The sequence below is a fragment of the Celeribacter baekdonensis genome (assembly GCF_900102315.1).
GTDB lineage: Bacteria > Pseudomonadota > Alphaproteobacteria > Rhodobacterales > Rhodobacteraceae > Celeribacter > Celeribacter baekdonensis.
The window spans coordinates 656252-711352 of sequence record NZ_FNBL01000001.1 but is presented as its reverse complement, the minus strand read 5'-3'; the positions used below and the strand labels follow the sequence as shown (position 1 = coordinate 711352).

Annotated in this window: 58 protein-coding genes and 3 tRNA genes (1 of these 61 running past the window's edge); 44 read left to right on the top strand and 17 right to left on the bottom strand. The window is 59.0% G+C overall.

Annotation, left to right across the window (positions count from 1 at the left end):
• The first annotated feature begins 26 nt into the window (after nucleotides 1-26).
• Entirely contained in the window at nucleotides 27-905 is an 879-nt protein-coding gene (locus BLT54_RS03555) for a LysR family transcriptional regulator (protein ID WP_074641083.1), read from the top strand.
• Between the two features lie 14 nt (nucleotides 906-919).
• Here the strand turns inward: BLT54_RS03555 and BLT54_RS03550 are convergent, their stop codons facing one another.
• Entirely contained in the window at nucleotides 920-1891 is a 972-nt protein-coding gene (locus BLT54_RS03550; RefSeq protein WP_074641081.1) for an NADPH:quinone oxidoreductase family protein, read from the bottom strand.
• A 364-nt stretch (nucleotides 1892-2255) separates the two neighbouring features.
• Between BLT54_RS03550 and BLT54_RS03545 the strand changes: the two genes are divergently transcribed.
• From BLT54_RS03545 to BLT54_RS03525, 5 genes are all read left to right on the top strand, one after another.
• Nucleotides 2256-2639 (top strand): helix-turn-helix domain-containing protein, encoded by a 384-nt coding sequence (locus BLT54_RS03545; protein WP_009572860.1) that lies wholly within the window; start codon nucleotides 2256-2258, stop codon nucleotides 2637-2639.
• Nucleotides 2640-2903: 264 nt separating this feature from the next.
• A complete protein-coding gene (hisN, locus tag BLT54_RS03540; RefSeq protein WP_074641079.1) occupies nucleotides 2904-3731 on the top strand; it encodes a histidinol-phosphatase in 828 nt (275 codons plus the stop codon).
• Between the two features lie 20 nt (nucleotides 3732-3751).
• Nucleotides 3752-5095, top strand: coding sequence for an 8-oxoguanine deaminase (locus BLT54_RS03535; RefSeq protein WP_074641076.1), 1344 nt, complete (start codon nucleotides 3752-3754; stop codon nucleotides 5093-5095).
• Between the two features lie 31 nt (nucleotides 5096-5126).
• Entirely contained in the window at nucleotides 5127-5639 is a 513-nt protein-coding gene (locus tag BLT54_RS03530; protein ID WP_074641074.1) for a CAP domain-containing protein, read from the top strand.
• Between the two features lie 127 nt (nucleotides 5640-5766).
• Entirely contained in the window at nucleotides 5767-6270 is a 504-nt protein-coding gene (locus BLT54_RS03525; RefSeq protein ID WP_074641072.1) for a CAP domain-containing protein, read from the top strand.
• 61 nt (nucleotides 6271-6331) lie between these two features.
• Here BLT54_RS03525 and guaD read toward each other — a convergent pair whose 3' ends face one another.
• On the bottom strand, nucleotides 6332-7624 hold the full coding sequence (gene guaD / locus BLT54_RS03520) for a guanine deaminase (RefSeq protein ID WP_074641070.1): 1293 nt from the start codon (nucleotides 7622-7624) through the stop codon (nucleotides 6332-6334).
• A gap of 137 nt (nucleotides 7625-7761) precedes the next feature.
• Here guaD and mgtE point away from each other — a divergent pair, with 137 nt between their 5' ends.
• The 6 genes from mgtE (at nucleotide 7762) to BLT54_RS03490 (ending at nucleotide 14200) form a co-directional block, all read left to right on the top strand.
• Nucleotides 7762-9162 (top strand): magnesium transporter, encoded by a 1401-nt coding sequence (mgtE, locus tag BLT54_RS03515; RefSeq protein ID WP_074641068.1) that lies wholly within the window; start codon nucleotides 7762-7764, stop codon nucleotides 9160-9162.
• Nucleotides 9159-9725: a 5-formyltetrahydrofolate cyclo-ligase gene (locus BLT54_RS03510; protein WP_074641066.1), complete on the top strand. Its 567-nt coding sequence runs from the start codon at nucleotides 9159-9161 to the stop codon at nucleotides 9723-9725. The genes mgtE and BLT54_RS03510 overlap by 4 nt, the downstream gene beginning before the upstream one ends.
• A gap of 23 nt (nucleotides 9726-9748) precedes the next feature.
• Nucleotides 9749-10519 carry an HpcH/HpaI aldolase family protein gene (locus tag BLT54_RS03505; RefSeq protein WP_074641064.1) on the top strand — a complete coding sequence of 257 codons (771 nt, stop codon included), beginning with the start codon at nucleotides 9749-9751 and terminating at the stop codon, nucleotides 10517-10519.
• A gap of 91 nt (nucleotides 10520-10610) precedes the next feature.
• Nucleotides 10611-11423 (top strand): TIGR00282 family metallophosphoesterase, encoded by an 813-nt coding sequence (locus BLT54_RS03500; protein ID WP_074641062.1) that lies wholly within the window; start codon nucleotides 10611-10613, stop codon nucleotides 11421-11423.
• 129 nt (nucleotides 11424-11552) lie between these two features.
• Nucleotides 11553-13334: an SLC13 family permease gene (locus tag BLT54_RS03495; protein ID WP_074641060.1), complete on the top strand. Its 1782-nt coding sequence runs from the start codon at nucleotides 11553-11555 to the stop codon at nucleotides 13332-13334.
• A gap of 125 nt (nucleotides 13335-13459) precedes the next feature.
• Nucleotides 13460-14200 (top strand): YebC/PmpR family DNA-binding transcriptional regulator, encoded by a 741-nt coding sequence (locus BLT54_RS03490; protein ID WP_074641058.1) that lies wholly within the window; start codon nucleotides 13460-13462, stop codon nucleotides 14198-14200.
• Nucleotides 14201-14231: 31 nt separating this feature from the next.
• Here the strand turns inward: BLT54_RS03490 and BLT54_RS03485 are convergent, their stop codons facing one another.
• Nucleotides 14232-15146 carry a LysR family transcriptional regulator ArgP gene (locus tag BLT54_RS03485; protein ID WP_074641057.1) on the bottom strand — a complete coding sequence of 305 codons (915 nt, stop codon included), beginning with the start codon at nucleotides 15144-15146 and terminating at the stop codon, nucleotides 14232-14234.
• Nucleotides 15147-15236: 90 nt separating this feature from the next.
• Between BLT54_RS03485 and BLT54_RS03480 the strand changes: the two genes are divergently transcribed.
• The 9 genes from BLT54_RS03480 (at nucleotide 15237) to BLT54_RS03440 (ending at nucleotide 20013) form a co-directional block, all read left to right on the top strand.
• Nucleotides 15237-15854: a LysE/ArgO family amino acid transporter gene (locus BLT54_RS03480; RefSeq protein ID WP_245707939.1), complete on the top strand. Its 618-nt coding sequence runs from the start codon at nucleotides 15237-15239 to the stop codon at nucleotides 15852-15854.
• Between the two features lie 36 nt (nucleotides 15855-15890).
• Nucleotides 15891-16790, top strand: a complete 900-nt coding sequence (locus tag BLT54_RS03475) for a DMT family transporter (RefSeq protein WP_074641055.1) — start codon at nucleotides 15891-15893, stop codon at nucleotides 16788-16790.
• Between the two features lie 84 nt (nucleotides 16791-16874).
• Nucleotides 16875-17117, top strand: coding sequence for an HP1242/YdcH family protein (locus tag BLT54_RS03470; protein ID WP_074641052.1), 243 nt, complete (start codon nucleotides 16875-16877; stop codon nucleotides 17115-17117).
• Nucleotides 17118-17319: 202 nt separating this feature from the next.
• Nucleotides 17320-18045 carry a thermonuclease family protein gene (locus BLT54_RS03465; RefSeq protein WP_245707938.1) on the top strand — a complete coding sequence of 242 codons (726 nt, stop codon included), beginning with the start codon at nucleotides 17320-17322 and terminating at the stop codon, nucleotides 18043-18045.
• 73 nt (nucleotides 18046-18118) lie between these two features.
• Nucleotides 18119-18194, top strand: a tRNA-Val gene (locus BLT54_RS03460).
• A 106-nt stretch (nucleotides 18195-18300) separates the two neighbouring features.
• On the top strand, nucleotides 18301-18573 hold the full coding sequence (locus tag BLT54_RS03455) for a hypothetical protein (protein ID WP_143026726.1): 273 nt from the start codon (nucleotides 18301-18303) through the stop codon (nucleotides 18571-18573).
• Nucleotides 18574-18752: 179 nt separating this feature from the next.
• Nucleotides 18753-18829 (top strand) — tRNA-Asp (locus BLT54_RS03450).
• A gap of 70 nt (nucleotides 18830-18899) precedes the next feature.
• A tRNA-Asp gene (locus tag BLT54_RS03445) sits at nucleotides 18900-18976 on the top strand.
• Between the two features lie 149 nt (nucleotides 18977-19125).
• Nucleotides 19126-20013: a DMT family transporter gene (locus BLT54_RS03440; RefSeq protein ID WP_074641048.1), complete on the top strand. Its 888-nt coding sequence runs from the start codon at nucleotides 19126-19128 to the stop codon at nucleotides 20011-20013.
• 5 nt (nucleotides 20014-20018) lie between these two features.
• Here the strand turns inward: BLT54_RS03440 and BLT54_RS03435 are convergent, their stop codons facing one another.
• From BLT54_RS03435 to BLT54_RS03425, 3 genes are all read right to left on the bottom strand, one after another.
• Nucleotides 20019-21416 carry a helix-turn-helix domain-containing protein gene (locus BLT54_RS03435; protein ID WP_074641046.1) on the bottom strand — a complete coding sequence of 466 codons (1398 nt, stop codon included), beginning with the start codon at nucleotides 21414-21416 and terminating at the stop codon, nucleotides 20019-20021.
• A 90-nt stretch (nucleotides 21417-21506) separates the two neighbouring features.
• A complete protein-coding gene (locus BLT54_RS03430; RefSeq protein WP_074641044.1) occupies nucleotides 21507-22742 on the bottom strand; it encodes a multidrug effflux MFS transporter in 1236 nt (411 codons plus the stop codon).
• A gap of 142 nt (nucleotides 22743-22884) precedes the next feature.
• Nucleotides 22885-23847 (bottom strand): META domain-containing protein, encoded by a 963-nt coding sequence (locus BLT54_RS03425; protein WP_176832816.1) that lies wholly within the window; start codon nucleotides 23845-23847, stop codon nucleotides 22885-22887.
• Nucleotides 23848-24095: 248 nt separating this feature from the next.
• Between BLT54_RS03425 and BLT54_RS03420 the strand changes: the two genes are divergently transcribed.
• The 8 genes from BLT54_RS03420 (at nucleotide 24096) to BLT54_RS03385 (ending at nucleotide 31383) form a co-directional block, all read left to right on the top strand.
• The gene (locus BLT54_RS03420; protein ID WP_074641038.1) at nucleotides 24096-25628 is read left to right on the top strand and encodes an acyl-CoA carboxylase subunit beta; all 1533 of its coding nucleotides are present in this window, start codon (nucleotides 24096-24098) and stop codon (nucleotides 25626-25628) included.
• 18 nt (nucleotides 25629-25646) lie between these two features.
• The gene (locus BLT54_RS03415; RefSeq protein ID WP_074641035.1) at nucleotides 25647-26042 is read left to right on the top strand and encodes a hypothetical protein; all 396 of its coding nucleotides are present in this window, start codon (nucleotides 25647-25649) and stop codon (nucleotides 26040-26042) included.
• The gene (locus BLT54_RS03410; protein ID WP_074641033.1) at nucleotides 26039-26464 is read left to right on the top strand and encodes a DUF6497 family protein; all 426 of its coding nucleotides are present in this window, start codon (nucleotides 26039-26041) and stop codon (nucleotides 26462-26464) included. Before BLT54_RS03415 ends, BLT54_RS03410 begins: the two co-directional genes overlap by 4 nt.
• A 1-nt stretch (nucleotide 26465) precedes the next feature.
• Nucleotides 26466-26873, top strand: coding sequence for a RidA family protein (locus tag BLT54_RS03405; protein ID WP_074641031.1), 408 nt, complete (start codon nucleotides 26466-26468; stop codon nucleotides 26871-26873).
• Nucleotides 26873-27295 carry a hypothetical protein gene (locus tag BLT54_RS03400; RefSeq protein WP_083351663.1) on the top strand — a complete coding sequence of 141 codons (423 nt, stop codon included), beginning with the start codon at nucleotides 26873-26875 and terminating at the stop codon, nucleotides 27293-27295. Before BLT54_RS03405 ends, BLT54_RS03400 begins: the two co-directional genes overlap by 1 nt.
• 358 nt (nucleotides 27296-27653) lie before the next feature.
• Complete coding sequence (locus BLT54_RS03395; protein WP_074641029.1) at nucleotides 27654-27854, top strand: hypothetical protein; 201 nt, start codon at nucleotides 27654-27656, stop codon at nucleotides 27852-27854.
• Nucleotides 27855-28048: 194 nt separating this feature from the next.
• A complete protein-coding gene (locus tag BLT54_RS03390) occupies nucleotides 28049-30046 on the top strand; it encodes an acetyl-CoA carboxylase biotin carboxylase subunit (RefSeq protein WP_074641027.1) in 1998 nt (665 codons plus the stop codon).
• 113 nt (nucleotides 30047-30159) lie between these two features.
• On the top strand, nucleotides 30160-31383 hold the full coding sequence (locus BLT54_RS03385; protein WP_074641025.1) for a Y-family DNA polymerase: 1224 nt from the start codon (nucleotides 30160-30162) through the stop codon (nucleotides 31381-31383).
• A gap of 1 nt (nucleotide 31384) precedes the next feature.
• On the opposite strand, the gene BLT54_RS03380 is transcribed toward BLT54_RS03385, so the two are convergent.
• Nucleotides 31385-31828: a DUF4174 domain-containing protein gene (locus tag BLT54_RS03380; RefSeq protein ID WP_074641023.1), complete on the bottom strand. Its 444-nt coding sequence runs from the start codon at nucleotides 31826-31828 to the stop codon at nucleotides 31385-31387.
• A gap of 104 nt (nucleotides 31829-31932) precedes the next feature.
• On the opposite strand from BLT54_RS03380, the gene scpA reads away from it, so the two are divergent.
• Nucleotides 31933-34062 (top strand): methylmalonyl-CoA mutase, encoded by a 2130-nt coding sequence (gene scpA / locus BLT54_RS03375; RefSeq protein WP_074641020.1) that lies wholly within the window; start codon nucleotides 31933-31935, stop codon nucleotides 34060-34062.
• 73 nt (nucleotides 34063-34135) lie between these two features.
• On the opposite strand, the gene nhaA is transcribed toward scpA, so the two are convergent.
• Nucleotides 34136-35350, bottom strand: a complete 1215-nt coding sequence (gene nhaA / locus BLT54_RS03370; protein ID WP_074641017.1) for a Na+/H+ antiporter NhaA — start codon at nucleotides 35348-35350, stop codon at nucleotides 34136-34138.
• Between the two features lie 102 nt (nucleotides 35351-35452).
• On the opposite strand from nhaA, the gene BLT54_RS03365 reads away from it, so the two are divergent.
• The 5 genes from BLT54_RS03365 (at nucleotide 35453) to BLT54_RS03345 (ending at nucleotide 38736) form a co-directional block, all read left to right on the top strand.
• A complete protein-coding gene (locus tag BLT54_RS03365; protein ID WP_074641015.1) occupies nucleotides 35453-36073 on the top strand; it encodes a VOC family protein in 621 nt (206 codons plus the stop codon).
• A complete protein-coding gene (locus BLT54_RS03360) occupies nucleotides 36070-36573 on the top strand; it encodes a GNAT family N-acetyltransferase (RefSeq protein WP_074641013.1) in 504 nt (167 codons plus the stop codon). Before BLT54_RS03365 ends, BLT54_RS03360 begins: the two co-directional genes overlap by 4 nt.
• Before the next feature lie 77 nt (nucleotides 36574-36650).
• Complete coding sequence (locus BLT54_RS03355; protein WP_074641011.1) at nucleotides 36651-37334, top strand: molecular chaperone DjiA; 684 nt, start codon at nucleotides 36651-36653, stop codon at nucleotides 37332-37334.
• Nucleotide 37335: 1 nt separating this feature from the next.
• Complete coding sequence (locus BLT54_RS03350) at nucleotides 37336-38409, top strand: endonuclease/exonuclease/phosphatase family protein (RefSeq protein WP_074641008.1); 1074 nt, start codon at nucleotides 37336-37338, stop codon at nucleotides 38407-38409.
• Between the two features lie 9 nt (nucleotides 38410-38418).
• A complete protein-coding gene (locus BLT54_RS03345) occupies nucleotides 38419-38736 on the top strand; it encodes a hypothetical protein (RefSeq protein WP_074641007.1) in 318 nt (105 codons plus the stop codon).
• Here the strand turns inward: BLT54_RS03345 and BLT54_RS03340 are convergent.
• The 3 genes from BLT54_RS03340 to BLT54_RS03330 all read right to left on the bottom strand — a co-directional run bounded on the left by BLT54_RS03340 (nucleotide 38733) and on the right by BLT54_RS03330 (nucleotide 42306).
• Complete coding sequence (locus BLT54_RS03340) at nucleotides 38733-40295, bottom strand: Ppx/GppA family phosphatase (protein WP_074641005.1); 1563 nt, start codon at nucleotides 40293-40295, stop codon at nucleotides 38733-38735. The two genes, BLT54_RS03345 and BLT54_RS03340, sit on opposite strands and share 4 nt — an antisense overlap.
• Nucleotides 40296-40503: 208 nt before the next feature.
• Nucleotides 40504-41187: a P-loop NTPase family protein gene (locus BLT54_RS03335; protein WP_074641003.1), complete on the bottom strand. Its 684-nt coding sequence runs from the start codon at nucleotides 41185-41187 to the stop codon at nucleotides 40504-40506.
• 3 nt (nucleotides 41188-41190) lie between these two features.
• Complete coding sequence (locus tag BLT54_RS03330; protein ID WP_074641000.1) at nucleotides 41191-42306, bottom strand: AI-2E family transporter; 1116 nt, start codon at nucleotides 42304-42306, stop codon at nucleotides 41191-41193.
• A gap of 221 nt (nucleotides 42307-42527) precedes the next feature.
• Between BLT54_RS03330 and proS the strand changes: the two genes are divergently transcribed.
• From proS to BLT54_RS03310, 4 genes are all read left to right on the top strand, one after another.
• Nucleotides 42528-43865: a proline--tRNA ligase gene (gene proS / locus BLT54_RS03325; RefSeq protein ID WP_074640998.1), complete on the top strand. Its 1338-nt coding sequence runs from the start codon at nucleotides 42528-42530 to the stop codon at nucleotides 43863-43865.
• 142 nt (nucleotides 43866-44007) lie between these two features.
• The gene (locus BLT54_RS03320; protein WP_074640996.1) at nucleotides 44008-44517 is read left to right on the top strand and encodes a DUF2937 family protein; all 510 of its coding nucleotides are present in this window, start codon (nucleotides 44008-44010) and stop codon (nucleotides 44515-44517) included.
• Between the two features lie 116 nt (nucleotides 44518-44633).
• On the top strand, nucleotides 44634-45929 hold the full coding sequence (locus tag BLT54_RS03315; protein WP_074640993.1) for a lipoprotein-releasing ABC transporter permease subunit: 1296 nt from the start codon (nucleotides 44634-44636) through the stop codon (nucleotides 45927-45929).
• Nucleotides 45922-46602, top strand: a complete 681-nt coding sequence (locus BLT54_RS03310) for an ABC transporter ATP-binding protein (RefSeq protein ID WP_074640991.1) — start codon at nucleotides 45922-45924, stop codon at nucleotides 46600-46602. The genes BLT54_RS03315 and BLT54_RS03310 overlap by 8 nt, the downstream gene beginning before the upstream one ends.
• A gap of 101 nt (nucleotides 46603-46703) precedes the next feature.
• On the opposite strand, the gene BLT54_RS03305 is transcribed toward BLT54_RS03310, so the two are convergent.
• From BLT54_RS03305 to BLT54_RS03290, 4 genes are all read right to left on the bottom strand, one after another.
• Nucleotides 46704-47021 (bottom strand): hypothetical protein, encoded by a 318-nt coding sequence (locus tag BLT54_RS03305; protein ID WP_074640988.1) that lies wholly within the window; start codon nucleotides 47019-47021, stop codon nucleotides 46704-46706.
• Nucleotides 47022-47155: 134 nt separating this feature from the next.
• Nucleotides 47156-47926 (bottom strand): hypothetical protein, encoded by a 771-nt coding sequence (locus BLT54_RS03300; RefSeq protein ID WP_143026725.1) that lies wholly within the window; start codon nucleotides 47924-47926, stop codon nucleotides 47156-47158.
• Nucleotides 47923-49899 carry a DNA topoisomerase IV subunit B gene (parE, locus tag BLT54_RS03295; RefSeq protein WP_074640983.1) on the bottom strand — a complete coding sequence of 659 codons (1977 nt, stop codon included), beginning with the start codon at nucleotides 49897-49899 and terminating at the stop codon, nucleotides 47923-47925. The genes BLT54_RS03300 and parE overlap by 4 nt, the downstream gene beginning before the upstream one ends.
• A 324-nt stretch (nucleotides 49900-50223) precedes the next feature.
• Nucleotides 50224-51219 carry an isopenicillin N synthase family dioxygenase gene (locus tag BLT54_RS03290; RefSeq protein ID WP_083351661.1) on the bottom strand — a complete coding sequence of 332 codons (996 nt, stop codon included), beginning with the start codon at nucleotides 51217-51219 and terminating at the stop codon, nucleotides 50224-50226.
• A 196-nt stretch (nucleotides 51220-51415) separates the two neighbouring features.
• Here BLT54_RS03290 and BLT54_RS03285 point away from each other — a divergent pair, with 196 nt between their 5' ends.
• Nucleotides 51416-51871, top strand: coding sequence for a GNAT family N-acetyltransferase (locus tag BLT54_RS03285; protein WP_074640981.1), 456 nt, complete (start codon nucleotides 51416-51418; stop codon nucleotides 51869-51871).
• A gap of 22 nt (nucleotides 51872-51893) precedes the next feature.
• On the opposite strand, the gene BLT54_RS03280 is transcribed toward BLT54_RS03285, so the two are convergent.
• Entirely contained in the window at nucleotides 51894-52328 is a 435-nt protein-coding gene (locus tag BLT54_RS03280; protein ID WP_143026724.1) for a DUF983 domain-containing protein, read from the bottom strand.
• A gap of 248 nt (nucleotides 52329-52576) precedes the next feature.
• Between BLT54_RS03280 and BLT54_RS03275 the strand changes: the two genes are divergently transcribed.
• From BLT54_RS03275 to BLT54_RS03260, 4 genes are all read left to right on the top strand, one after another.
• Nucleotides 52577-53134 (top strand): EF-hand domain-containing protein, encoded by a 558-nt coding sequence (locus BLT54_RS03275; RefSeq protein ID WP_176832815.1) that lies wholly within the window; start codon nucleotides 52577-52579, stop codon nucleotides 53132-53134.
• A gap of 85 nt (nucleotides 53135-53219) precedes the next feature.
• The gene (locus BLT54_RS03270) at nucleotides 53220-53810 is read left to right on the top strand and encodes an RNA polymerase sigma factor (RefSeq protein ID WP_074640978.1); all 591 of its coding nucleotides are present in this window, start codon (nucleotides 53220-53222) and stop codon (nucleotides 53808-53810) included.
• Nucleotides 53797-54222, top strand: coding sequence for a hypothetical protein (locus BLT54_RS03265; RefSeq protein ID WP_074640975.1), 426 nt, complete (start codon nucleotides 53797-53799; stop codon nucleotides 54220-54222). Before BLT54_RS03270 ends, BLT54_RS03265 begins: the two co-directional genes overlap by 14 nt.
• Nucleotides 54223-54225: 3 nt before the next feature.
• On the top strand, nucleotides 54226-54798 hold the full coding sequence (locus BLT54_RS03260) for a periplasmic heavy metal sensor (protein ID WP_074640973.1): 573 nt from the start codon (nucleotides 54226-54228) through the stop codon (nucleotides 54796-54798).
• A 66-nt stretch (nucleotides 54799-54864) separates the two neighbouring features.
• Here BLT54_RS03260 and BLT54_RS03255 read toward each other — a convergent pair whose 3' ends face one another.
• On the bottom strand, nucleotides 54865-55101 hold the final stretch of the coding sequence (locus tag BLT54_RS03255; RefSeq protein WP_074640970.1) for a diguanylate cyclase. The gene runs 1149 nt beyond the window's last position; the window shows 237 of its 1386 coding nt (coding positions 1150-1386); its start codon lies off the right edge, out of view; the stop codon is at nucleotides 54865-54867.

Below are 55101 nucleotides of genomic sequence, written 5' to 3'. Positions count from 1 at the left end.
TTGCGAAATAGATCACAGGAATTGATATGGCCCGTAATCTCGACATCACCGCCCTGCGCTCCTTTGTCGCCGTTGCCGATTGCGGCGGCGTGACCCGTGCGGCAGGCTATCTCAATCTGACGCAATCGGCAGTGTCGATGCAGCTCAAACGGCTGGAGGAAAGCCTCGATTCCCATCTGTTGGATCGTTCGGCCCGGACCATCGCGCTGACCGCGTCGGGCGAACAGCTTTTGTCCTATGCGCGGCGGATGTTGGAACTCAATGATGAGGTCTATGGCCGTCTCACTGCGCAGGAATACGAGGGCGAGATCGTCCTCGGCGTGCCCCATGATATCGTCTACCCGTCGATCCCACAGGTGTTGCAACAGTTTCACGCCAATTTTCCGCGGATGCGGGTCAATCTTGTCTCCTCCTACACGCTCAAACTGAAAGAGATGTTTGCGCGCGGCGAGGCGGATTTGATCATGACCACCGAAGACGGGTTGGATGCGGGCGGCGAAACCATTGCCGAACTGCCTTTGGTCTGGATCGGGGCAATTGGCGGTAGTGCTTGGCGGCAACGGCCACTGCGTCTGGCGTTTGAGCACAAATGCGTGTTCCGCAAGGGCGTTCAGGAGGCGTTGGATCGGGCGGGCATTCCGTGGGAAATGGGCATTGAAAGCGATCAAACCCGCACGATCGAGGCCTCCGTGTCCGCCGATCTTGCGGTGCATGCGATCTTGGAAGGCTCGACCCCGCCGCAGACGGAGCCGATTCATCATGGCGGGGCGCTGCCGGAACTGGCCCATAAAAAGATCAACCTCTACGCCTCTGATCTGATGAAGGGCGAGGCGGAGACCACCCTGCGCGATTTGATCCGCAACGCCTATAACTACCGCATAGGGGCGCGGCTCGCGGCACAGTGAATGCGCCTTGCGCCTCAGGGCGTGACGATCACCTTGCCCGTGGCCTGACGGGATCGGATCAGATCCATCGCGTCGTCCACCCGTGAGAGCGGCAAGCGATTTGAAATATGCGGCGTGATCTCGCCGCGCGCGGCCCAGTCGAACAACTGGCTCAGCGAGGCCAAAAACGGCGCGGGTTTAAAACCCAAATAGGCGCCCCAGTAAAAGCCGATCAGCGTGATGTTTTTCACCAGCATGTGATTGGGTTTGATCTGGGGCAGTCCGCCGCCGGCAAACCCGATCAAAAGAATGCGCCCATCCGGGTTGGTGGCGCGAAAACAGGCCTCATACAAGTCCCCTCCGACCGCGTCATAGACCACATCGGCACCGCCAAGCGCCTTGATCTGGTCGCGGATGTCGCCCGCCTCAGCGTCGATCAGATGATCGGCTCCGGCTCTTTGCGCCACGGCCAATTTATCCGCTCCGCGCGCGATGGCGATCACCTCCGCGCCCATCCGTTTGCCAATCTCCACCGCCGTCAACCCCACACCCCCCGCCGCCCCGGTGACGACCAACCGTTCGCCGGGCATCAGCCGGGCCTTATAGCTCAGCGCCATATGCGACGTGCCATAGGCGATTTGCAGCGCCGCTGCGGTGTCATAGCCAAGGCCGTCGGGGATTGGCACACAGCGGGAGGCGGAAAAGTTCCCAAAGGTCGCAAGCCCGCCCTGACCGGAAAACACCGCCACGCGCTGCCCAAGTGCGAGGTCTGTGACCTCCTTGCCAAGCGCCACCACCTCACCGGCCAACTCCAACCCGAGGGTAAAGGGCGGTGTCGGCGTGTCCTGATAGGTGCCTTTGCACATCAATGTGTCGGCAAAATTGAGGGCGCTTGCATGGATTTTGACCTGCACTTGATCCGCGTCAGGGGAGCCCAGAGGCATCTCTTTTAGCTCGGGTGGCAGATCAAACGCGGTAACGCGGTATGCTTTGGTTGTTTGTGTCATGGCGCGATTTTGGCCTGTCTGGCGTGACCTGTCTATGCGATTTAGGGCCTGTGCGAGTCGCATTTGCCTCTCTTTACAGGGCGGATACGGTGCGGGGGGAGGCCAGTGGGGCGGGAGGTGCAATTTGCAAAATGCAACAAGTGATCAAAAAACACGCGCAGGTTTAGTAAGTGTCTTGCTGACAATCATCTGATTTAGCGGTATTTTACCAAGGTCAATAGTTATATGTCTTTTATAATCAGTGGCTTAATCTGTATGTTTCCAATCCTATCCAAAAAGACAGGTTGAGCGAAAGGCTCAAGCCTAAGAAACGTGCTATACACGCATAGGTTATTGCGCGCAGCACGAACAAGGAGCGGTTAGTATGAAACATCCCGTGGACGTCCACGTGGGCAAGCGGATTCGCCATCGTCGATGGATGGTTGGTATGACGCAGCAACAGCTTGCAGAAAAAGTTGGAATCAAATTCCAGCAAATTCAAAAATACGAAACGGGCATGAACCGTGTGTCCGCATCCCGTTTGTGGGATATTGCGGAATCTCTTGGGGTTCCGGTCGCGTTTTTCTTTGATGGCATGGAGGCACATGTGCGCGATATGAAAGATGCGGTCGCCGCGCAAGACGCTGTTCCCGCCGATATTCTGGCAGACAAAGAGGCGCTTGAACTGGTGCGCTCTTATTATGCGATCCCAGAAAACCAACGTCGTCGTTTGTTTGAACTGGCGCGGGTTCTGTCCGACGTTGCCTAAGCTTTGATCTGCGCAAAGCCAGGTGCACACGAAGTGGTGTGTGTGGCCTTCATGACAGCCCCCAAATGATCGGCCCCCTTGCCTCAGTGGCAATTGGGGCCGTTTTTTTACGCCTTATCTTGTGGCAGCGGGGCGGGTTTTGCCCTGGGTCATCGGGCTTTTGCGTCCTGTTGCTTGACCTGACTTGGCCAAGCGGCTACCGCCAAGATCACAGCCTCAAATCTAAAGTCAAAAACCTTTAATCCCGATGCCAAGGAGAAGATGATGAGCGATGTCACAGCCAAATTGGGACAGCCTCTGAGCGAGACAGACCGCGCAGAGATCATCGCCACGGCCCATGCCGCAGCCGAGGTGGCACGAGAGGTGACGCTCACATATTTTCGCGGCACGGCCCTTGATACAACCTCCAAAAAAGACGCGGGCTTTGATCCGGTGACCGTGGCCGACCGGGGGTCGGAACGGGCCATGCGCGCGCTGATCGAGGACCGCCGCCCGCAAGACGGGATCATGGGCGAAGAATTCGGCCCCAAAGCGGGCACATCCGGGTTGACCTGGGTCTTGGACCCGATTGATGGCACCCGTGGATTTATTTCCGGCACACCGACATGGGGCGTGTTGATCGCGCTGCGCGATGCCGATCAAGCGTTGTTTGGCATCATTGATCAGCCCTATATCGGCGAGCGGTTCGTGGGCGGCTTTGGCCTGTCTGAAATGACCGGCCCGCATGGCACACGGGCCTTGGGCGTGCGTCGCGGCGTCTCTCTCGATGAGGCGGTGATTTTTTCGACCTTCCCCGAAGTCGGTTCCGAGGTCGAAGGGCACGCCTTTCACGATCTGGCCGGGCGCTGCAAGCTCACCCGCTACGGCATGGATTGCTATGCCTACGCGCTTTTGGCCGCGGGTCAGATTGATCTGGTGGTCGAGGCCGGGTTGCAATCCTATGACATTCTTGCGCCATTGGCGGTGATCGAAGCCGCAGGTGGCATTGTCACCGATTGGCAGGGCAGGCCGGTGCTTGAGGGCGGGCGGGTTTTGGCCGCGGCCAGCAAAGAGTTGCATGACGCGGCTTTGGCGGTACTGTCGACCTATTGACCCATCTTTGAGGCTCCAAAATGCACCGCTGTTTTCTGATCCGTAATGCCGATGTCATTCTCACCATGGATGACGGGCGACAGGAGATCAAAGGCGGCGATATTTTGGTCCGCGATGGTGTGATCGAAGCGGTCGGGCAGGGGCTCTATGACGATGATGCCCAAATCGTCGATGGTCGGGGCTGTCTGGTCACGCCGGGGCTGATCAACACGCATCACCACCTCTACCAAACGCTGACCCGTGCCGTGCCCGGTGCGCAAGACGCGCTGTTGTTTGGCTGGCTCAAAACGCTCTATCCGATCTGGGCCAAATTCGGCCCCGACCATATGCGGGTTTCGGCCATGGTCGGTCTGGCGGAATTGGCACTTTCGGGCTGTTCCACCACCTCTGATCACCTCTATCTTTACCCCAACGGTGCGCGGCTCGACGATACGATTGATGCCGCCAAAGCCATCGGCCTGCGGCTTCACGCCACGCGCGGGGGCATGTCGATTGGCGAAAGCGCCGGGGGCTTGCCGCCCGACAGTTTGGTCGAGCGCGAAGAGGATATTCTCAACGATTGCATCCGTGTCATTGACGCGTTTCACGATCCAAATCCCGGTGCGATGATCCGGGTTGGCGTCGCCCCCTGTTCGCCTTTTTCGGTGTCGCGCGACTTGATGCGCGATGCGGCGATCCTGGCGCGGGACAAGGGCGTGATGATGCACACGCATCTGGCCGAAAACGACGAAGACATCGCCTATTCTCTGGAAAAATTCGGCTGTCGCCCCGGTCAATATGCCGAAGATCTGGGCTGGACCGGCCCGGATGTGTGGCACGCCCATTGCGTCAAACTGGATGTGAGCGAGATCGAGCTTTTCGCCAAAACCGGCACCGGCGTCGCCCATTGCCCCTGTTCCAATTGCCGGCTTGGGTCTGGCGTGGCCCCGGTGCGCGCCATGCGCGATGCGGGGGTGAATGTCGGGCTTGGCGTTGATGGCTCGGCCTCGAATGACATCGGCAATCTGGTGGCAGAGGCGCGCATGGCGATGTTGTTGCAACGTGTCACCTATGGTGCCGATAAAATGAGCCCGCGCGAGGCCTTGGAGATTGCAACGCGCGGCGGGGCCAAGGTTTTGGGCCGCGATGACATTGGTCAGCTTGCCCCCGGACTGCGCGCCGATATTGCAATCTGGGACATGTCCGATGTCGAGGCATCCGGCAGTTGGGACCCGGCGGCGCTGTTGCTGGCGGGGCCGATGGTGGTGAAACATCTGTTCGTGGAAGGTCGGCATGTGGTGTCTGACAGTTGGATCACCACAATCAACATGGAGACGACGCTTGCGTCACAGGCGCGGCTTTTGAAGGGGTTGATGGACGGGTGAGGACGCCTGTGCAAGACGAGGGAGCGAGACCATGAGGCAACGCACAACGGCCTGTGCCATCACCGCGGCCTTGATATTAACGGCCTGCGGCCCAGAAACCGGCGCCGGGTTCGATCACGTCACTCCCGTGCCGAGCGAAAATGCCGCAATACAGACCCTGCGCGGGAGTGTCGTGACCGGGGCTGAGGTGGTCAGCCTGATCAACGCCGAACGCACCAAACACGGGCGCGCGGCCCTGACCCTCAATGCCAAGCTGGCGGTGGCCGCACAACGACATGCCGATGATCTTGTGGCGCAAAATTACTTTTCCCACACGGGCAAAAACGGGTCCTCTGTGGGTGATCGTGTGACGGCGGTGGGGTATCGCCATTGTCTCGTGGCCGAAAACCTCTCGGCGCAGTATCCGACGATCCAACAGGCCGTCATGGGGTGGATGACCTCCTCCGGGCATCGCAAAAACATCCTGCTCAAGCAGGCGCAGAGCGTCGGTGTTGGCGTCAGTGACAACATGACCATCGTTGCCGTCTTTGCGAGAGGATGTTGACCGCCATTGCATGATACCGTTCAAAACCTAATCAAATTGCACATGAGTGTTGAGTATGCGCCGAAAATCCGCCCTTAAACCGTCACTTTTTCCTTTGAAAAAGACAATAGGTTCTAAGGGGAGAGCGATGATGAGCATTATTCGCGGTTTGATCGTGTTTGCGATTGCTGTTGGCGGGTTGGGCGGTATGGCCCATGCGGCGGATGTGCGCCCGATGCCAAAGGCGACGGTGACGATTGCGGTGGAGCAGCCAAAGGAGACCGCCCGCGCGCTGATCGCAGCGATCAATGCCCAAAGACGAGCGCATGGGTTGGCCAAGCTGAAGGTGAACACAGCGTTGACCCATGCTGCCCAAGCCCATGCGGACGATCTGACCCGGCGCAACTATTTCGGCCACACGTCGCCTGAGGGGCTTGGGCCGCGCGAGCGCGTGTTGCAGGCCGGGTATCAAAGCTGTCTGGCAGGCGAAACCCTTTCCTACAGTTGGAAAACCGTCGAACAGGCCATGGCCGGATGGATGACGTCCGACGGCCACCGCCGCATTGTTTTGAACACCCAAGTCAAAGACATCGGCATTGGCATCGGGCCAAACAATTTATTCGTCGCAGTGTTTGCCAAGGGCTGCCGCTGAGGCCCAAGGTCAAGCCGCGACCTCAAACCGCGACCTCAAACCACGGTGTCAAACCGCGATCTCAAACCGCGACCCTGTGGCCCATCACATAGGTGGCGATGATCGCGCGGTCATCGCCCATCATGATGGTCGGAAACACCTCTTCCCAAATTGTTTCGGCCCGGATCGCGCGCTGGGCAATCGCGGGGGTGGAGGCCAGATCCAACACCGTGAAATCCGCCTCCATCCCCGGCGCAATCGAACCAATCCGATCTTGCATATGCAACGCATGAGCCGAGCCATAGGTGGCCAGCCACAAAAGCTGTGCCGGGTGCAGCGCCGTATGGGTCAACTGGCCGATTTCATAAGCGGCGGCCATGGTGCGCAGCATTGAAAACGACGATCCACCGCCGGTGTCGGTGGCAAGACCCACGCGCTGCCCCTCCGCCTTGCGCGCGCCCATGTCAAACAGGCCCGAACCGATAAAGGTGTTCGAGGTCGGACAATGGATCAGCGAACAATCATTGGCCCGCAGGTGATCCATCTCGCGCGGTTCCAAATGGATCGCATGACCAAAAAGCGCCCCTTCGCGGACCAATCCGAACTGCTCATAGGTGTCCAGATAATCGCGCGCAGTGGGATACAGCCCTTTGACCCATTCGATTTCGTCCAATTGCTCGGACAGATGGGTTTGCATCAAACAGGACGGGTGCTCTGCCCATAATGTGCCAAGGGCCTCCAACTGCTCCGGTGTCGAGGTTGGTGAAAACCGGGGCGTGATCGCATAGGTGGCGCGCCCGCGTTTATGCCAGCGCTCCAACAAGGCCTTGCTGTCGTCATAGGCGGATTGGGCGGTGTCGCGCAGACCCAAAGGTGCGGTGTCGCGGTCCATACAGGTCTTGCCCGCCACGATCCGCATTCCGCGCGCCTCGGCCGCCTCAAACAGCGCCTCAACAGAGCCGGGATGAATGGTGCAAAACGAGGTCACCGTGGTGGTGCCATTGGCCAAAAGTAAATCCAGATAGCGCCCGGCAATGTCATCGGCATAGGCCCGATCCGCGAATTTCATCTCTTCGGGAAAGGTGTAGCTGTTGAGCCAGTCAATCAACCGCTTGCCCCAACTCGCGATCATCGCGGTTTGCGGATAATGGGCATGGGCGTCAATAAATCCGGGCGCAATCAAACCCGGACCATGGTCATGAAACACCGCGTCGGGGTGTTTGGCACGCATGTGATTGCGTCCGCCGACAGAGACCACTTTGCCGTCCCGGATCAAAATCGCGCCGTCTGACTGAATCTGAACGGCTTCTTGCGCGGGGATGACAAACGGGTCGCCTGTAAATTGGACAACCTGACCGGCGATGAGTGTTTCCATGGGAACCTGCTTTGGTAAAAGACGTGTAACGTTGGAAACAGATTAAGCACGCAGATCAGGGAGGTAAATCAATCTTGCCTCTGTTTCTCTTGGGCAAGCTGCCTTAAAGTCCCCCGTGACGAACAAGCGGGCAGGATATGAGCGAAGATCAGCAGGACATCACCGAAGAGGCGGAGGTCGAAGAGGCCGAAGAGGATGGATATTCGCTGAGCGCGCGTGTGCTCAGTTCAATCCTCTTTGCCGTCGATACAGGCAATCGGACCAAGCTGATTGAACTGATGGAACCGCTGCACGCGGCCGACATCGCCGACTTGCTCGAACAGGTCAACGCCTTTGACCGGCGGCGGCTGATTCTGCTCTATGGTGCTGAGTTTGACGGTGATATTCTCTCAGAACTCGACGAAGGCATCCGCGACGAGGTGATCCACGTCCTGCGGCCCGAAGTGTTGGCCGAAGCCGTCCGCGAACTTGAATCCGATGACGTGGTCGACCTGATCGAAGACCTCGATGAGGAATCGCAAGAGGCGATTCTGTCCTCTCTTGAGGATGCTGATCGGGTTGCCGTCGAAAAATCCCTGTCCTACCCGGAATTCTCCGCCGGTCGTTTGATGCAGCGCGAGGTCGTGATGGGCCCGGAGCATTGGACCGTGGGCGAGGCGATTGATTTCATGCGCGAGGCCGAGGAACTGCCGGAAGATTTCTACCACATGGTGCTGATTGATCCAAAACTGCATCCTGTGGGCCATGTCACCCTTGGCAAAATCCTTGGGGCACCGCGCAAGCAACCTTTGGTCGAGCTTTTGGAGCCGGGATTTCGCACCTTTCGCGTCGATGAAAGCGAAACCGATGTGGCCTATGCGTTCAACCAGTATCATATGATCGCGGCTCCCGTGGTGGACGAGGACGACCGGGTGGTCGGCGTGATCACCATTGATGACGCGATGAACGTGTTGGACGAAGAGCACGAAGAGGACATCATGCGTCTCGCCGGTGTTGGTGAAGGCTCTTTGGCCGACCGGGTGTTTGACACGGTGAAACAACGCCTGCCGTGGTTGGCGGTCAACCTTGTCACCGCGATCATGGCGTCCTTGGTGATTGCGCAATTCGAAGCGACGATCTCGCAATTTGTGGCCCTTGCTGTGTTGATGCCCATCGTGGCCTCGATGGGTGGCAATGCGGGCACACAGGCACTGACCGTGGCCGTGCGTGCGATTGCCACCCGCGATTTGACCGGCGCGAACGTCTGGCGGGTGATCCGTCGTGAGGTGCTCGTCGGGCTGACCAATGGCATTGTCTTCGCGGTGATCATGGGGGCCGTTGGGGTCGCCTGGTTTGGCTCTCCTGCGCTGGGCGCCGTCATAGGTGCGGCAATGGTGATCAATCTGGTGATCGCGGGACTGGCCGGGATCGGGGTGCCTGTCGTGTTGGAGCGCATCGGGGTTGACCCGGCGCTGGCCTCTGGGGCCTTTGTGACGACCGTGACGGATGTTGTTGGTTTCTTTGCATTTTTAGGTTTGGCGGGTGTGGTTCTTCTGTGACTGTAACGGATGATTTGAAATCGGCTCTGCGCGCGCGGGCGCGGGTGGCCCGCGCCAAGGCGCACAAGACCGGCGGGCTTGCGGCCAGTCAGGCGGCGCAATTGCTTTTGGGTTTTTTGACCCCGTTTCGCGGCCAAGTGATCGCGGGCTATCTGCCGATTGATACGGAGATCGACCCGCGTGCCGTGATGACCGCGCTTGCCCGAACGGGCCCGGTCGCGGTGCCTGTGGTCGAAGCCAAGGCCCAGCCTTTGCGCTTTGATCTATGGACGCCCGATACGGCGATGGTCAAAGGCGCGTTTGGGACACTGACCCCGGAACGCTCCATGCCCGTGACCCCGACTGTTTTGATCGTGCCGATGCTGGCGTTTAGCCGTCATGGCCATCGGCTTGGCTATGGCGGTGGGTTTTATGATCGGACCTTGGCGCAACTGCGCGCGCAGGGGTCGGTCTTTGCCGTCGGTCTGGCGTATGGCGCGCAAGAGGCACCGGATCTTCCGGTCGAAGGCACCGACGCGCCACTGGATGCGATTGTGACCGAGCGCGAAGTTTTAACCTTTTAAGACCTGTTTTGGAGGCTTCCCCCATGCAAATCCCGCACAACCTGTTCAAACGCCGCCTGCGCGAGGGCGGTCAACAATTCGGGGCATGGCACACGATGGGGGGCGGGCAACAGGCCGAACTTTTGGCCGCTGCGGGCTATGATTGGGTGCTGATCGACAGCGAACATGGCGCGATGGAGGTGGCGGATGTGCTGCCGGTGCTGCAAGGGCTTTCGGGCTTTCCCGACTGTGCGCCGGTTGTGCGGATCGCCGAGAATGACACGGCGCTGATCAAACGTCACCTCGATCAAGGCGCGCAGACGCTGATGGTGCCGATGGTGCATTCGGCACAGGCGGCGCGCGCGGCAGTGGCGGCGATGCGCTACGCCCCCGAAGGGCTGCGCGGCATGAATAGCATCACGCGGGCCAGCCGGTTTGGCGCGATTTCTGACTATGTGGCTAAAGCGGCAAGTGAGCTGTGCCTGATCGTGCAAATCGAAAGCCGCGCCGGGATGGACGCGCTGGAAGAGATCGCGGCTGTCCCCGGCGTCGATGCGGTTTTTATCGGTCCGGCCGATCTGGCCGCCGATATGGGATATCCCGGCAATTTGGCGGCACCCGAGGTTGAGGCGGCTGTTTTGGACGGGTTTGCCCGGCTCAAGGCGCTTGATATGCCCTCAGGCATCATCACCCTCGATGAGGCGGCGTTGCGGCGCTATATCGCGGCGGGCTCGCGGTTTACGGCGCTTGGCATTGATGCGGCGTGGTTGATGGCGGCGGCACGGGCCAGTTTGGCACGTTTTCAGGACATTTGAGCGCGCAATGTGAGTATTTCGCTCACGGTAAAGGCGCATCTCTTGCCACATCTCTTGCCAATGGCTGCGCGGGGCCCTAAGCCTTTTTTCCATGAAAATTCTATTTCTCGGAGACATCGTCGGCAGTGCCGGACGCCAAGCTGTTCTTGAGCGGATCGCGAAACTGCGCGTCGATTGGGGCCTCGATTTCATCGTGGTCAATGGCGAAAACGCGACCAATGGCATGGGGCTTTCGGGCGAACATGCCAAGGCGCTGTTGGAGGCGGGCGTCGATTGTTTGACGCTGGGCGATCATTCTTTTGACCAAAAAGACATGATGCAATATTGCGAACGCGACACGCGGATCATTCGGCCGATCAATTTCGCCAAGGCGGCCCCCGGACGTGGTGTGCGGATTTTTGAAGATCGGCGTGGGCGGCGCATTTTGGTGGCGCAGGTTTTGGGGCAAGTGTTTATGAAACGCGCCTTTGATGATCCGTTTTCCGCGTTAGATCAGGTGTTTATGACCCACAAACTGGGCGGCTCGATTCAGGCCGCTTTGATTGATGTCCATTGCGAAGCCACCTCTGAGAAAATGGCGATGGGGCATTTTTGCGATGGCAAGGCCTCGGTCGTTGTCGGCACGCATACCCATGTCTGTACCGGCGATGCGCAGATTTTGCCCGGTGGCACAGCCTATTTGACCGATGCGGGCATGTGTGGCGACTACAATTCGGTGATCGGCATGGACAAGGCGGAGCCGCTGCGCCGGTTTGTGACGGGCATGGCGAAAGGTCGGTTTGAACCAGCCAAAGGCGAGGCGACTTTGTCGGGCGTTTATGTTGAGACCGATGACAAAACCGGGTTGGCCACACGGGTGCGCCAAATCCGCCAAGGCGGGCGGTTGGAGCAAAGCCTCCCGTAAGGGGAAAATTGTTCTGATTTCGGTGGCTTGGCCGCAAGAGTGTTTTGAAACTGCCCTTTATTCGAGCTTGTGAACCGGGGGAGCTACAGGTCATATTGCGCTGGATATAGTCACTCAGCGCGAGGATGCATGGAGCTTTTTCAATTCAGCCCTATGACGGAGGCGGTGGTCGCACTTGTCGTGGTTGGCGTTATGTTCGTGTTGTTTGTGCGCGAGATTTTTCCAACCGAAGTGGTTGCCATAACGGGCGCGGCCTTGATGATCGTTTTGGGCATTTTGCCCTATGATAAAGGCCTCGCGGTCCTTTCAAACCCGGCCCCTTGGACCATTGCGGCGATGTTCATTGTCATGGGGGCGATGGTGCGCACCGGCGCTCTGGAATGGTTCACCCGCCAAGCTGGGCGCTACGCCGAAACTCACCCGCCTGTGGCCATCGCCTTGCTGTTGCTGGTGGTGGTGATCCTGTCGGCTTTTGTGGCCAACACGCCTGTGGTTGTGGTGATGATCCCGGTGTTCATCCAACTGTCGGCCAAGCTCGGGGTGCAGCCGTCTAAGTTACTGATACCGCTTAGTTATTGTGCTATTATGGGCGGGACGATCACGCTTTTGGGCACCTCGACCAACCTCTTGGTCGATGGTGTGGCGCGGACACAAGGCATGGAACCGTTCACGATTTTCGAGGTCTCGATTTTGGGCCTGATCATCACCGCTTGGGGACTGTTTTATCTTTTGGTCATCGGGCGGCATCTTTTGCCAAATCGCGACAGTCTGGCGGCGATGCTGTCCTCCGGGCGCGCCAGGATGAAATTTTTCACCGAAGCCGTGGTGCCGCCCGACAGCAACCTGATCGGGCGTGAAGTCACCGGGGTGCAACTGTTCAAACGCGAAGGTGTGCGGTTGATCGACGTCATTCGCGGCGACAAATCCTATCGTCATGAATTGAACGGCTTTCAGCTTCAGGTGGGGGACCGCGTGGTGCTGCGCTCGCAGATCACCGAATTGCTCAGCCTCCAGCGCGACAAATCGCTCAAACGCGTGGATCAGGTTTCGGCGGTGGAAACCACCACGATGGAAGTGCTGATCACGCCGGGGTGTAAAATGGTTGGTCGGTCGCTGTCGTCGATGCGCCTGCGTCGCCGCTACGGTGTCTATGCGCTTGCGGTACATCGTCGCAATCAAAACCTGGGTCAAAACATTCAGGACCTTGTGGTGCGGGTGGGGGATACGCTTTTGCTCGAAGGCGCGCCCGCCGATATTCAACGGCTTGCCTCCGATATGGACATGGGCGACGTCTCGGTTCCGACCGAACGCGCCTATCACCGCTCGCACGCGCCGATCGCGCTGATTGCGATGTTCTCCATCGTTTTTTTGGCAGCCTTTGGGGTGGCTCCGATCCTGATGCTGTCTGTTGTGGCCGTGGCCATCGTTTTGGTCACGCGCTGCATTGACGCCGAAGAAGCGTTCTCCTTTGTCGATGGCCGGCTTTTGGCGATGATCTTTTCGATGCTGGCCATTGGCGCGGCCTTGGAGGCCTCGGGTGCGGTGCAATTGATCGTCACCGCACTGACGCCGCATCTTCAGGGCTTGCCGGTGTTTTTCGTGGTCTGGTCGATCTATCTTTTGACCTCGCTTTTGACCGAACTGGTGTCCAACAATGCGGTTGCCGTGGTGATCACGCCGATTGCAATTGGCCTTGGGCATTCGATGGGCATTGACCCGCGTGGGCTTGTGGTGGCGGTGATGGTGGCGGCGTCTGCGTCCTTCGCCACGCCCATTGGCTATCAAACCAACACCATGGTTTACGGTCCGGGCGGATATAAATTCACCGATTATATGAAAATCGGTATCCCGTTGAACATCTCCATCGGGCTTCTGGCCTCTGCGGTTATCCCGTTTCTTTGGCCGATGTAGGGCGAATTCTTTTGAATTTGCCCGCTTTCGGCCCATTGATCCCCGCGCGTGATCTTGCGGGCCGGGGGGCGGATCGCCTATAGAGGCGCGAATGCTGACTTAATTGAATTTGCGGAGGTGCCTCAATGGCAGGCCATTCTAAATGGGCAAACATCCAGCACCGTAAAGGGCGCCAGGATGCGGTGCGGTCCAAACTGTTTTCCAAACTCGCCAAGGAAATCACCGTGGCGGCGAAAATGGGTGACCCCGACCCGGAGAAAAACCCGCGGTTGCGTCTGGCGGTGAAGACGGCGAAAACGGCGTCTTGTCCGAAAGACGTGATTGATCGCGCGATCAAAAAGGCCATGGGCGGCGATGCGGAAAACTATGATGAAATCCGCTATGAGGGCTACGGCCCTTCGGGCATCGCCTTTATCGTCGAAACCATGACCGATAACGTCAACCGCACCGCGTCCAACGTGCGCTCCTATTTCACCAAAGCGGGTGGCAATTTGGGCACCTCTGGCTCGGTGTCCTTCATGTTCGACCGCGTGGGCGAGATCACTTATGACGCCTCCGTGGGCGATGCCGACACGGTGATGATGGCCGCGATTGAGGCGGGTGCTGAGGATGTGGAATCGGACGAAGACGGTCATTGGATCTACACGGCGGACAGCGATCTGTCGGCGGTCTCTGACGCTTTGGAGGCCGTTTTGGGCGAATCCAAGGAGACCAAGCTGATCTGGAAACCGCAGAACCGCACTGAGGTCGATCTTGAGACCGCGCAAAAGCTGATGCGTTTGGTTGAAACCATCGAAGATGATGATGATGTGCAATCGGTGACGGCCAACTTTGACGTGCCGGACGATGTGGCCGCACAGCTTTAATTGCTGACGCGACCGATTTCGAAAGCCCCCGCTAAGTGGCGGGGGTTTTTGTTTGGATGAGCTGGGATTTGGCCGTCCCAACGATGGCCTGTGTCACGGGTGCAAGCACAAGCGCATTCAACCGCGAGACATGCCAAAACAGCGCAATATCGACGGGGTCGGGTGAGAGGCGCAGCAAGGCGCCTGAGGCCAGATGCGGCGCCAAAAGGCCCACGGGGTTCAGCCCCCAGCCCAGCCCCAACAGCGCCGCATCGACAAAGCCATGGGTCGAAGGGATGCGATGCGCGGGCAGGGACAGGCGTTGCCCGCTCACCTGCGTGGCCCAAATGTCCTGAAGCCGATCCTTTTCGTTATAGACCAAAGAGGGCGCATGGGTGAGGGCGGCGGCGGTGATCCCATCCGGGAGATAGCGCGCGACAAAGCCGGGAGAGGCCACCGCCTCATACCGCAGCGCACCGAGCGGATGGATGTCACAGCCCGCCACAGCCGTGGCCCGCGCCGACACGGCCCCGATGACATCGCCCCGCTTTAAGGCATCGGCAGAGTGGTCCTGATCGTCGATCTCCAGTTGAAACAACAGCCCCTCTTGTGCCGCAAGCGCTTGCGCCATCGCATCGCAAAACCATGTGGCAAGACTGTCGGCATTGACGGCAATGCGCAGAGGCCGCCGGGTCACACGCTCGTCCTGCCCCAGATCGTGGCTCAGTTGCGCCTCCAACAGGCCGACATCCTCCATATGCCGCGCAAGACGGCGTCCGGTTGCGGTCCCGGTACAGGGCGATCCGCGCAGCACCAAAGGCGTGCCCATCCGGTCCTCAAGCGCCTTGATCCGCTGCGAAATCGCCGATGGGGTGACGTGGAGCGCATGGGCTGCGGCCTCGAAACTGCCACAGCGCAGAACATGGGCAAGGGCAGTGAGGGCGGGGTAATCGGCGGGAGTAAGCATATCTAATCTTGGGGGATTATCTTTAATTTGTCTAATCAAAATTTTACCCTTATCCCCCTGTCTCGATGTGACAGACCCATTGGAGCGCTTATGATGCACCCCGCTTTCCCCGTTTTCCTCACTGGGTTCCTGACCGGGCTCAGCCTGATCGTTGCCATCGGCGCGCAAAACGCCTTTGTGCTGCGCCAAGGCATCCGCCGGGCGCATGTGTTGCCCATCGTGCTGGTCTGTGCGTTCTCGGATGCGGTGCTGATCGCGGTCGGCGTTTTCGCCTCAGCGCAGGTCTCCGAGGCCTTTCCGCACGTTCTGCCGTTGATGCGTTGGGGCGGGGCGGCGTTTTTGGCCCTTTATGGCGCGAAAGCCGCAAGGGCTGCGATCAAGGGCGGCGGGCATCTTGAGGCCGCAACGGGCGGGGCAGGGTCACTGGTCGCGGCGGTTTCGACCGCGCTGGCGCTGACTTGGCTCAACCCGCATGTCTATCTCGATACGGTGGTGCTTTTGGGCGCGGTTTCGGCGCGGTTTTCCGAAGCTCAGGGCATATTCGCCATCGGCGCGATCACCGCGTCTTTTGCTTTCTTTTTCAGCTTGGGCTTTGGCGCGCGGTTCTTGGCACCGCTCTTTGCCCGCGCCACATCATGGCGGGTACTGGACGCCGTGATCGCCGGTGTCATGTGGACAATTGCCATCGGCCTTGTGCGCGGCGGCTGAGTTGCCATTGCGGGCAAATCCCGCGAGTGTCGCGCCATGGTACAGATCAGCAAACCCGTTCAGGGCATTTTATGGATGCTTTTGACCACGTTGAACTTCGTGATGGTCAACGTCCTGGTCAAATATGTCGGCAGCGGCCTTCCGGTCCTGGAATCGGCGTTCTTGCGGTTTCTTTTGGGGCTGGTGTTCCTGATCCCGGCGCTGAAATCGGTGGCCAAGGTTCAGTTCACGCCGCGCCTGTTCAAACTGACTTTGGCCCGCGCGGTGTTCCACGCCATTGCCATGACCTGTTGGTTTTTTGCCATGACAAAAATCTCGATGGGCGAAGTCACGGCGATGAATTTTATGAACCCGATCTATGTCTCGATCGGGGCCGTGGTGCTGTTTGGCGAACGCATCGCTTTGCCGCGCATTTTGGCGCTGGTCGTGGCGCTCCTCGGCGGCTTGGTGATCCTCAGGCCGGGTTTTCGCGAGATCGACCCCGGCCATTTGGCGATGATCGTCTCCGCCATCGCCTTTGCCGGCTCCTATCTGATCGCAAGCCAATTGACGCGTGAATTGCCCGCCTCTGTCGTGGTGTTTTTGATGTCTGTGACCGTGCCCTTCGTGATCGCGCCTTTCGCGCTCTTACAGTGGGAGACGCCAACGCTGCATGAGCTGGTCCTGTTGTTCTTCACCGCCGCTTTCGCCACCTTTGGCCATTATTCCATGACCCGCGCCTTTGCCTGTGCGCCGCAATCGGTGGTGCAGCCGGTGGTGTTCATCCAACTGATCTGGTCGGTGAGCCTTGGGATGCTGTTGTTTGGCGAGGCGTTTGATCCGTTTGTGGTGTTGGGCGGGGCGATGATCATCAGTGCGGTGTCCTTTATCACATGGCGCGAAGCGCGGGCGAAACGCTCTGGGCGTGGTGCCGCGGCTGTTGTTGAGAAACCGTGATTTGTGTTGATCTTGGTCAATGTCGCGGGCGTGTGATCCGGTCACACTGACATCAATTCAGGACGCAGACATAAGGAGAAGCGCATGTCCAATACGCCACACCAACTGATCACAGATTTCCCAGATCTTGCGGATAAGATTTCCACACTGAAACTGGAAGATGCACATTTTTCACGTCTGATGGACGACTATAATGAGCTGAACGATCAGGTGCATTTGGCCGAAAGCAATATCAATCCGATGGAAGATCTGGCTTTGACCGAGTTGCGCAAAAAACGGATGGCTCTGAAGGATGAGCTATACGGGATTTTGACCGCGCCGACGTGAGATTCACCTCTTTTGAGGCGATGAAACCCGGCAAAAAACAGAGAAAGGGCGCGTTAACCGAGAGGTAACGCGCCCTCTTGCGTTGTGAGAACAAATCATGCACAATTAGTGTGTGAGGTTGGGTAAAATACCATATGTTGCGGTTCTTTGGGCCGCATTGGGGCTTGGATTCGCCCTGATTCCCCCGAAGACAGCGCAGGCTGTGGGGGAGAGGACGGCTATTGAGGCTCAAACGGGCGGGCAGGCCGCCAAAGCCCGACAATTCGCCTCAAATGCCCCCCAAAAAGCCGCGCAGAAATCCAGCCAGCCCGGATCCATTTATAGCAAAAACTTCCGCGTCGTCGATGGCGACACATTGGTCTTGGGAGAGGTGCGCATCCGCCTGTTTGGCATTGACGCGCCTGAGTTGTCGCAGCGCTGTAGCGACATGCAGGGCACGTCTTGGGACTGTGGCACATGGTCGAAAGCGGTGTTGGATCGGTTGGCACACCCCGGCCTGTCCTGCGCGCCCAAAGACACCGACCGATACGGGCGCACGGTGGCCGTGTGTTATGATCCAAAGGGCGTGGATGTGAACGCCGCAATGGTCGCGGCGGGCGCGGCCTATGCCTATGTCAAATACGCCAAAGATTACATCGAAACCGAACAAGACGCGCGCGCCGGTGGCATCGGGCTGTGGCGCGCGGCGGTGATCCCTCCAGCGCAATATCGCGCCGACAAACGCGCCACACAGCTCGCATCAAAACCGGTTCAATCCCCGCCGGAGGGCTGTGCGATCAAAGGCAATATCTCGAAATCCGGCAAACTCTACCACCTGCCCGGCGGGCGTTGGTATGAGGGCACGCGGATTTCTCTCAGCTCCGGCGAGCGTTGGTTTTGTTCAGAAGACGACGCACAGGCCGCCGGATGGCGTCGCGCACAGGGCTGATCCACGTCAAAGCATGACAAAGCCGTTTCCCCCCTTGCATGCCCCGAAATTTTCGCCTAAACGCCTCTGCACCGGGTCGTTAGCTCAGTTGGTAGAGCGCTTCGTTTACACCGAAGATGTCGGGAGTTCGAGCCTCTCACGACCCACCATTTCCCTTATCCTGCGAGATCTGTGGCATGCGCTTGCAATGCGAGGTGTGCGCCTGTCTTAATGACTGTGAAAGGCCTGTGGTCTCTCAATATGCGGGAGGTGGATGTGCGGATCGTCGAAGAAATACGGATCAGGAACCAGGCCAGCAAGGGCGGCGTGGTGAAGGCCACTCTGATTTGTGCAGGCATCGAGATCTTTCTTCTCTATTTGGCATTCTACGAGCCCCAGTGGTGGAGGGAGGATCGCCGTTATCTTCCTTATCTTGCACATGTCTTGGCTGGCCTCATGCCATTTGTCTATGTTTGGGGCGTCTGGACCGTTCCAACAACGCCGGAAGCGTTCGAAAAGAGGCTTGAGAAAAGACGGCGCAGAAAGTGAAACGCGCGTCGGGCAAGAGGGGGGCTTGCCGGGGCGGAGATGGACTTGGGGGCGCAGTTTTGCCGGTTTAAAGTTTTTTCTCGCCCCCGGCACTTTTTCGCGATTCCCCGCTTGACGGGGGCGCGTACCGGCCATAGAACGCCCCTCACGTTCGGGGCTCGGCCCCGGTCGGGTAGCGGGCGGTTGTAGCTCAGTTGGTTAGAGTACCGGCCTGTCACGCCGGGGGTCGCGGGTTCGAGCCCCGTCAACCGCGCCACGCTACCACACCGGAAACGGCGCGCGTCTGAAAGGGCGCATAGGAAAGACCTTGCCTCTTTTGGCAATGCGCGGTTGTAGCTCAGTTGGTTAGAGTACCGGCCTGTCACGCCGGGGGTCGCGGGTTCGAGCCCCGTCAACCGCGCCACTTTCTTTCTCAAAGACCTTTCCTCAAAGAATGTTCAGCCTTTTCCCTCTGAACTCCATGATGGTCTCTGTCATAGCTTTGCCCATCTTGCGCTTTTGCGCCTGAGCCCGCAGCATGACCTCTCGCATAGCGCGCAACAGGGGGCATCCATGGGCCGTATCGACATCAAAACCTTCGGCCTCTTGTTGCTCACGCTCCTCGCGTTTGCGGGCAATTCGCTTTTGACCCGCGCCGCGCTGTCGGACCCGGCGCATGGCACGCTTGGCAGCGCCATGGCGTTCGCTGCCGTGCGGTTGATCGCGGGGGCGGTGGTTTTGGCGGGTTTGACGGGTTTGACGGGTTTGACGGGTTTGACGGGTTTGACCATGGCGCGACACCAGTCTTTGCGCCCAGGCCGCTCCGATCTGCCGACCATTTTGGCCCTGTTCACCTATGCCGCCGCCTTCTCGCTTGCCTATGTCTCGATGGCGGCGGCCAGTGGGGCTTTGATCCTGTTCGCGATGGTTCAGGTCACCATGTTGGTGCTGGGCTATCTGCGTGGCCACAGGATCGGTGGACGGGCGATTTTGGGCGTTGTGATCGCCTTATCTGGCCTTGCATGGCTGCTGTTCCCCGGCTTGACTGCCCCGCCTTTGGAGGCAGCGCTTTTGATGGCGCTCGCGGGGGTGGCTTGGGGCATCTATAGCCTGCTTGGGCGCGGGGCCACGGAACCTTTGGCGCGCACGGCGCGTAATTTCATCGGCACGGTGCCCTTGGCGCTGATCGCGTTTTTCCTCAGCCCAATGGCCTCGGCGCTCACCGGCTTTGGCTGGCTCATGGCCCTCACCTCCGGCGCTGTGACCTCGGCCTTGGGTTATGCACTATGGTATGCGGTCCTGCCGCGCCTACCGCCGTCCTTGGCCGCAAGTGCGCAACTCTCAGTGCCGGTCATCACCGCCTTTGCGGGCGCGCTATTGCTGGGGGAACCCATGGGAGTGCGGCTGGTGATGGCCTCTGGATTGATCTTGGGCGGGGTCTGGCTCAGCGCGCGCGGCTGATGGGGTCAGTCGATCCGATACGGCAGGGTGCCACGGTTGTTCGGATCAATCGTCAGGCGCCGTTCCAGTGGGGGGATGGAGCGTTGATGGCAATCGCGCCGCTCGCATATGCGGCAGGAAATCCCGATCGGTTCAAACGCCGCCGGTTTGGTCACATCCAAATCATCGGCATACACCATCTCTGAGGCATGGGTCACCTCGCAGCCCAATCCAATCGCATAGCGCCGCACAGGCGCATGAAAGGCCCCACCCGGTTTGGACACATCGCGCGCGATGGACAGATAGCGCACCCCATCCGGCGTTTCTGCCAGTTGCCGTAGAAAATGTCCGGGCCGTTCAAAGGCTTGGTGGACATTCCAAAGCGGGCACGCGCCGCCATACCGGGCAAATTGCAACCGCGTGGCCGAGTGGCGTTTGGTGATGGTTCCGGCCTGATCGACACGGACAAAATAGAACGGAATGCCCTTGGCCCCCGGTCGCTGAAGCGTCGAAAGCCGATGCGCGACCTGTTCGATAGACGCGCCAAACCGATCCGACAAAAGCTCAAGATCGTGACGCACCTCTTGGGCCGCCGCCAGAAATTCGGTGTAGGGCAAAAGGGCGGCCCCGGCGAAATAATTGGCCAAGCCGATGCGGGCGATTTGGCGGGCTTGTTCGGATTGAAACCGCGCCAGATCCAGCGTGGCGTCCAACAATTTGCCTTGGGTCACAAGAGCGAGTTGGTGCAGGATTTGAAAGCTGCGCGTGGCCCCAGAGGCACGGGCCGAAATGGTCAACGTGCGGTGCTCCGGGTCAAACCGGCGCAGCGTGTCGCCCGATGCGCGCAGGGTGATGCCGCTGCGCTCCAATGTGTCGATGGCCGCTTTGACCACATCACGGGTCTCGCCATGCGGGCGGGCAAAGTTTTCTGCCGCGCGGTCCACCGGGTCGATGTAATTGTCGCAATAATGAAAGAAATCGCGCACCTCTTCCCAAGCGCTCGGGCGGGCGGGGTTGTTTTCGCGGTCCAACGCTTCGTCCATCGAGGCAAGCCGTTCGGTGGTCTGGCGATAGGCGCGGTGTAGCTCTAAAAACGCCCGCGCCAGTGCGGGCGCATTGGAGGCGGCAAGGCGCAGATCGGCCAAAGGCGGCGCGCCATCGGCAAAGACCGGATCGACCAAGGCTTCGCGCATATCGGTGACCATGCGTTCGGCGTCGCCTGACGACAGCTCGGTCACGTCAAAGCCAAATTCCTGCGCCAGTGCCAACACAACGCCGGTTGAGACCGGGCGGTTGTTGTTTTCCATCTGGTTGAGATAGGGCAGCGACACACCGAGTTTTTCGGCAAAGGCGCGTTGGGTCAGGCCCAGCCGTGTCCGGGTCTCGCGCAGTTTCGCACCGGCATAGAGTTTTTGCTGAGCCATGGCCGCCCTCGTGTGTCTGAGTTGTTTGCAAAGCAAGGTTTGCCAGTGCAAACTCGCCTTGGCAAGAGGGTTCACAGAGGGGGCGGTGGCTCAGCTTGTGGCAATCACCCGTTCGCGTCGCACCACCCAAATCGCGGCCAGGATCGACGCAGCTGAAGCGGCGGCCATGATGTACAGGAGGGGCAGCGCACCGCCTTCGACGGTCAGGACCGAGCCGGCAAAGGCCGCCAAAATCGCCCCGCCACCGATATACATTGACCCGCCCAGCCCCGCCGCCGTGCCCGCAAGATGCGGGCGCACGGAGAGCGATCCGGCAATGGAGTTGGGCAATTGCATGCCATTGCCGAGGCCGACAAAGGTGATGAAAAAGAAAAAGCTTTCGGGCGTGGCATGGTCCAGAAGAAACAACACAAGCGAGCCGAGGATGCCCAACGTGCTGATGCTTGCGCCGATCATGATCATGCTGTTCATGCCAAGGCGGGTGGAAAATTTACCGGCCAGAAAGTTGCCAAAGAAATAGCCAACAGCGGGCGCGGCCATATAAAGACCGAGGCGGTCCTCGGACAGGCCGAACAGCGTGGACCCCACAAAGGGGGCGCCGCCGAGAAAGGCGAAATAGGCTCCTGATGCGGTGGCCGCAGAGAGGGCGTAGCCCAGAAAGCGCTGGGATTTGAGCAGTTCGGGAAAGCCGCGCAGCGTGTCTTTCATCGTGCCCGAACGACGCGGCGCAGTCTCGCCAGCATCAAAAAACACCAGGACCAACAACAAAAGACCGACCCCCAACAGCAACCAAAAACTGCTTTGCCAGCCATAATGCGAGGTCAAAATGCCGCCCACGGAGGGCGCGATCATCGGCACAAGCGACATGCCCATGGTGACATAGGCGATCATCTGTGCCGCCTCTTCGCCCGGCACCATATCGCGCACGATGGCGCGCGACAGCACCATGGCGGTGACGATCCCGGCCTGGGTGGCGCGCAGCACCAAAAACACCCCGGCGGTGGGGGCAAAGATGGCACCAAGCGTGGCAAACAGGAAAATCACGATGCCACCGATCAAAACCGGGCGGCGACCGTAGCGATCAGACAGGGGACCAACGATAAGTTGCAGCACCGCATTGACGCCAAGGAAAATCGCCACGGAAAGTTGCATCACCCGATATTCAGTGCCGAAATAGGCGGTCATTTCGGGCAGGGCGGGCAAAAACACGTTGATGGTCATGGCGGACAATCCGGCCATGAGCACCAAGGTGACAATATGCGGTGGCGTGGTCCGGTCGAGGAACCGGACAACGGGCTTTGACGAAGTGTTGGGCTTTTGTGTCATGGCGCAACAATAGGGGGCCGTGCTCGGCTGTCCATGGCAAACCCATACATGTTTTTGCACAGGGCATTCTCTGCGGATAGAGACTCTCACCGTCTTACGATTACTGTCCTGCGATTACTGCTCTGCGATTACTGCTCTGCGATTACCGTCCTGCGATTATGACGACCTCATTGCCGTGCATCAGGACCAAATCCCCGGCCTCGTTGATGTCAAAGCGGTCCACAGTGGCCAATGTGGCCAAAAAATCGTGTTCCTGTTGCATCGCATCCATGGCGCAGGCCATGCGTGTTGTGGCCAGTGGTCCAATGATCACCTGGCCCTCGCCGGTGATCGACATCTGCCCGGCAAAGCGGTTGCAGCCTGTCGAGCCTGAAAGCTGACCGGAGTCTGTGATGGCAAGGGTGATGGGGTGCGCCGCAAGCGGGGGGCGGCCAGCATGGTCTTTCACCTGCCAGTCCCCTTGCAAAAGCGCCATCGTGTCGCCGCCACAGCCGCGAAACTCTGCTGTCGCGGTGGTGAGGGTGACAGTCTGCGGGTAGGGCCGTCCGCTCATGTCGTCGTAGCACAGCGCATCCTGCCGGGTGAGGGTGAGGCCAAAGGCCGGGATGGCGTAGATCGTGCGCGCCCCATCCTGCACGGGGTCAGGCTGGCGCAGGTCAAGACGGTCTTCGCCATAATTGAGATCAAAGAGAATCCGCTCTCCCGTGAGCTGAACCCGCCAACCGGGTTCGTTGCCCTGCGCGCTCCAAGGGGCGGTGAGGGGCTCAAGGCGGCAATCTGTCAGGGGCATACCGTTGAGCGAGACCACCGCAGCGCTGCCCTTGACCCAGACAAGTGTGCTTTCATCTTCGGTTGCAAATTTCGCCCCATCTGCGGACGGCACGTGGGGCAGGGTAAAGCTGTCACTGTCTGTCGTGACCACAAGGGCCTCGCCCGCGACCTCACCCGCAAAGGTGACGTCGAAGGCCTCAGAGGCGCAGATCATCCGGTAGGATTTCGTTTCGGCGCTGTCGCCTAAGGAGGTGTCGTCTGCGAAGCCGGGGCAGGCGAGGGCCATCAGGGCAAAGGTCAGCGCGATGGAGGGGGAATGGGGAACTCTATACATATATGCCTCATACAAAGAGATCGTGTTGATCATTGCTGTGAGGGTATCAGCCGTGAGAGGGGAGACCCAAGGGGCTAGATTTTGCGATCGGCGCAAATCTGCCACTCCAATTTTCCAGGGCCGAATATTTGCGAATTTGCGATTAGCAAAAAAATCATTTTGCATAGTTTGCAAATCTGCCAGACTCTGCTTTGATGCAGGGCTATGCCCGCGTAAGGTGCGCCCTGAAATGACGAGGAGGCCCACCCGTGAAAGACATCATCCAAGAACTTCACGATCGCCGCGACGACGCCCGTCTGGGAGGCGGACAAAAGCGCATCGACAGCCAACATGCCAAAGGCAAACTCACCGCACGCGAGCGGGTTGAACTTTTGCTTGATGAGGACAGCTTTGAAGAGTTTGACATGTTCAAAACCCATCGCTGCACCGATTTTGGCATGGAAGAGAGCAAGCCCTACGGCGATGGTGTGATCACCGGCTGGGGCACGATCAATGGCCGCATGGTCTATGTGTTCAGTCAGGATTTCACTGTATTCGGCGGGTCTCTGTCGGAAACCCACGCGGAAAAAATCGTCAAGATCATGGATATGGCGGTGCAAAACGGCGCGCCTGTGATCGGGCTGAACGACTCGGGTGGCGCGCGCATTCAGGAAGGCGTGGCCTCGCTTGCGGGCTATGCCGAAGTGTTCCAGCGCAACATCATGGCCTCCGGCGTCGTGCCGCAGATCTCCGTGATCATGGGGCCCTGCGCGGGGGGGGCGGTCTATTCGCCTGCCATGACCGACTTTATCTTCATGGTCAAAGACACGTCCTACATGTTCGTCACCGGCCCCGACGTGGTGAAAACCGTGACCAACGAAGTGGTGACCGCCGAGGAATTGGGCGGGGCATCGACCCACACCAAAAAATCCTCGGTCGCCGATGGGGCCTTTGAAAACGACATCGAAGCGCTGACCGAAGTGCGCCGCCTCGTCGATTTCCTGCCGCTCAACAACCGCGAGAAAGCCCCGGTGCGCCCGTTCTTTGATGCGCCGGATCGGGTTGACGCCTCACTTGACACGATCATCCCGGACAACGCCAACACCCCCTATGACATGAAAGAAGTGATCTACAAGATCGCAGATGAGGGCGATTTTTACGAGATTCAGGAAAATCACGCCAAAAACATCATCACCGGGTTCATCCGCCTCGAAGGTCAGACGGTCGGCGTCGTGGCGAACCAGCCGATGGTTTTGGCCGGGTGCCTCGACATCGACAGTTCGAAAAAAGCCGCGCGGTTTGTGCGCTTTTGCGATGCGTTCGAAATCCCTGTTTTGACCCTCGTCGACGTTCCGGGCTTTTTGCCGGGCACCTCTCAGGAATACGGCGGCGTGATCAAACATGGGGCGAAACTGCTGTTTGCTTACGGCGAAGCGACTGTGCCGAAAGTGACCGTGATCACCCGCAAAGCCTATGGCGGGGCCTATGACGTGATGGCGTCCAAGCACTTGCGCGGTGATTTCAACTACGCCTGGCCGACCGCAGAAATCGCGGTGATGGGGGCCAAAGGCGCGACAGAAATCATCCACCGCGCCGATCTGAAGGATGCGGAAAAGATCGCCAAACATACGGCCAGCTACGAGGCCCGCTTTGCCAACCCGTTTGTCGCCGCAGAGCGTGGCTTTATCGACGAGGTGATCCAACCGCGTTCGACCCGCAAACGCATCACGCGCGCCTTCGCCAGCTTGCGCAATAAAAAGCTCGAAAACCCGTGGAAAAAACACGACAACATCCCGCTTTAAGCGGGGTCGTGAGGACAGATGACCCGCAGTCAGTGGCATATCTCTGAGGCGGATGGCGCGTTGACTTTGTCGCGCCGTCTGCCCGCACAGTTTGATGTTGCGGTGCAAACCGTGATCTCAAACGGTGCGGGGCTGCGCAAAGCGCGCATCGCCCATCAGCTGCGTCAGGATATGTGGCGGGCGCTGCAAAATCTGCGCGGGTTTAGCCCGGTGGTGCGTGTCGCCACAAACGGGTCTGACTTGGAAATCACCGCCGGCGGCACCATCAATGGACGGTTCCCGAAAGCCACCACAGAGGCGCGGTTGGCCGCGCTGTTAGACGATCCAAACCTGCGCGCCCGTTGGGCCAGATATGCCGCCAGCCATCCAGCCAGCCATCAAGCCGCCAGCCATCAAAAGGAGAAGACCACATGATCCTGCGTTTGTCGTCTTTTGCTGTGGCCCTGTCGGTTTTGGCCTTCTCTGCGGCGGCGGAATTGACCCCCGTTGACGCGCAGGATGTGACCGTGCCCTCGGGGCAGCCGGTGGCGTTTTATGAAACCCTGATGGATCGCCCCGCGATGGGCCTGACTGCCCGGTTCCGGTTTGTCGCGCCCGAGCTTGGCCTGCGGATCAAGACCATGCCTTATGAGGCGCTTGAGGCCGATCTTTCGGCGCTCTGCGAAAGCTACGCCCTGCCGCGTCTGGGCGAACCTATGCCCTCGATCATCGTGATTTCGCTCTCCGAGCGCCCGACCGAATTTGGCGCACCCGACCCCGAGGTGGCGCAGGTGTTTGAGGCCTACCGTCCGGCTGAAACGGATGCGGGTGCGGCCTGTGAATGGGAGGCCTTTTGATATGGCACCGAAGTTTCATATGTTCTCCAACGGTCCGCGCCCGGTCGCGCCGTTTTCCCATGCGGTCGAAGATGACGGTTGGGTGATCCTGACCGGGCAAATGCCGACCGACCCGAACGCGCCTGACGCGCCGCTCCCCGCGGGGATCGAGGCGCAGACACGCCGCGTGATGGACAATCTCTTGTTGATCTTGGCCGAATTGGGCCTTGGCGCGGCGCATATTGTGCAATGTCGGTGCTTCCTGACCGAATTCGAGCGCGATTACGCCCTGTTCAATGACACCTACAAAAGCTACTTCCCGCGTGAGAGGCTTCCGGCACGCACCACTGTGGGCGTGACCGCGTTGGCCGTTGGTGCGCTGGTTGAGATTGACCTCATTGCGCGCCGACCAGATCAGGGAGACAGCTGATGGCACGCGATTATATGACCAAACACAAAGGATTTCCGGGCCGTTTTCCGGGAACCGATTTCCAATTCACCATTCGCCGCGCGAACCCCAAAGGGGTGACGCCGCTCAAGGCGCTGGAACGCTACAAAGACCGCAAGGCGCTCGACAAGCGGGTCGATGCGGCGTTTTTGATGGCGCTGGTCGAACAGTTTGGCGAGGAGCCGTTTGAGCGCGGCAATCTCGATGCGGGGCGCTTGTCCTGGCTGTTTGGCCGCGAAGTTGTGCCCGCCGATCCCGAGGATTTCGATCCGGCCTCTTATGAGGCGCTGCTGAAGGTCGATATGGGCCGCGCTATGGCCTCCTATCCCGAAATTTTCGCCTCGGATGAGGACGAAGAAACCCCCGATTGGGACGAGATGTGGAACGGGGAGCAAGAGGACTGATGCGCGGGTTTTCGCTTGGCACATCGGCATTTGCGCGAACTGCTGCCAGTTTTGGCGGGCGGTTTGGCTGTGCTCTTGCGAGCGAAAGCGATGCACCCCATCTTGGTCACAGGACGCAGGTGACCAGCAACACCTCGCCCTGTTCTGAAAACCGTTACCCTTCCCCTTTGGCGAGGTCTGTGTGTCCCCCATGCGGATCTCGCCGCTCTTCTTTATGCGTGGGTTTTTCTCGCGCGGATTTTTGCGCACATGGGCTTGGTTTTGCCGATTTCACGGTGAGCCGCATTTGTTGCTTTGCGCGAGGGCTGGGCTGGGATAGAATCGACACAGTCGTAACATCATCAGAAGCAGAAAAAACATGCGCAAATCCATTCTTGTTCTTGGCCTCATCTCCGTCACAGCCCTTGCCGGTTGTTTGCAAACCGACGGGGAGCGCGCACTCGCAGGTGCCGCAGCGGGCGCTGTCGTCGCAGACGCGACCGACAACAATGTGCTCTCGGGGGCCGCTTTGGGCGCGCTTGCGGGCACCTATTGCGACGACGCCGGCGTTTGTAACTAACTTTATTTGTCTGACCGGCCCGCGCTCCGCGCGCCCGTTTGACCGATCACACCACAGCTTCCCGGGCGGGGTCCGCCGGGGAGGCTTTTTTGTGGCCAAAACCATACCGACCATCATGACAGAAAGTTCAAAGACCACCCGTGCAACCGTGCGCGTGGCCTGCTGAGACTTGAGAAAAGGGAGAGGGACTGTGGATGTTTGACAAGATCCTGATTGCGAACCGCGGCGAGATTGCATGCCGTGTGATGAAAACCGCGAAGAAAATGGGGATCAAAACGGTCGCCATTTATTCCGATGCGGATAAAAACGCCCTGCATGTGGCGATGGCGGATGAGGCGGTTCACATCGGCCCGCCGCCCGCAAACCAATCCTATATCGTCATCGACAAGGTGATGGATGCGATCCGCCAGACCGGCGCGCAGGCGGTCCATCCGGGCTATGGGTTCCTTTCCGAGAACTCGAAATTCGCCGAGGCTCTGGCGGCTGAGGGCGTGGCCTTTGTTGGCCCCCCGGTCGGTGCGATTGAGGCCATGGGCGACAAAATCACCTCGAAAAAACTGGCGCAAGAGGCCGGTGTTTCGACCGTTCCGGGCTATATGGGCCTGATCTCGGATGCGGATGAGGCGGTGAAAATCTCCAACCAGATCGGTTATCCGGTGATGATCAAAGCCTCCGCCGGTGGCGGCGGTAAGGGGATGCGGATCGCATGGACGGACGAAGAGGCCCGCGAAGGCTTTCAGTCGTCGAAAAACGAAGCCGCAAGCTCCTTTGGCGATGACCGGATTTTCATCGAGAAATTCGTCACCCAACCGCGCCATATCGAAATTCAGGTGCTTTGCGATACCCATGGCAATGGCATCTATCTGAATGAGCGCGAATGTTCGATCCAACGCCGCAACCAAAAGGTCATCGAAGAAGCCCCGTCGCCGTTCCTTGATCCAGAGACCCGCAAAGCCATGGGCGAACAGGCCGTCGCACTCGCGAAAGCGGTGGATTATGCCTCCGCGGGCACCGTGGAATTCATCGTCGATGGCGACCGCAATTTCTACTTCTTGGAAATGAACACCCGCCTTCAGGTGGAACACCCTGTGACCGAGTTGATCACCGGCATCGATCTGGTCGAACAGATGATCCGCATCGCCAATGGCGAGCCGCTCTCCATCACCCAAGGCGATGTGAAAATCAACGGCTGGGCGATGGAAAGCCGCCTGTACGCCGAAGACCCCTATCGCGGCTTTTTGCCGTCCATCGGGCGTCTGTCGACATACCGCCCACCGGCGGAAATCGTCACCGACACCAATGTCGTGCGCAACGACACGGGCGTTTATGAGGGTGGCGAAATTTCGATGTATTATGACCCGATGATTGCAAAACTTTGCACGTGGGGCCCGGATCGCGCAACCGCGATTGAGAACATGCGCAATGCGCTCGATGGGTTTGAAGTCGAAGGCATCGGTCACAACCTGCCGTTCCTCTCCGCCGTCTATGATCACCCGAAATTCATCGCGGGTGAAATGACCACGGCCTTTATCGAAGAGGAATATCCCGAAGGATTTGAAGGGGTTGAACTGCCCTACGCGGATCTGGAACGGATCGCTGCAGCCACGGCGTCGATGTACCGCGTTGCTGAAATTCGCCGCACCCGCGTGTCGGGGCGGATGGACAACCATGAACGCGTGGTGCCCAATGATTGGGTCGTGCAGATCGGCGATCTCGATTTCCCACTGACGATTGAGGCGGATAAATCCGGCTCGACCGTGTTGATCAACGACAAGAAATTGCGTTGTGAAAGCACATGGGTGCCGGGCGAAAGTCTGGCCGTGATCGACATGGGTGACAGCCATTTGACGCTGAAAGTGGGCAAAACGCCGGGCGGGTTCCGCATCCGCAACCGGGGTGCCGATATGAAGGTCTATGTCCGCTCGCCGCGCGCAGCCGAACTGTCCAAATTCATGATCGAAAAACTGCCACCAGACACGTCCAAATTGTTGCTCTGCCCGATGCCGGGCCTGATCGTCAAAGTGAACGTCGAAGAGGGCGATGAGGTCCAGGAAGGCCAGGCGCTGTGCACGGTTGAAGCGATGAAAATGGAAAACATCCTGCGCGCTGAACGCAAAGGCATCGTGTCCAAAATCAACGCAGCCCCCGGTGACAGTCTGGCCGTCGACGACGTGATCATGGAGTTCGAATAAGGTGATCTTGGCCGGGCGGGCATATCGCGCCGAGAGCGTGCGGGGAGGGGCTGGACAAATGTTCTCATTTTGTTCTAACTTAGACCTTCTCTCTCGTCGCGAGGCGCCCGGCCATGACATTGCGTGTTTCAACGCTGTTTTTCGATATGAACAGCTTTTACGCCTCCGTGGCGCAGGCCGAAGAACCTGCGCTGATGGGGCGGCCTGTGGGGGTGTTGACAGCCGATGCGCCGAATGCGGCCTGTATTGCCGCCAGCATCGAGGCCAAGCGCAAAGGTGTCGGCATGGGGACACGGCAGGACGAGGCGCGCAGCCTCTGTCCGGGCATCGTGTTTCGTCCGGTCAAACACGACATTTGTGTCGATTTTCACCACGCGATTTTGCAGGCGGTCGAGACGATCATCCCGGTGCATCGGATCTGGTCGATCGACGAATGTTCCTGTCTCTTGATGGGATCACAACAAGAGCTGCCGCGCGCCTTGGACATCGGACGCGCTTTGCAACAGGCGGTTCTGACGCAGGTCAGCCCGGCGTTGCGCTGTTCTGTCGGGCTTGGGCCGACCCGGCTTTTGGCCAAACTCGCCGCCGGGTTGGAAAAACCGGGCGGGTTGCATTGGCTTTTGCCTCATGTGCTGCCAGACCGGATTGCCCATCTGGCGCTGGACGATTTGCCGGGGGTGTCATGGCGGATGCGCGCGCGGTTGGAGGCGGCGGGGATCATGGATGTTCCAACGCTCTATCGCATCGCGCCCAAACGTGCCCGTGCGATTTGGGGCAGCGTGTCGGGCGAACGGTTTGTGCGCGAACTCAGGGGCGAGACCGTGGTCTGGCCAGAGACCCGCAGAAACATGATCGGCCATGGGCAGGTGCTGACCAATGGGAACAAAACGCCAGAGGGCGCGCGTTTGGTGTCCCGGCGGTTGCTGGTCAAGGCGGCGGCGCGGTTGCGGCGCGAGGGGCTTTACGCCCGCAGCCTGTCTTTGGGCCTACGCCCGATATCGGGGCAGGGGATCACACAAGACAGCACGATCCGCGCCACGCAGGACACGTTCTTTTTGCTCAACACCCTGTCCGGGCTTTGGGCCGCGGCACCCGCCGTGCCACTGCGCTCTGTCTCGGTGACATTGGCGGGGCTTTTGCCCGCAGCCGATGTGATGGACGATCTGTTTGCGCCCGAGACGGATCGGCGCGCTTTGTGCCTTGCCATCGACCGTCTCAATCAACGTTTCGGACAGGACACCGTGCGTTATGGCCTCTTGCCGCCGCATCATGTGGCCTATACCGGGGCCAAAATCGCCTTTGGCCGCATTCCGACGGTCGAAGATTTTCGCGAGTAGCTCAGCCGCCACCGTGCAGCGCGTTTTGGATTTCCTGTTGCCGCAGCGGCGTTTTGTCAATCGCGCGGGTGATTTCGCGCACGTTCCACGGATCGGGTTTGCGCAGCATCACGCGGCCATCTTTGTCGACAATCACAAGACCAAATCCGCGCGGACGCAGTTCTGTGCGCACCATGCTTTTGGCCGCCGGGTCGGTGTCGGTGATCACCACCACATCGCGTTCCAAAAGCGCCTCCGGGCGTGTGGCCAAAAGGTCCAATTGTTCGCGGAAACTCGGGTCCAGCGGGCTGTCGGCAAAAACCACCAAGACCCTGTGGGTCCATTTGAACTCGGAGAGTGCGATCTCGCCGGCATCCTGTGCGACAAATTCCACCTCCTGCGCCCGGAGCGCGGGGGATGACATAAGAAAGACGGCTGTAAGTGCTGCGGCATAGATATGTTTCATCGGACCTCCCGGATACCCTCTATATAGGGTGTCCCGAGGACCAAACCAAGCTTAAGCGCCCCCCATATGGGATGCGGTGAAAGAAAACGGAGAGGAGCCTGAAAATGACGGACAGGAAAAAGTGGGAAGCGCTTGCGGCAAGTGAACTGCGGGGCAAGCCGCTTGAGACGCTTGACTGGGAGACGCTTGAGGGCATCAAGGTCAAGCCGCTCTACGCCGAGGACGATTTGGTCGGCATGGAGCACCTTGGCAATACGCCGGGGCAGGCCCCGTTTACCCGTGGCGTGAAGGCGACGATGTACGCCGGGCGGCCTTGGACGATCCGCCAATATGCGGGCTTCTCCACCGCCGAAGAATCAAACGCGTTTTACCGCAAGGCACTTGATGCGGGGCAGCAAGGCGTCTCCGTGGCCTTCGATTTGGCCACCCACCGTGGCTATGATTCCGATCACCCGCGTGTGGTGGGCGATGTCGGCAAAGCGGGTGTGGCGATTGACTCGGTCGAGGATATGAAAATCCTGTTTGACGGCATTCCACTTGATAAAGTCTCCGTCTCGATGACGATGAATGGGGCTGTGATCCCGATTTTGGCGTCTTTCATTGTGACCGGCGAAGAGCAGGGTCATGACAAGGCGCTTCTGGCCGGGACCATCCAAAACGACATTCTCAAAGAGTTCATGGTGCGCAACACCTATATTTATCCGCCCGAACCTTCGATGAAAATCATCGCGGATATCATTGAATACACCGCCAATGAGATGCCGAAATTCAACTCGATCTCGATCTCCGGCTACCATATGCAGGAAGCGGGCGCGAATCTGGTGCAAGAGCTGGCGTTTACGCTGGCCGATGGCCGCGAATATGTGCGCACGGCGATCAAGGCGGGGATGGACGTGGACCGGTTCGCACCGCGCCTCTCGTTCTTCTTTGCGATTGGTATGAATTTTTTCATGGAGGCGGCGAAACTGCGCGCCGCGCGGTTCCTGTGGACCCGCGTGATGGAGGAATTCAATCCGAAATCCGACAAATCCAAAATGCTGCGCACCCATTGCCAAACCTCTGGTGTCTCGCTGCAAGAGCAAGACCCCTATAACAACGTCATCCGCACCGCCTATGAGGCGATGTCGGCGGCTTTGGGCGGCACGCAATCACTGCACACCAATGCGCTCGACGAAGCCATTGCTTTGCCGACCGAATTCTCGGCCCGCATCGCCCGCAACACCCAGTTGATCCTGCAAGAAGAGACCGGCATCACCCATGTCGTCGATCCGTTGGCGGGCTCTTACTATGTTGAAAGCCTGACCAAGGAACTTGCCGACAAAGCCTGGGCTTTGATGGAAGAGATCGAAGAGATGGGCGGCATGACCAAGGCGGTCAATTCCGGCATGCCAAAACTGCGGATCGAAGAAACCGCCGCCCGGCGTCAGGCCCAGATCGACCGGGGCACCGAGGTGATCGTCGGCGTCAACAAATACCGCAAGGACAAAGAAGACCCGATCGACATTTTGGACGTCGACAACGTTGCCGTGCGCGTCAGCCAGGTCAAGCGGTTGGAGAGCATCCGTGCCAGCCGCGACGGGGCGGCGGTCGAGGCGACATTGGCCGCACTGGAAGAGGCGGCGAAATCCGGCAAGGGCAACCTGCTTGCGTTGGCGGTGGATGCCGCCCGCGCCCGTGCAACCGTGGGAGAAATCTCGATGGCTATGGAAAAAGTGTTCGGCCGCCACCGCGCCGAAGTGAAAACCTTGGCGGGCGTCTACGGCGCGGCCTATGAGGGCGACGAAGGTTTTGCCCAAATCCAAAAAGACGTGGAAATCTTTGCCGAGAAAGAGGGGCGTCGTCCCCGGATGCTCGTGGTGAAAATGGGCCAGGACGGCCATGATCGCGGCGCAAAAGTCATCGCCACCGCCTTTGCCGATATCGGCTTTGACGTCGACGTTGGCCCGCTGTTCCAAACCCCGGAAGAGGCCGCCCAAGATGCCATCGACAACGATGTGCATATCGTCGGCATTTCCTCGCAAGCGGCGGGTCACAAGACCCTTGCGCCGAAGCTGATCGAAGCGCTGAAAGCGCAGGGCGCGGAAGAGATCATCGTGATCTGTGGCGGTGTGATCCCGCAGCAGGATTACGAGTATCTCTACAACGCGGGCGTCAAAGCGATTTTTGGTCCGGGCACCAATATCCCGACAGCGGCGCGTGAGATTTTGGATATTCTGAGCGCGGGTCAGGACTGATCCAGGTTTCAGAGACATGTTAAAAGGGCCGGGACATATCCCGGCCCTTTCTCTTTCAAACCACAGGTTGCGCTCAATGTGAGGCGTGAACCGCAGGGGAGAGAAGCTCTTCTTCTGTGTCCTTGTCGTCCTTGGCAGAGGGCGCGAGTTTCAGCACGGTAAAGCCGATGATCGCGGAGATCACAGAGCCTGACAGCACGCCGATGCGCACTTCGTTCATGTAGAACGCGTCCTCAAAGGACAGCCCACCGATGAACAGCGACATGGTGAAACCGATGCCCGCAAGCGCTGCCACACCATAAATGTGCATCCATGTGGCGCCAAAGGGTTTGCGCGCCACGCCGAATTTCACCAACAGCCATGTGATGCCAAACACGCCGATTTGCTTGCCCAAAATCAGGCCCAAAGCGATGCCCAAAGGCAGCGGCGAAAGCACATCGGCCATGGTCACGCCCGTCAACACTACGCCCGCATTGGCAAAGGCAAAAATCGGCACGATGACAAAGAAGACATAGGGCGAGAGCGCATGTTCAAGCGCATGAAGGGGCGATTTGCCCCATTTGTCTTTGAGCGGGATAAAGAAGGCAGTGATCACCCCGGCCAAGGTCGCATGAACCCCGGATTTCAGCACCAACACCCAAAGGATGGTGCCCATGAGGATGAGCGGTGCGATGCGGTGAATGCCCGCCCGGTTCATCAGGAACATGATCAACAGCGGGATCGCGGCCAGGAACAGGTAATCGAGGTGCAACTCTGAGGTGTAGAAAAACGCGATGATCAGGATCGCGCCCAAATCGTCCAAAATGGCCAGCGTCAGCAAAAAGATTTTAAGCGAGGAGGGGACGCGATCCCCCACAAGTGCCAAAATACCCAAAGCAAAGGCAATGTCGGTGGCCGCCGGGATTGCCCAGCCGGAGTGAGTCTCGGGTGAGGAGAGGTTGAGCGTAAAATAAATGATCGCCGGCACAAACATGCCACCCACGGCGGCCATGCCCGGCAAAACCACATCGCGCGGATTCTTGAGTTTGCCTTCCAAAAGCTCGCGTTTCAATTCCAACCCAACCAACAGGAAAAACACCGCCATCAGGCCGTCATTGATCCATAGAATCAAAGGTTTGGATAATCCTTCTCCCCCAAGGGTTACGGAGAAATATGAGGAGAGAACGCCATCATAAAGCGGGTAAAGCGAAGAGTTTGCCACGAACATCGCGGCGACGGCAGCCACCATAAGCACGATACCGCCGGAGGCCTCACTGTCGAAGAATTGTTCCAATTTGCGCAGGAGCATTGTCTTTTTCTATTCTTTCCTGAAGGTTGATCAAAATGGGTGTCACCTAGAGATGGGGGCAGCCTCGATGATTTCAACAGCATTTTAGTCAGGACAAACAAAATGCCCTATCGGATTGACCATTTAGTGGTTTCTGCTGCCGATTTACAGCAGGGGAAAGAGTGGGCTGAGGGGTTGCTGGATGTCGAATTTGGTCCACGCGGCGTGCATCCCGATATGGGCACGCAGAATCATCTGGTGGCAATGCGCCCCGACGCCTATCTCGAAGTCATCGCGCCCGATCATGACGCGCTGCGTCCCGATTATCCGCGATGGTTTGATTTGGACAATTTTGGTGGCCCGCCACGCCTGACTCATTGGGTCGTCTCTTGCCCCGATCTTGAAGAGGCGTGGGAATTGGCACCGGCCAATGTTGGGCGTATCTTGTCCTTTCGCCGGGGGGATTATGCATGGCGGATGATTGTGCCGGAAACCGGTGTTTTGCCCTTTGATGATTGCTTTCCGGCGCTGATCGAATGGCATTCGCCCCGCCCGGTGCGCGCCTTGCCGGACGCAGGTCTTTTGATGCGGCGGCTCAAGATTTCCCACCCCGAACCAGACGCGCTACGCGCCGCTTTGTCGCCCTTTGTTGCGGCGATGGAACATGTGCGCATTGTACAATCGGACACCCCCGGCCTGACCGCCGAAATCAGCACCCCCTCTGGAGAGATTTGGATCGCATGACACATCATCCCCACCTGCGCGCGGCCACACCTGAGGACGCGCCCGCCCTCAAAGCCATCATGGCGCCGGTGATTGCGGACTCGACCGCGTCGTTTTCCTCCGTCGAACGCGAGACGTCCGAATGGGCCGCCATGGTCACCGATCGCCACGCCCGCGGCCGCGCTTTTTATGTCGCCGAGCTTGAGGGCGAGGTGGTGGGCTATGCCACCTATGATCAGTTCCGTCCCGGCAACAATGGCTACCGCTTTACCATGGAGCATTCGGTTTATCTCAATGACGCGGCGCAGGGGCGGGGGCTTGGCCGGGTGTTGATGCTGATGATCGAAGAACATGCCCGCGAGGCGGGGCTGCATTCGATGATCGGGGCGATTGATGGTGACAACGCCGCCTCCATCGCCTTTCACAAGGCGCTTGGCTACAAAGAGGCGGGGCGTGTGCCGCAGGCCGGGTTTAAATTTGAGCGGTGGCTCGATGTCCTGTTCATGCAGAAGTTTTTGTAACATCTGTCACGTAAATGTCGTGGCTGCAGAGTGTTTTGCGGCCTGACAGCGCAGGCGCCACAGGCTAAAGTCCTCTCATGTCGATTTGGTCCCTCATCATGGAGGCGCTGAAAGCGCTTCGCGCCGGTGAAAGCCTGGCCGCGGTCTTTGAACAGTTTCGTTCAGAGCCGGAGCGGCGCGTGGGCTTTGCCATTGGGGTGATCGCCTTGGGCGCGAAAATGGCCAAGGCGGACGGGCTTGTCACCCGAGACGAGGTCACGGCCTTTCGCGAAGTGTTCCAAATCGCCAAAGAGGACGAAGCCGCCGCCGCGCGGGTGTTCAACCTCGCGCGTCAAGACGTGGCAGGGTTTGAAGACTACGCCAAGAGCGTGAAGAAAATGTATGGCAAGGACTGTCGTCCCTTGATGGATTTGCTGGATGGCTTGTTCCACATCGCCATGGCGGACGGTGAATATCACCCCGGCGAAGATGCATTTTTGGCCCGGGTGGCGGAGATTTTCGACGTCAATGACCGGGCGTTTCGCGCCCTGCGCGCGCGCTATGTGCCAGAGGCATTGCGCGATCCCTATGAGGTCTTGGGCGTGCCCCCCGATGCGCCGCTCAGTGAGATCAAATTGGCCTATCGCGCCTTGGTGCGCGAAACCCATCCCGACCGGATGGTCGCCCGTGGTGTCCCTAAAGAGGCGGTGCAGTTGGCCAATGACCGGATGAGTGAAATCAACGCTGCCTGGGATGAAATCAGCGCAGAGCGTGCGGCCTGACATGCGCATTGCCACTTATAATGTCGAATGGTTTGATGCGCTGTTTGACACCAAAGGACGCCCGCTCGCCGACACGGAATGGTCGGCCAGATACAACATCACCCGCGCCGCACAGCTTGAGGCGTTGGGCATTGTCTTCACCGCGATGGACGCCGATGCGGTGATGGTGATCGAGGCCCCGGACACCAACCGACGCCGCGACACGGTGCGCGCGCTTGAACAGTTCGCCCTCTGGGCCGGGCTGCGCACCACTGCCGTGGAAATAGGATTTGTCAACGAGACCCAGCAAGAGATCGCCTTGATGTATGACCCCAAGGTGCTGCGGGCGCATCACGATCCGATGGGGGCGCCGGCGGATATTGGCACCGGGCTTGACGTTCCGGCGTTCAATTCGGTCTTTCGACTGGATCTTGATACCGACCGTGATCGCGAAGAGGTGCGGTTTTCCAAGCCGCCGCTGGAGCTTGCGATGGAGACCTGTGCCGATGGCTTTGCCTTTCGCATGATCGGCGTGCATGTGAAATCCAAGGCCCCGCATGGCGCGCGTGGTCAAAAAGACGAGATCCGCATTTCGATTGAAAACCGCCGCAAACAATTGGCGCAATGCATTTGGCTGCGTGAGCGGGTCGAGGCGCATTTGGCGGCGGGGGAGCCGATCATCGTGTTGGGCGATTTCAACGATGGGCCGGGGCTGGATGAGTATGAAAAGCTGTTCGGTCGCTCAGGCGTTGAGGTTGTGATGGGGCGCGAGGACCCGGATGTGGACCAAAATATGCGCCTCTATGATCCCCATGCGATCAAAGCCTTTGCGCGCCGCGGCGGCGAGGCCCTGTCTTCGGCGCGGTTTTATATCCAGCAGGAAAAACGCTATCTGTCGGCCCTGCTGGACTATGTGATGGTCTCGCAGAGCCTGCGCGCCGGGACGACATGGCGGATTTGGCACCCGTTTGATGATCCGGTCTGTTTCACCACACCGGAGTTGCAACACGCACTTTTGACCGCCTCGGATCATTTCCCGGTCACGATTGATCTCACCTTGCCACCAAAGGCTGAAATCTCGGAGCAGATCGTGTAGGCTGTCATCATGAAACAGATTGTCGCCCGCACATCTCTGAGCCTTCTTGTGCTCTCCACCTCCCCGCTCGCGGCGCAGGAGGCGTCTGAGGGCATGGATTTGATGCGCGAAGGGGCGCGCATGTTGCTGGAGCAGTTGTTTCAAAAGATGGAGCCCGCGCTCAAAGAGCTGGACGGGGTGATGGATGATGTGACGGCCTATGATCCGCCTGTGATCTTGCCCAATGGCGACATCCTGATCCGGCGCAAGCCGCCGATCAAAGAGGCCCCCACGCCGGATCAAGAGGCCGCACCTGACGATGCACCGGAGGGTGCAATGGATATTTAAAACTTGGCGTGTTTGATTTCGGCCTGCGCGCCCAAACTGCTGGCAAGCGACTGAAACCGCGCTTGCGCCACTTCGCCAAACAGGTCTTCGGCCTCGGGGCGCAACGTCAGGATCAACACTTTCTTTTTCGGGAAATAGTCGAGTTTGGCCAGCTCATCCGGGGCTTCAAACGCGAACATCGCACCAAATCGCATGGCTTTGCCCAAAACCTCCGCATCGCGTTTTTCTTTGTCTGACAGCATCTCGATCAAGTTGGCAAAAGGGGTGCCGTCGCGCGAATTTTTGTAGCGGTGCAACAGCGCCAGCCCCAGAAAAATCCGCTCACTATGGGTCAGCCCGCCAAGATTGGCGCGGGTCGCATTGTCAAAACACACCTCGGCGCGGTAGTCAGGGTGCGCCCGCCACGTCACGTCATGCAACAGACAGGCGGCACGCACGATGCGCATTTTCTCATACTGGCGGGCGCGGAACATCGGTTCGATGAACCGATGCAAGCGCTTGCCAAATCCGGGTGTGCGCGCGTCTTTCATTTCGGAAAACCGGCAGGCTTCGATCAACGGATCGCGGACGCGGATCTGTTCGGGCATTTGCTCATACAAAAGCCCCTCGCGGATACCGTAGGACGAGATGCAAATCTCTTTGGGATGAAAGGCATGGACCAGTTGGCGCAGCACTTCGGAGGCGATCGGAACAAGGCTCATCCGCGCCGATGAGGTGCCGGTTTTGGCGCGCAGCTCATCCATGTTGCTTTTGCGAATGAACTTGATCGTGTCCGTGACCGCCCGGCTCGACATCCGGTATTCGTGCAACACATGAAGCGGATAATTGCGCCGTTCCATGTCGATCCGCGCAATCGCCCGCCATGAGCCGCCGACCAGGTAAATCCGTTTGTGATTTTTACCCATTTTGGCGACAAGATCGGCCATGATCGGGGCGATATGATCCTTAAGGCCTTTGCGCCCGCCTTTAAGCCCTTGAAGTTTCAGCGGCCCAAGCGGCGAGGTCAGACGTTTGCCAACCTTGCCGCCGGCGACGACCGCAAGCTCCATCGACGAGCCGCCGATGTCACAGACCAAACCGTCCGCTTCCGGCCAGCCCAGCAACACGCCCTGGGCCGAGAGCCGCGCCTCTTCTTCGCCGTCAATCACCCAAAGGCTGAGGCCGGTCTCCCGCTCAATCTCCTCCCGAAAAGCAGGACCGTCCTCAGCCTCCCGCACCGCAGCCGTGGCGACGGCTGTGAGCGGGGGGATTCCCATGCCTTGGGCCAATTTTTGAAACCGCCGGATGGCGACCATGGCCCGCAATTTGCCTTCGGGGTTCAACCGCCCGGTTTCCCGCAACCCCGCGCCCAATCCACACATGATTTTTTCATTGTAGAAATAGGCCGGACTGCGCGCCGCGCCGTCAAAGACGACAAGGCGTACGGAGTTTGATCCAACATCGACTACGCCCACACGGGACAAGGCCCGCGCCTCTTCGTCGAGAAACAGAGGGCGGCCAAACACGCCCCAATCCTGTTGCTCCGCGCCAGATTGGGCGGCATCCGTCGATGTGGTCAAAGTGTATCCCCTAAAGCGTTTTGCGAAAAACCTGAGAAACAGGTTTTCGGGAAACGCCGTGCAACATTGCGAAGGTGTGAGCCTTTTACAATTTACCCATGTCTCAAGTCGATTGCAAAAGGCTTTCGCTTCGCGTGCGACAGTGCCAAATGCGATAGGGTCCTGTCAATTGCTTGAAATCTGTGCAGAAAAGAAAACGGGTTTGGATTTAGCGCTCAGACTCCAAAATCCGCGCCGCCAAGGCGCGTGAAATCGGTTTTCCGGCACGCAGGGCCTCGCGATCCAAAGCCTCGACAATGTCGCGCGCCGCCGCTGCCGAGCGTTCCATACGTTTGACCAGCCATGTGATCAGGTGCTCGGGCACGATGAGTTGGCGGTCCTCAAATTGTTTGACCAAAAGCACGGTGAGCAACATGTCATCGGGCGGCTCGATATGTGCCACGGGGGTGCCCTGCATCCGCGAGGCCAGATCGGGCAGAGACAGCGCCCAGCGGTTTGGTGCCGTGCATGCGGTCAGCAAAAGCCGTCCACCCTCGGCCAAGGTCAGGTTGTGCAGGTGAAACAACGCCTCTTCGGCGGCGCGCGCATCGGGCAGATCAGGCAGCCGATCAGCGTCTTCAACCACAACAAAGCGGCGCGCGGCGAGGGCGGGGATGTCGGCCTCTGCCAAATCTGCTGAGGCGAGGATCACGGCATCGCGATCATTGGCCCAGACCTGTGCCATATGGGTTTTGCCCGCGCCCGCCGGGCCGATCAGGACCAGCTTGCCCGAGGGCCATGTCTCCGTCGCGTCCAAAGTGGCCAGCGCCAACATATTGGAGGGCGCAACAAAAAATGCATCCCGTCCCAGCGCTTCGCGGGCTGGCAAATCCAAGGTGAGTTGCTCAGCCATGGCTTAGCTTTCGCCGCCGCGTGTGCTGTCAAGTTCAGATTGCTCCGCGGGCATCGGCGCAGCCTCATCGGAAAGGCCCCTATAGAGACGGCCCTCGCGGTATTGATTGGCGGCGAACCGCGCGACAACGCCAAGGGCGGCGGCAAGCGGCACGGCCACCAACATGCCGACAAAGCCAAACACCGTGCCAAAGGCAGACAGCGCAAAGATCAGCCACACCGGGTGCAAGCCTACGGAGGAGCCGACCAGATTGGGGGTCAGGATATTGCCCTCAACAAATTGCCCAAAGACAAAAATGCCAACCACGGCGGCGATCCAATACCATTCGCCCCAGAACTGAAACAAAGCCAGGCCGATGGCCAAAACGCCGCCAACGGCGACGCCGACATAGGGGATAAAGGTCAGGATTCCGGCAATGGCACCGGCGACAAGGCCGAATTTCAACCCCACCAGCATCAGGCTTGCGGCATAAAACGTTCCCAAAATCAGACAGACCGCGCCCTGACCGCGGATGAACGAGGCCAGCGTGCGATCGATGTCAGAGGCCAGAGTGCGGATCACCGGGGCGTAATCGCGTGGCAAAAGCGCGTCGACTTCGGCGACCATCCGGTCCCAGTCGAGCAACAGGTAAAAGGTGATCACGGGCACCAACACAAGCAGCACCGCGATGTTAAACACGCTCATCGCCGAGGAGAGCACAGAGGACAAAAGTTCGCCGCCTTTTGAGCGTATGGCCTCGCCGATTTGCAATAGGGTTTGGTGCAATTGCGAGTTTTCATCCAGCAAAACCGGGAATTTTGCGGTCAAAAATGTCTGGAGATTGTTGAACAGGTCCGGCGCCGTGTTGACCAGATCGGTCGCTTGGCGCACCAGTGTCGGCAAGACCACCAGGGCGGCCAGCACAAACAGAATGACGGCGGATAGGGTGATCGTCAATGTGGCGGCCACCCGGCTAAACCCCCAAGATTCAAGCCGATCCGCCACCGGGTCCAACATATAGGCCACCGCCATGCCTAAGACGAAGGGCAAAATCACATCGCCGAGCAACCACAACAGCGCAAAGAACCCCGCCGCCGCAAAGCCCCAGTATTTCATCTGATCGCGGACTGGTAAGGCCATAGTATCCCTTTGGTGTCGCTTTGCTTTGCTCCCATATCGCCTGTGAAGGGGCAGGTTTCAAGGGGAAGCGACGCGATCAGACCCGCCATGGCCCTGTGTCGCAAGGGCCGCAAGGGCCGGAACGGTCGGGGAACAGGCGTTTGGTGCTGCTTTGGCTTGTGTGCTCCATGGTGATCGCTTAGACCGAAGCAAACCTGATCATCACTTGAGGGCATCCCCGCATGCGTCTGTCGCGCTATTTTCTCCCGGTTCTGAAAGAAACGCCGTCTGAGGCCCAAATCGTCTCGCACCGCCTGATGTTGCGCGCGGGCATGATCCGCCAACAGGCGGCGGGGATCTATTCCTGGCTGCCTTTGGGCTACAAGGTCCTGAAAAAAGTGGAACAGATCGTCCACGAAGAGCAACAGCGTGCGGGTCATATCCCGCTCTTGATGCCGACGCTCCAGTCCGCCGATCTGTGGCGCGAAAGCGGGCGCTATGACGATTATGGCGAAGAGATGCTGCGCATCACCGACCGCCATGGCCGCGATATGCTTTACGGGCCCACGAACGAGGAGATGATCACCGACATCTTTCGCTCTTATGTGCGCAGTTACAAAGACTTGCCGCTCACACTTTACCACATTCAATGGAAATTCCGCGACGAAGTCCGTCCGCGCTTTGGCGTGATGCGGGGCCGCGAATTCCTGATGAAAGACGGTTATAACTTTGATCTGACCGTTGAGGATGCGATGCACTCCTACAACCGTCATCTGGTCAGCTATATCCGCACATATGAGCGCATGGGCCTTCAGGCGATTCCGATGCGCGCCGATTCCGGTCCGATTGGCGGCGATGACACCCATGAGTTCCTCGTGCTGGCCGAAACGGGTGAATCCGAGGTGTTTTATGACGCCGCCGTCACCGACATCAAACTCGGCAAACGCGAGATTGATTACGACAGCCATGAGGCCTGTCATGCGGTGATGAAAGAATTCACTTCGCTCTATGCCCGCACCGATGAAACCCATGACGCCGCCCTGTTCGAACAGGTCCCCGAAGAGCGCCGTCGCGTAGCGCGTGGCATCGAAGTCGGTCAGATTTTCTTTTTTGGCACCAAATATTCCGAAGCCATGGGCGCAACCGTCCAAGGCCCGGATGGCAAACCGACCCCGGTCCAAATGGGCTCGCACGGCATTGGTGTGTCCCGCCTTTTGGGCGCATTGATCGAAGCCAATCACGATGACAAAGGCATCATCTGGCCCGAAGGTGTGACGCCCTTTCATGTTGGCATCGTCAACCTGAAACAGGGCGATGCGGAGGCGGATGGGGCCTGTGAGGCGCTGTACAAATCCTTCGAGGCGCTTGGGCTTGAGCCTTTGTATGATGACCGGGACGAACGCGCGGGCGGCAAATTTGCCACCATGGACATCATCGGCCTGCCGTGGCGGATCACCGTTGGTCCGCGCGGTTTGAAAAACGGTGTTGTCGAAGTCACCTCGCGGCGCACGGGGGAGAGCGAAGAGTTGACGCCGGAATTGGCCATCGCGAAAATTGCTAAAATTTACGCGGATTTATAAACGCCGATCTTGGCCGCAATAGGCAAGAAATCGCGGTTTTGATCATCGGGGGCGGGGACATGTTTGTCTTGCGCCCCCGAATCCTTTTAACCTTCGCGCCACGACCCCCGCGTCAGATGGGGGCGAGGCAGAGGAGCGCGACATGATCGTCAAAACACTCACACTTGTGGGTGGCCTGTTTGGGGCTGCCATTGTTTCCCAGTTCCCAGAGTTTTCCCAACAATATACCCAAAGGCTCGGCGGTCAGGTGGATGCACTTGCCGTTGTGATCACGGATTTTGACGCCTCGGCGCAAAAGGCCGATATGACGCGCGAGGCTGCACTGGCCTCGATGGGCGGTTCGGTGTTTTTGGAAAACCGCCGTCGCGATATGCGCATCACCTTCGCCCGCTATGATCGCTTGTCCGAAGATTTGGCGATGCTGCGCGATGCCTCGCCGCTGGAGCGTCTGACCATGCCACAGCGCATCTCCGACTTTGAATTGGCCCGCACCACATGGGACAATTTCGTGCCTGCCATGCCGCTTTCTGTGGCGGGTGGCCTGTCCGCGCTGATCGGATATTTCTCCGGATGGGGCGGCGTGTTTGCCGTGTTGTGGCTTTTGGCTTGGCCGTTCAAGCGCCGCAAATCCAAAGACGGGCTGACCTTCTAAGCCATTACTGTAACGCTCTGTTCACGCGTCTGTTTGTGCAAAATCCGGGCGGGCGCTTGACCTTTGCCCTGTCAAAGGGAATGGTCTGGCAACTTTAAACGGAGCCCCATCGGACCATGACACAGGCCAAATCAACCAAGCCCTTCTCACGCTTTGAGTGGAAAATCGCATGGGCTTATCTGCGGGCCCGACGCGAAGAAGGCGGCGTCTCGGTGATGACCTGGATCTCTCTGATCGGGATCACTTTGGCGGTGGCGGCGCTGATCATCACATTGGCCGTGCGCACTGGGTTCCGCGATGAATTTGTTGCCACAATCCTTGGCTCCAACGCCCATGTGACGGTCTATTCCTCGATCTATGTCGATGAGGCGGGCCAAACCGCGCGCACCATCCCGGACTACACGCAATGGGCCAAATCCCTTGCCGCCGTGCCCGGCGTCACCCGTGCCGCACCTTTGGTGAAGGGACAGGTTTTGGCCTCTTATCGTGGCTCCAATGCGGGGGTCGAGATTTACGGCATCGCACCTGACGACCTGATGACGATCCCCCGCGTGGCGATCACTCCGGACGACCACTGGGGCGATGTCACCCGCTTTGCGGACGGCGTTGCCATCGGCTCCGGTGTGGCGCGTGATCTGGGCGTGACGGTCGGCGATAAGATCAAATTGATCTCGCCGGACGGGGCCAAGACCGCCTTTGGTACAAGTCCGCGCGTGTCCTCTTTCGAGGTCGTTTATGTCTTTTCTGCGGGTCGCTATGATATTGATAAAACTCGGGTTTACCTGCCATTCTCTGAAGCGCAAACCTATTTCAACCGCGGCGACACCGCCGATGAGATCGAGGTCATGGTGACCCATCCCGAAGCGGTCGATGAGATGGCCATTCCCCTGCTGCAAGCGGTGGGGGAGCGTGGGCTGGTTTGGACCTGGCGCGATGCGTCGGGGTCATTCCTGCGCGCGCTCGACATCGAGGACAATGTGATGTTCGTCATCCTCTCGGTCCTCGTGCTGATTGCGGCGATGAACATTGTTTCCGGCCTGATCATGTTGGTCAAAAACAAAGGTCGCGACATTGGTATTTTGCGCACCATCGGGCTGACCGAGGCTTCCGTGCTGCGGATCTTTTTCATCTGTGGCTCGCTCACTGGCCTGGTCGGCACAGTGTTTGGCGTGCTCATCGGGTCGCTGTTTGCCATCTACATTGATCAGATTATGTCCTTTGTGAATTGGATGAATGGCGGCGGTGTGTGGGACCCGTCGATCCGGGGCATCTATGCTCTGCCGGCGGAATTGCGCGCGGCGGATGTGTTTAAGGCGGTGTCGCTCTCGCTTGGCCTGTCCTTTGTGGTCACGATTTTCCCGGCGCGCCGAGCCGCGCGGATGAACCCGGTGGAGGCGCTGCGTTATGAATAATATGTTGGAGATCAAAGGCATCACCAAGACCTACAACGCCGGAAAACCCAACCAAATCGAGGTCCTGCGCGGCATTGATTTGAATATTGCGCGCGGCGAGGTCGTGGCCCTGACCGCGCCGTCCGGGGCGGGGAAATCGACGCTGTTGCACATCGCCGGGCTGTTGGACGTGCCGGACGCGGGGACGGTGACGATTGATGGGCAGGACATGACGGGTCTGGGCGATCGTCGGCGCACCGCGATGCGCCGCGCGGGTGTAGGGTTCATCTACCAATTTCACCACCTGTTGCCGGAATTCACCGCGCTTGAAAACGTGGTCCTGCCGCAACTTGCCAATGCCGTGCCTGTGGCTGAGGCCGAAGCCCGCGCCATGAGCCTTTTGGACAAAGTCGGAATTTCGTCGCGCGCTTTGCACCGCCCCGCCGCGCTGTCGGGGGGCGAACAACAACGGGTGGCGTTTTGCCGCGCGCTGGCCAATGGGCCGGGGCTTTTGCTGGCGGATGAGCCGACCGGGAACCTTGACCCCGAGACCTCGGATTTGGTGTTTGACGTGCTGATGGGATTGGTGCGCGACGAGGGGCTGTCGGCGCTGATCGCCACGCACAATCATGAGTTGGCGGCCAAGATGGACCGGGTGGTGAAGCTGGATATGGGACAGGTCGTCCCTGCGTGAGATGTCGGTCGTAAGCCGCTGTTTTCATGCAAAAGATACATGATGTGTGTCGGGAGAATTTGGGTCGGCCCCACCCGTGCTGAGGGCCGACCCCTAAAGGGTCAATTCAACAGATCAGAAATAATCCCGATGGCCGAAACCACGGTGGCGGCATCGCGGGCGACCTTATAGATTTGCCCGTCATATTGCGCATAGCGGTCGCCATCCGGGTCAGGCAGGTGATAGCGATCATAATCGCGCAGGATCACATAGCCCTCCGGGAGGCGATCCCCGTAGCCATAGCGCATTTTCTTGGCGTGACCGGGCGGGACGTGACCAACGCCCCAGCCTTTGCCATTGTTATGGCCTTTATCCGCCAAGGCCGGCGCGGCGGTGAGGGCCATGACGGCGATAAGAAGCGGTTTGGTCAGATTGGACATGCGAGCCTCCAAATGGGTTTTCCGCACTATACCGGAGGCGGCGGGGGAAGGTTGCCTGACAGTTTCGTGATGGGCGGAAGAGGGCTGATGTTTGGGGTTTGCGGGTGTGGTTCGTCCTCACGGGGGCTTTGGCTCTATTGTAGCCACTTCTCTAGCTGAGGGTGGGGAATGATTTTTGAAACTCTATACAAAAATCCCCAGCGAATGTGAGGAACATTTTTCCTCATTGGCAAAGGGCAGTTAAAAAGGACAATGTAAATGAGCGCGCTACCGATTGATATGAGGCCGAGCGAGGCTCCAAGGTTGTTTGTAAAACCTGTTTCTGCCGTCATGAGTACTTCATACTGATATTTCACTAAGAATACTGAAAGCAGAAATATCGGTAGAAACATGAAAAGCAACAAAAGCAGTAAGATAATTTCTAGTATTTTACTCGCCGGGAACTTTTCCTCGAAAAAACCAAATGGAAGGGAAGGTATGGAAAGCCCAAATTCTTCGTCGCCGTTAAACTGAGAATAGGCAGAAACCGAGAAGTTTCGAACATGGATTCTCCCCACCTCACGGGCTCTTACAATAATCGCCATAAACGCATTTTGGAGATACAGCACAACAAACGGTATCGTAATGCTTGCGAACATTGAGACAAGACCGGCTGGTGCGGCAAGCTTTAGTTCATTGAATGAAATAGCAACTTCTGTTGTGTCGCCAAACGTTTTGATTGCGTAGTAAAATGCAATCGGCATCCCGAGAGATTTAAAGGCTTTGCGTGTGCTTTCCTGCTGAATCTGAGATAGTCGCGTTAGAATTTCGGGCCATTGATGACCAGACTTTTTAAGGAAACGTAAAGTTTGTGTAAACTCATGAACTTTAATACTCCGCAGAGATATCCAATGGGTTCGTTTCAAACATCCAGTTCCTCAACAAACTGCGCGTTTTCCTGAATATACTGATACCGCAGTTCCGGTTTTTTCCCCATCAAACGCTCCACCAAATCCGCCGTTTCACCGGGGAAATCCTCTTGGATTGTCACCCGGATCAGCTTGCGGGATTTGGGGTCCATTGTGGTCTCTTTCAAATCCTTTGCGTCCATTTCGCCAAGGCCTTTGAACCGCTGCACGTCAATCTTGCCCTTGCCGCCAAGACCCTTTTCCATCCACTCATTCTTCTCAGCATCATCAGAGACATAAAGCCGTTTCGCGCCTTGGGTCAGGCGGTAGAGCGGCGGGCAGGCGAGATACAGGTGGCCTTGGTCGATCAGCGGGCGCATTTGGGTGTAGAAGAAGGTCATCAACAGCGCGGCAATATGGGCCCCATCGACGTCCGCATCGGTCATGATGATGATTTTCTCATAACGCAGGTCTTCGACGTTAAAGCGCGTGCCCATTTGGACGCCCAAGGCTTCGCAGAGATCAGAAATTTCCTGGTTGGTGTTGAGCTTGCCGGAGGCCGCGCCCAAGACGTTTAGGATTTTGCCCTTGAGCGGCAGCAAAGCCTGCGTTTCGCGTTTGCGCGCGCCCTTGGCGGAGCCGCCGGCAGAGTCGCCCTCGACGATGAACAATTCGGTGCCGACGCGGTCTTTCGATGAGCAATCGGTGAGCTTGCCCGGAAGCCGCAGTTTCTTGGTCGCGGTCTTGCGCTGGGTCTCTTTTTCCTGGCGACGACGCAGGCGTTCCTCGGCGCGCAACACGAGGAAGTCGAGGATGGAACCGGCGGATTTCGTATCGGCGGCCAGCCAGTTGTCAAAGTGATCGCGCACGGAGTTTTCGACCATGCGCTGCGCCTCTGTGGTGGCCAAACGGTCCTTGGTCTGGCCGACGAATTCCGGCTCGCGGATGAAGCAGGACACCAAAGCGCCGGCCCCCGTGGTCAGGTCTTCGCGGGTGATGTTTTGGGCCTTTTTGTTGCCGACCAACTCGCCGTAGGCCTTGATGCCTTTCAGGATCGCGGCCCAAAATCCGGCCTCGTGGGTGCCGCCTTCGGGGGTGGGCACGGTGTTGCAATAGGACTGGATAAAACCATCGCGCGCAGGCGTCCAATTGATCGCCCATTCGACCTTGCCGGGGGCTTTGAATTTTTCAAAAGACACGGACCCCGCAAAGGGTTTGTCGGCATAGGTGGTGGCGCCGCCCATGGTCTCTGAGAGGTAATCGGCAAGCCCGCCGGGGAAATGGAATTTTGCCTCAAGCGGGGTGTCCCCGTCCTTGATCGCGGTTTTCCAACGGATTTCGACGCCGGAAAACAGATAGGCTTTGGACCGCGCCATGGCAAAAAGGCGGGCGGGTTTGAGTTTGAGCGCGCCGAAAATCTCGGGGTCCGGGTGAAAGGTCACGGAGGTGCCACGCCGGTTCGGAGCCGCACCGATTTTGGCCAGCTTGCCCTGTGGCACGCCACGGGAAAACTCCATGGCGTAAAGCTCTTTGCTTTGCGCCACTTCGACGCGCAAATGATCGGACAGCGCGTTGACCACAGAGGAGCCGACGCCATGCAGACCGCCGGAGGTTTCATAGCTGTCGCCCGAGAATTTGCCGCCGGCGTTCAGGGTACAGAAAATGATTTCGAGTGCGGATTTTGACGGGTCTTTCGGATGCGCGCCAATCGGGATGCCGCGACCGTTGTCACGCACGGAGACATGGCCGTTTTCATGCAGCTCGACCTCAATCCAGGACGCGTGTCCGGCGACGGCTTCGTCCATCGAGTTGTCGATGATCTCGGCCACCATGTGATGCAAAGCGCGCTCATCCTTACCGCCGATATACATGCCGGGGCGCAACCGGACGTGTTCCATGTCTTCGAGGACTTGAATGGAGGAGGCGTCATAGGTGGAGGCTTTGGCTTTGAGATTGGGATCGGGTTGGCCGGAAAGGAGATCGTCGGACATGGGTGTGGCGCTCGATTCTTAGAGTTTGCTCGTTGGGCTAGGATTAGACCATTCAGAACCGGGTGACGCAAGCTGTTGAGGCATGCGGGTGCGCAAAGCGGTCAAAACCTTGGCTCAGATCAAGGCAAAGAGAAGGGGCGTGTCATAGGGGGGCACGGATTCATGAATGGAGTACCGCTCGCGTGACGCTTTAGGCACGGCGTTGCACCCGGACGCGCGGCGCGGACGCAACGGCAAAGTCTAAGGGGCGGCTCACCTCAGGCTAGAGTATTTGAGCAGCAATGAAGGCAAAGGCCCTGTCCGCAAGGATGGGACTTTTGTGTGTCAGCCGTTGGCGGCGGCGAATTTGCTCATCAGATAGGGGCCGGAAATAACCGTTTCCGCTTCTGCGCCGGACAGCGGGGTGATCTCGGCGTGCCAATTGGGTTGGTGGAAAAACGCCAAGGACATCCGCCGCCTGAATGCCCAATCGGGCGGGGTGACAACACGGTGCAAGGTCGAGGTCCAGCGCCCAGCCGTCCAGAGCGTCATCAGATCGCCGATGTTGATCACAAACGCGCCGTCAATCGGCGGTACGCCGCGCCATTCGCCCTCAGGCGTGAGGATTTCAAGGCCACGCGAGCCGGGTTCGGGCAACAGGATTGTGAGCGAGCCGTAATCCGTATGCGCCCCGGCGCGCAGTTGGTTTTCTTTCGGGGCGCTGTCTTGGGCCGGGTAATTCAGCGCGCGCAGCGCCGAGATCGGCGTGTCGATAAAGGCCGCGAAATGATTCTGCGGCAGATCGAGCGCAATGGCAAAGACCTCCATGATCCGGGCGGCGAGCGTCTCCATCTCAGTATAATAGGCGCACCATGCCGCACGGAAACCGGGCATGTCTGGCCAAGGTGTGGGCGCATAGCAAAAGGCCAAAGCATCGGGATCGGTCTCGCCGGGTGGGGTGCTTAAAGGCCCGCCGTTGAAGCTTTCCTTCAGGTCGGGTGGCGTGTCTTCGCCGCGTGATTTGGCCAAGGCCTCTGTGCCCGGACCAAGATAGCCATAGGGCGCGCCGGAGGCCGGGGCGACGCCGTGTTTAACCTCGGGCGCAAGATCGAAAAAGCCGCGCGCCTTGGCCCAAATCGCGTCGATCACCGGCTGTGGCACGCCATGACCCGTGACGGCAAGAAACCCGGTTTCGACACAGATGCGGTCCACCTCAGCGGCGATTTTGGCCTTGCCGGTGGCATCGGCTGCGGCAAAGGCGGCAAGGTCGAGCAGCGGGAAATCTGTTTGGGTCATGTCGGTTTGTGGCACGTGGGTTTGTGGCATGTCAGTTTGGGGCATGGCGGTCTCTTTACGGGGGACGTCGGTTGGAACACCGTTTCGCGACCACGCGCCTCTGTCAACCGGGGCGCGACCGCAGGCGGATGCACAGGGGGTGCACAGGGGGGTGCGCAGGGGGTGCGCAAGAACAGGCTCGCCAGAAGGCTATGGCAAGGTTAGGCTGGGCGGAACCGCAGACAGAGACGACAGGACGCGCATGGACGAGATCGTGTTACGCTCCGCGACGCGCGCGGACACAGAGGCGGTGACGCGCTTGGTGGCCGAGGCCTTTGCGATTTACACGCCAAAGATTGGCAAGCCCCCGGCACCGACATTTTATGACTATGCGGCGTTGATCGAAACGGGCTTGGTGAGCGTGGCCATTGATGGCGCGGAGGTGCTCGGCATGGTCTATCTCTATGCCCAAGACGACGGCACGGCGATGCTGGATGTTCTGGCGGTGGCTGAGGCGGCGCAGGGGCGCGGGCTGGCGCGGTTGTTGATCACGCGGGCCGAAGAGCAGGCGCGCAGGATGGGGTCGCAGCGTATCGACGTTTATACCAATGTGGTGATGGAGGGGCCGCTGGTCCTCTATCCCAAACTGGGATTTTCCGAGACCCATCGCGGTGAAAGCGACGGGTATCAGCGGGTGCATTTCAGCAAAGAGCTATAAAAGAGCTATAAGGGCGGATCGCTCAGGCGTCATCGCCAAAGCCATTCATCCGTTTGGCCCATTGAAACGCCACGATCATGCCTTTGAACCGCGGCAACAGGAACAGCGACAAGGCAACGGTGCCCGTGGCAAAAATCGCGATCAAGACCAAAGGATCGGGGCGGAATTCGATAAAAGCCCAGCCCAAAAGCGGCGCCATCAGGTGACCGACAATCAAAATGGTCAAATAGGCGGGGCCGTCATCGGCACGGTGATGAAACAATTCCTCACCGCAGACCGGACATTCATCGCGGACTTTCAAATAGCCTTTCATCATCGGACCACCGCCACAGGAAGGGCAGCGCCGTTTCCAGCCGCGCAAAAGGGCGGGGCGCATTTCGCGTTCGCCAGCACGCGCCAAGGCGGTGTCAGACAGGGAAGAAGGGGTGGCGCTGAGGCCCTGAGTCGTGTCGGTCATGTGCGGTTCGCCTCTTTGCGGATATGGGCGTGAGTGTAAGCGACAAAGTCTTACGCAAAGCTGCGCGCTTTGTCCTTGCGTCCCGATGTCGCGTCCGGGGCGGGGTGAGTGTCTTTCACATTATTTGAGCCGTTTGCGACGGAAGTGCGAGGGTGGCCCGTTTCATAAGTATCAAAGCGCGCCGCATGTAGGTCTCGAAGCGAGGTCGCCGTGGCGCGCAGGAGTAACCCTGTGAAAAGGAAATGAACATGAAACGCAATACATTTGTCTCTGCCCTCGCTTTTGTCGCCGTGCTTGGCGGGTCTGTCGCGGCGTTTGCCGCTGGTGGCTCGGGCAATCACACCCAAATGGGCGGGATGCGTGGTGATATGAGAATGGCCGGCCAAGACGGGTTTATGCCGTTTGGACCGGAGTTTGATTTTGCCACTGTGGACAGCGATGGCGATGGCAAACTGTCCTTGGCCGAGGTCGATGCGTTCAAAGCGGCACGGTTTGCCGAAGTGGATGCGGATGGCAATGGCACAGTGGATGCGACTGAATTGCTCGCCCACCAAGAGGCACAGCGCATGAACCGGATGCAGATGCGCGCCGAAGCCATGATCCAAAACCGTGACACCGATGGCGATGGTGTGTTGAGCGCCGAAGAAATGGGCAACGCCCCGCGCGTGAGCCTGTTTGACCGGCTGGACCGCGACAAGGATGGCGCGATCAGCCAAGAAGAACTGGCACTGATGCAACAGCGGATGCAGGGCCATATGCAAGACGGGCGTTCAGGCATGAAAGGCCCGGGTCAAGGCCGGAACTAAGCGTTGGGTGCGCGGGGAAGAGATCTCTCTTCCCCGCCGCCTCACGGTGGACGCCACCAACCGTTTGAGATAGCCATAGCCGGTGATGGATATGCCCTTTGACGCCCTGAACGATGTCTCTGACGACGCGTTGCTGATTGCCTTTGGCAATGGCGATGCGGCCTCGGCGCGCGCGTTGACGTTGCGTTTGACACCAAAGGTTCTGGGCTATGCCGCGCGACTGTTGCGTGATCGGGCGGAGGCCGAAGATGTGGCTCAGGAGGCGATGCTCAGACTGTGGAAAATCGCCCCCGAATGGCGGCAAGGCGAGGCCAAGGTCACCACATGGCTCTACCGGGTGGTGACCAACCTGTGCACGGATCGGCTGCGCAAAAAACGCGGCAGTGCCTTGGACGAGATTGCCGAGCCCGAGGATGATCGGCCCTCGCAAGAGGCGGTGATGATCCAGCGGGAGCGGATTGATGCGTTGAACGCGGCACTGGCAACGTTGCCGGATCGACAACGCGAAGCGGTGGTGTTGCGCCACATTGAAGGTTTGGGCAATCCTGAGATTGCCGAAGTGTTGGACATTAGCGTCGAGGCGGTGGAAAGTTTGACCGCCCGAGGCAAACGCGCCCTGACGCAGGCTTTGGCCGCGCAGCGCGACAGACTGGGGTTCGAAGATGACGCATCGTGATGACAAAATGACAGATGGTCTTTCAGATCAATCGCTTGAGGCGCTGTTTGCCGAGGCGCGCGACGAGGCTGTGATGCCCTCGACTGCGCTTTTGGCCGCCGTCATGGCCGATGCCGAAACCCAAATCGCCACCCGTACGCGCCAAGAGGCGGCACGTCGTGCGGCCCTGCGCCCGACACAGGGTCATCCCATGCTGGCGGCCATGGTCGCGGCGCTGGGCGGATGGCGGGCGGTGGCGGGATTGGCCTCGGCTGCGGTGACGGGGCTGGCGATTGGGCTGGGCGCGCCCTCAACGGTGACCAATTTGGCGACGGGCAGCTACAGCGAGAGCGCCACGGTCGAGACGACAGCGGCGGGCGATGCGCTTGATGCTTTGGTCCCAAGTTTCTACGATCTCGCTTTGGAAGGATAAGCCATGACGGATGACAGCCAAATGACGCCCGAGCCTGTGGTCGCCGAGGGCACGCCGAAAAAGCCGTTTCGCTGGAGCCGCGTGGTTTTGGTGGTGTCGCTGGCGCTGAACCTTGCGGTGATTGGCACGGTGGCAGGCGCATTGTTGCGCTGGGATGCGGGTATGGACCGGGCGCGGGCGATGCAGGTGCGCGATTTTGGCTTTGGTCCCTTCGTCGGCGCGTTGGAAACCAAAGATCGCCGTGATGTCGGGCGCATGTTTATTCGCTCCGCCGGGGACCCGCGGGCGGCACGGGCCGAGGTGAAAGTCGTGTTCGCACAGATGATTACGGCGCTGAAGGCCGAACCGTTTGACCGGCAGGCCTTTGAAACGCTTTTGCTGCAACAGCAACAGAAATTTTCCAGCCACCAAGAGATCGGCGCACAGATCGTTGTCGATCAAATCGCTCAGATGAGTGCCCCAGATCGTGCCGCCTATGCGACGCGCCTTGAGGAAATGCTGAAAAAACCGCCACGCTCGCCACATACGGGTGATGGATCGCGCGATGCGCCGCGCGAAGGTCAAAAGCAGAATTAAGACGCGACCAGAGGGAAAACCGCATAAAAGAGGCGCCTGCGGGCGCCTTTTATTTTGGTGAGAGGCTTAGGCCGCGTAGGAGCCCAGAGCGACCTGATTGCGCCCCTCGGCTTTGGCCCCGTAAAGCGCCTGATCGGCGATGGCGATCAGGTCGGAGACCTTCGGGGCGTGCACGCCCATTCCGCCGCCCATGGCCAGACCGATCGAGGCGGAGACGGTGATCGGTGTGCCATCGGCGGAGATCGCGACCGGGCGGGCACAGATCGCCACGCGCAACCGTTCGGCGGCGGCGCGCGCCTCCAT

Coding starts and splice junctions, on each gene's coding strand:
- BLT54_RS03320 (WP_074640996.1), top strand. CDS start 44,008: ATGATCGTCAAAACACTCACACTTGTGGGTGGCCTGTTTGGGGCTGCC.
- BLT54_RS03400 (WP_083351663.1), top strand. CDS start 26,873: ATGGCACGCGATTATATGACCAAACACAAAGGATTTCCGGGCCGTTTT.
- BLT54_RS03555 (WP_074641083.1), top strand. CDS start 27: ATGGCCCGTAATCTCGACATCACCGCCCTGCGCTCCTTTGTCGCCGTT.
- BLT54_RS03390 (WP_074641027.1), top strand. CDS start 28,049: ATGTTTGACAAGATCCTGATTGCGAACCGCGGCGAGATTGCATGCCGT.
- BLT54_RS03280 (WP_143026724.1), bottom strand. CDS start 52,328: ATGACCGACACGACTCAGGGCCTCAGCGCCACCCCTTCTTCCCTGTCT.
- BLT54_RS03405 (WP_074641031.1), top strand. CDS start 26,466: ATGGCACCGAAGTTTCATATGTTCTCCAACGGTCCGCGCCCGGTCGCG.
- BLT54_RS03365 (WP_074641015.1), top strand. CDS start 35,453: ATGCCCTATCGGATTGACCATTTAGTGGTTTCTGCTGCCGATTTACAG.
- BLT54_RS03425 (WP_176832816.1), bottom strand. CDS start 23,847: ATGTATAGAGTTCCCCATTCCCCCTCCATCGCGCTGACCTTTGCCCTG.
- BLT54_RS03330 (WP_074641000.1), bottom strand. CDS start 42,306: ATGGCCTTACCAGTCCGCGATCAGATGAAATACTGGGGCTTTGCGGCG.
- scpA (WP_074641020.1), top strand. CDS start 31,933: ATGACGGACAGGAAAAAGTGGGAAGCGCTTGCGGCAAGTGAACTGCGG.
- BLT54_RS03485 (WP_074641057.1), bottom strand. CDS start 15,146: ATGCTTACTCCCGCCGATTACCCCGCCCTCACTGCCCTTGCCCATGTT.
- BLT54_RS03415 (WP_074641035.1), top strand. CDS start 25,647: ATGACCCGCAGTCAGTGGCATATCTCTGAGGCGGATGGCGCGTTGACT.
- guaD (WP_074641070.1), bottom strand. CDS start 7,624: ATGGAAACACTCATCGCCGGTCAGGTTGTCCAATTTACAGGCGACCCG.
- BLT54_RS03480 (WP_245707939.1), top strand. CDS start 15,237: ATGATGCACCCCGCTTTCCCCGTTTTCCTCACTGGGTTCCTGACCGGG.
- BLT54_RS03275 (WP_176832815.1), top strand. CDS start 52,577: ATGAAACGCAATACATTTGTCTCTGCCCTCGCTTTTGTCGCCGTGCTT.
- BLT54_RS03545 (WP_009572860.1), top strand. CDS start 2,256: ATGAAACATCCCGTGGACGTCCACGTGGGCAAGCGGATTCGCCATCGT.
- BLT54_RS03265 (WP_074640975.1), top strand. CDS start 53,797: ATGACGCATCGTGATGACAAAATGACAGATGGTCTTTCAGATCAATCG.
- BLT54_RS03530 (WP_074641074.1), top strand. CDS start 5,127: ATGAGGCAACGCACAACGGCCTGTGCCATCACCGCGGCCTTGATATTA.
- hisN (WP_074641079.1), top strand. CDS start 2,904: ATGAGCGATGTCACAGCCAAATTGGGACAGCCTCTGAGCGAGACAGAC.
- BLT54_RS03470 (WP_074641052.1), top strand. CDS start 16,875: ATGTCCAATACGCCACACCAACTGATCACAGATTTCCCAGATCTTGCG.
- BLT54_RS03535 (WP_074641076.1), top strand. CDS start 3,752: ATGCACCGCTGTTTTCTGATCCGTAATGCCGATGTCATTCTCACCATG.
- BLT54_RS03260 (WP_074640973.1), top strand. CDS start 54,226: ATGACGGATGACAGCCAAATGACGCCCGAGCCTGTGGTCGCCGAGGGC.
- BLT54_RS03435 (WP_074641046.1), bottom strand. CDS start 21,416: ATGGCTCAGCAAAAACTCTATGCCGGTGCGAAACTGCGCGAGACCCGG.
- proS (WP_074640998.1), top strand. CDS start 42,528: ATGCGTCTGTCGCGCTATTTTCTCCCGGTTCTGAAAGAAACGCCGTCT.
- BLT54_RS03345 (WP_074641007.1), top strand. CDS start 38,419: ATGAAACAGATTGTCGCCCGCACATCTCTGAGCCTTCTTGTGCTCTCC.
- BLT54_RS03385 (WP_074641025.1), top strand. CDS start 30,160: ATGACATTGCGTGTTTCAACGCTGTTTTTCGATATGAACAGCTTTTAC.
- BLT54_RS03305 (WP_074640988.1), bottom strand. CDS start 47,021: ATGTCCAATCTGACCAAACCGCTTCTTATCGCCGTCATGGCCCTCACC.
- BLT54_RS03350 (WP_074641008.1), top strand. CDS start 37,336: ATGCGCATTGCCACTTATAATGTCGAATGGTTTGATGCGCTGTTTGAC.
- BLT54_RS03430 (WP_074641044.1), bottom strand. CDS start 22,742: ATGACACAAAAGCCCAACACTTCGTCAAAGCCCGTTGTCCGGTTCCTC.
- BLT54_RS03475 (WP_074641055.1), top strand. CDS start 15,891: ATGGTACAGATCAGCAAACCCGTTCAGGGCATTTTATGGATGCTTTTG.
- BLT54_RS03380 (WP_074641023.1), bottom strand. CDS start 31,828: ATGAAACATATCTATGCCGCAGCACTTACAGCCGTCTTTCTTATGTCA.
- mgtE (WP_074641068.1), top strand. CDS start 7,762: ATGAGCGAAGATCAGCAGGACATCACCGAAGAGGCGGAGGTCGAAGAG.
- BLT54_RS03310 (WP_074640991.1), top strand. CDS start 45,922: ATGAATAATATGTTGGAGATCAAAGGCATCACCAAGACCTACAACGCC.
- BLT54_RS03335 (WP_074641003.1), bottom strand. CDS start 41,187: ATGGCTGAGCAACTCACCTTGGATTTGCCAGCCCGCGAAGCGCTGGGA.
- BLT54_RS03395 (WP_074641029.1), top strand. CDS start 27,654: ATGCGCAAATCCATTCTTGTTCTTGGCCTCATCTCCGTCACAGCCCTT.
- BLT54_RS03500 (WP_074641062.1), top strand. CDS start 10,611: ATGAAAATTCTATTTCTCGGAGACATCGTCGGCAGTGCCGGACGCCAA.
- BLT54_RS03490 (WP_074641058.1), top strand. CDS start 13,460: ATGGCAGGCCATTCTAAATGGGCAAACATCCAGCACCGTAAAGGGCGC.
- BLT54_RS03410 (WP_074641033.1), top strand. CDS start 26,039: ATGATCCTGCGTTTGTCGTCTTTTGCTGTGGCCCTGTCGGTTTTGGCC.
- BLT54_RS03550 (WP_074641081.1), bottom strand. CDS start 1,891: ATGACACAAACAACCAAAGCATACCGCGTTACCGCGTTTGATCTGCCA.
- nhaA (WP_074641017.1), bottom strand. CDS start 35,350: ATGCTCCTGCGCAAATTGGAACAATTCTTCGACAGTGAGGCCTCCGGC.
- BLT54_RS03285 (WP_074640981.1), top strand. CDS start 51,416: ATGGACGAGATCGTGTTACGCTCCGCGACGCGCGCGGACACAGAGGCG.
- BLT54_RS03525 (WP_074641072.1), top strand. CDS start 5,767: ATGATGAGCATTATTCGCGGTTTGATCGTGTTTGCGATTGCTGTTGGC.
- BLT54_RS03290 (WP_083351661.1), bottom strand. CDS start 51,219: ATGCCCCAAACTGACATGCCACAAACCCACGTGCCACAAACCGACATG.
- parE (WP_074640983.1), bottom strand. CDS start 49,899: ATGTCCGACGATCTCCTTTCCGGCCAACCCGATCCCAATCTCAAAGCC.
- BLT54_RS03495 (WP_074641060.1), top strand. CDS start 11,553: ATGGAGCTTTTTCAATTCAGCCCTATGACGGAGGCGGTGGTCGCACTT.
- BLT54_RS03505 (WP_074641064.1), top strand. CDS start 9,749: ATGCAAATCCCGCACAACCTGTTCAAACGCCGCCTGCGCGAGGGCGGT.
- BLT54_RS03440 (WP_074641048.1), top strand. CDS start 19,126: ATGGGCCGTATCGACATCAAAACCTTCGGCCTCTTGTTGCTCACGCTC.
- BLT54_RS03270 (WP_074640978.1), top strand. CDS start 53,220: ATGGATATGCCCTTTGACGCCCTGAACGATGTCTCTGACGACGCGTTG.
- BLT54_RS03355 (WP_074641011.1), top strand. CDS start 36,651: ATGTCGATTTGGTCCCTCATCATGGAGGCGCTGAAAGCGCTTCGCGCC.
- BLT54_RS03315 (WP_074640993.1), top strand. CDS start 44,634: ATGACACAGGCCAAATCAACCAAGCCCTTCTCACGCTTTGAGTGGAAA.
- BLT54_RS03360 (WP_074641013.1), top strand. CDS start 36,070: ATGACACATCATCCCCACCTGCGCGCGGCCACACCTGAGGACGCGCCC.